At 54.6% G+C, this 57,671-nt stretch carries 38 protein-coding genes and 1 pseudogene (2 of these 39 running past the window's edge); 15 read left to right on the top strand and 24 right to left on the bottom strand.

Going from position 1 to position 57,671, the window contains the following annotated elements; genetic code table 11:
• Nucleotides 1–1,509, top strand: partial view of an acyltransferase family protein gene (locus K3762_RS19210; protein WP_311199001.1) — the 3' portion only. It extends 417 nt beyond the left edge of the window; only the last 1,509 of its 1,926 coding nucleotides appear in the window; the start codon falls outside the window, past its left edge; it ends in the stop codon at nucleotides 1,507–1,509.
• A gap of 107 nt (nucleotides 1,510–1,616) precedes the next feature.
• Here the strand turns inward: K3762_RS19210 and K3762_RS19205 are convergent, their stop codons facing one another.
• The gene (locus K3762_RS19205; RefSeq protein WP_260013126.1) at nucleotides 1,617–2,759 is read right to left on the bottom strand and encodes a DUF4214 domain-containing protein; all 1,143 of its coding nucleotides are present in this window, start codon (nucleotides 2,757–2,759) and stop codon (nucleotides 1,617–1,619) included.
• 501 nt (nucleotides 2,760–3,260) lie between these two features.
• Nucleotides 3,261–4,184: a hypothetical protein gene (locus tag K3762_RS19200; protein WP_260013125.1), complete on the bottom strand. Its 924-nt coding sequence runs from the start codon at nucleotides 4,182–4,184 to the stop codon at nucleotides 3,261–3,263.
• A gap of 179 nt (nucleotides 4,185–4,363) precedes the next feature.
• On the opposite strand from K3762_RS19200, the gene K3762_RS19195 reads away from it, so the two are divergent.
• From K3762_RS19195 to K3762_RS19185, 3 genes are all read left to right on the top strand, one after another.
• Nucleotides 4,364–4,957 (top strand): thermonuclease family protein, encoded by a 594-nt coding sequence (locus tag K3762_RS19195; protein WP_260013124.1) that lies wholly within the window; start codon nucleotides 4,364–4,366, stop codon nucleotides 4,955–4,957.
• Nucleotides 4,958–5,092: 135 nt separating this feature from the next.
• Nucleotides 5,093–5,998, top strand: a complete 906-nt coding sequence (locus K3762_RS19190; protein ID WP_260013123.1) for a hypothetical protein — start codon at nucleotides 5,093–5,095, stop codon at nucleotides 5,996–5,998.
• 496 nt (nucleotides 5,999–6,494) lie between these two features.
• A complete protein-coding gene (locus tag K3762_RS19185; protein WP_260013121.1) occupies nucleotides 6,495–7,940 on the top strand; it encodes a mannose-1-phosphate guanylyltransferase/mannose-6-phosphate isomerase in 1,446 nt (481 codons plus the stop codon).
• 1,974 nt (nucleotides 7,941–9,914) lie between these two features.
• On the opposite strand, the gene K3762_RS19180 is transcribed toward K3762_RS19185, so the two are convergent.
• Nucleotides 9,915–10,034 (bottom strand): cytochrome c, encoded by a 120-nt coding sequence (locus K3762_RS19180; protein WP_260013368.1) that lies wholly within the window; start codon nucleotides 10,032–10,034, stop codon nucleotides 9,915–9,917.
• Nucleotides 10,035–10,537: 503 nt separating this feature from the next.
• Here K3762_RS19180 and K3762_RS19655 point away from each other — a divergent pair.
• Nucleotides 10,538–11,893, top strand: a complete 1,356-nt coding sequence (locus K3762_RS19655; RefSeq protein ID WP_311198996.1) for a DUF4214 domain-containing protein — start codon at nucleotides 10,538–10,540, stop codon at nucleotides 11,891–11,893.
• Nucleotides 11,894–12,204: 311 nt separating this feature from the next.
• On the opposite strand, the gene K3762_RS19165 is transcribed toward K3762_RS19655, so the two are convergent.
• The 7 genes from K3762_RS19165 to K3762_RS19135 all read right to left on the bottom strand — a co-directional run bounded on the left by K3762_RS19165 (nucleotide 12,205) and on the right by K3762_RS19135 (nucleotide 24,403).
• The gene (locus K3762_RS19165) at nucleotides 12,205–15,237 is read right to left on the bottom strand and encodes a DUF4214 domain-containing protein (RefSeq protein WP_260013119.1); all 3,033 of its coding nucleotides are present in this window, start codon (nucleotides 15,235–15,237) and stop codon (nucleotides 12,205–12,207) included.
• Nucleotides 15,238–15,918: 681 nt separating this feature from the next.
• Nucleotides 15,919–17,076 (bottom strand): helix-turn-helix transcriptional regulator, encoded by a 1,158-nt coding sequence (locus K3762_RS19160; RefSeq protein WP_260013117.1) that lies wholly within the window; start codon nucleotides 17,074–17,076, stop codon nucleotides 15,919–15,921.
• 286 nt (nucleotides 17,077–17,362) lie between these two features.
• On the bottom strand, nucleotides 17,363–18,088 hold the full coding sequence (locus tag K3762_RS19650; RefSeq protein ID WP_311198995.1) for a response regulator transcription factor: 726 nt from the start codon (nucleotides 18,086–18,088) through the stop codon (nucleotides 17,363–17,365).
• A 257-nt stretch (nucleotides 18,089–18,345) separates the two neighbouring features.
• Complete coding sequence (pelG, locus tag K3762_RS19150; RefSeq protein ID WP_260013114.1) at nucleotides 18,346–19,728, bottom strand: exopolysaccharide Pel transporter PelG; 1,383 nt, start codon at nucleotides 19,726–19,728, stop codon at nucleotides 18,346–18,348.
• 32 nt (nucleotides 19,729–19,760) lie between these two features.
• Nucleotides 19,761–21,269, bottom strand: coding sequence for a GT4 family glycosyltransferase PelF (pelF, locus tag K3762_RS19145; RefSeq protein ID WP_260013113.1), 1,509 nt, complete (start codon nucleotides 21,267–21,269; stop codon nucleotides 19,761–19,763).
• A gap of 699 nt (nucleotides 21,270–21,968) precedes the next feature.
• A complete protein-coding gene (locus K3762_RS19140) occupies nucleotides 21,969–22,979 on the bottom strand; it encodes a hypothetical protein (RefSeq protein WP_260013112.1) in 1,011 nt (336 codons plus the stop codon).
• A 2-nt stretch (nucleotides 22,980–22,981) separates the two neighbouring features.
• Complete coding sequence (locus K3762_RS19135) at nucleotides 22,982–24,403, bottom strand: polysaccharide biosynthesis/export family protein (RefSeq protein WP_260013111.1); 1,422 nt, start codon at nucleotides 24,401–24,403, stop codon at nucleotides 22,982–22,984.
• Between the two features lie 718 nt (nucleotides 24,404–25,121).
• Here K3762_RS19135 and K3762_RS19130 point away from each other — a divergent pair.
• Nucleotides 25,122–26,351: a hypothetical protein gene (locus tag K3762_RS19130; protein WP_260013110.1), complete on the top strand. Its 1,230-nt coding sequence runs from the start codon at nucleotides 25,122–25,124 to the stop codon at nucleotides 26,349–26,351.
• Nucleotides 26,351–27,640, top strand: a complete 1,290-nt coding sequence (locus K3762_RS19125; RefSeq protein ID WP_260013109.1) for a lipopolysaccharide assembly protein LapB — start codon at nucleotides 26,351–26,353, stop codon at nucleotides 27,638–27,640. Before K3762_RS19130 ends, K3762_RS19125 begins: the two co-directional genes overlap by 1 nt.
• Nucleotides 27,641–27,655: 15 nt before the next feature.
• On the opposite strand, the gene K3762_RS19120 is transcribed toward K3762_RS19125, so the two are convergent.
• The 5 genes from K3762_RS19120 to K3762_RS19100 all read right to left on the bottom strand — a co-directional run bounded on the left by K3762_RS19120 (nucleotide 27,656) and on the right by K3762_RS19100 (nucleotide 37,185).
• The gene (locus K3762_RS19120) at nucleotides 27,656–28,594 is read right to left on the bottom strand and encodes an endo alpha-1,4 polygalactosaminidase (RefSeq protein WP_260013107.1); all 939 of its coding nucleotides are present in this window, start codon (nucleotides 28,592–28,594) and stop codon (nucleotides 27,656–27,658) included.
• Between the two features lie 14 nt (nucleotides 28,595–28,608).
• Nucleotides 28,609–29,742, bottom strand: a complete 1,134-nt coding sequence (gene galE, locus K3762_RS19115; RefSeq protein ID WP_260013104.1) for a UDP-glucose 4-epimerase GalE — start codon at nucleotides 29,740–29,742, stop codon at nucleotides 28,609–28,611.
• 28 nt (nucleotides 29,743–29,770) lie between these two features.
• A complete protein-coding gene (locus K3762_RS19110; protein ID WP_260013101.1) occupies nucleotides 29,771–33,664 on the bottom strand; it encodes a hypothetical protein in 3,894 nt (1,297 codons plus the stop codon).
• 825 nt (nucleotides 33,665–34,489) lie between these two features.
• A complete protein-coding gene (locus K3762_RS19105; RefSeq protein WP_260013100.1) occupies nucleotides 34,490–36,313 on the bottom strand; it encodes an ABC transporter ATP-binding protein in 1,824 nt (607 codons plus the stop codon).
• A gap of 8 nt (nucleotides 36,314–36,321) precedes the next feature.
• Nucleotides 36,322–37,185, bottom strand: coding sequence for a glycosyltransferase (locus K3762_RS19100; RefSeq protein WP_260013098.1), 864 nt, complete (start codon nucleotides 37,183–37,185; stop codon nucleotides 36,322–36,324).
• A gap of 459 nt (nucleotides 37,186–37,644) precedes the next feature.
• Here K3762_RS19100 and K3762_RS19095 point away from each other — a divergent pair, with 459 nt between their 5' ends.
• From K3762_RS19095 to K3762_RS19695, 6 genes are all read left to right on the top strand, one after another.
• Nucleotides 37,645–39,156: a glycosyltransferase family 1 protein gene (locus tag K3762_RS19095; protein ID WP_260013097.1), complete on the top strand. Its 1,512-nt coding sequence runs from the start codon at nucleotides 37,645–37,647 to the stop codon at nucleotides 39,154–39,156.
• Between the two features lie 241 nt (nucleotides 39,157–39,397).
• Nucleotides 39,398–40,822 (top strand): TolC family outer membrane protein, encoded by a 1,425-nt coding sequence (locus K3762_RS19090; RefSeq protein WP_260013095.1) that lies wholly within the window; start codon nucleotides 39,398–39,400, stop codon nucleotides 40,820–40,822.
• Between the two features lie 332 nt (nucleotides 40,823–41,154).
• A complete protein-coding gene (locus K3762_RS19085) occupies nucleotides 41,155–41,625 on the top strand; it encodes a hypothetical protein (RefSeq protein ID WP_260013093.1) in 471 nt (156 codons plus the stop codon).
• Nucleotides 41,626–41,938: 313 nt separating this feature from the next.
• Nucleotides 41,939–42,412: a hypothetical protein gene (locus K3762_RS19080; RefSeq protein WP_260013091.1), complete on the top strand. Its 474-nt coding sequence runs from the start codon at nucleotides 41,939–41,941 to the stop codon at nucleotides 42,410–42,412.
• Nucleotides 42,413–42,693: 281 nt separating this feature from the next.
• Nucleotides 42,694–43,677 carry a glycosyltransferase family 2 protein gene (locus K3762_RS19075; protein WP_260013088.1) on the top strand — a complete coding sequence of 328 codons (984 nt, stop codon included), beginning with the start codon at nucleotides 42,694–42,696 and terminating at the stop codon, nucleotides 43,675–43,677.
• Nucleotides 43,677–44,066, top strand: coding sequence for a GtrA family protein (locus tag K3762_RS19695; protein WP_409202472.1), 390 nt, complete (start codon nucleotides 43,677–43,679; stop codon nucleotides 44,064–44,066). The genes K3762_RS19075 and K3762_RS19695 overlap by 1 nt, the downstream gene beginning before the upstream one ends.
• Before the next feature lie 4 nt (nucleotides 44,067–44,070).
• Here K3762_RS19695 and K3762_RS19070 read toward each other — a convergent pair whose 3' ends face one another.
• The 5 genes and pseudogenes from K3762_RS19070 to K3762_RS19050 form a co-directional block, all read right to left on the bottom strand.
• Nucleotides 44,071–45,987, bottom strand: a complete 1,917-nt coding sequence (locus K3762_RS19070) for a DUF7024 domain-containing protein (protein ID WP_260013087.1) — start codon at nucleotides 45,985–45,987, stop codon at nucleotides 44,071–44,073.
• A gap of 59 nt (nucleotides 45,988–46,046) precedes the next feature.
• Complete coding sequence (locus tag K3762_RS19065; protein WP_260013086.1) at nucleotides 46,047–47,621, bottom strand: class I SAM-dependent methyltransferase; 1,575 nt, start codon at nucleotides 47,619–47,621, stop codon at nucleotides 46,047–46,049.
• A gap of 98 nt (nucleotides 47,622–47,719) precedes the next feature.
• Nucleotides 47,720–48,158: pseudogene (locus K3762_RS19060) on the bottom strand (NAD-dependent epimerase/dehydratase family protein); the annotation flags it as partial.
• A gap of 279 nt (nucleotides 48,159–48,437) precedes the next feature.
• On the bottom strand, nucleotides 48,438–48,926 hold the full coding sequence (locus K3762_RS19055; RefSeq protein ID WP_260013085.1) for a hypothetical protein: 489 nt from the start codon (nucleotides 48,924–48,926) through the stop codon (nucleotides 48,438–48,440).
• Nucleotides 48,927–49,006: 80 nt separating this feature from the next.
• Nucleotides 49,007–51,751 carry a DUF4214 domain-containing protein gene (locus tag K3762_RS19050; RefSeq protein WP_260013083.1) on the bottom strand — a complete coding sequence of 915 codons (2,745 nt, stop codon included), beginning with the start codon at nucleotides 51,749–51,751 and terminating at the stop codon, nucleotides 49,007–49,009.
• A 282-nt stretch (nucleotides 51,752–52,033) separates the two neighbouring features.
• On the opposite strand from K3762_RS19050, the gene K3762_RS19045 reads away from it, so the two are divergent.
• The gene (locus tag K3762_RS19045) at nucleotides 52,034–52,348 is read left to right on the top strand and encodes a helix-turn-helix domain-containing protein (RefSeq protein WP_260013081.1); all 315 of its coding nucleotides are present in this window, start codon (nucleotides 52,034–52,036) and stop codon (nucleotides 52,346–52,348) included.
• 151 nt (nucleotides 52,349–52,499) lie between these two features.
• On the opposite strand, the gene K3762_RS19040 is transcribed toward K3762_RS19045, so the two are convergent.
• Together K3762_RS19040 and K3762_RS19035 are read right to left on the bottom strand one after the other, a co-directional pair.
• Nucleotides 52,500–52,709, bottom strand: coding sequence for a DUF6447 family protein (locus tag K3762_RS19040; protein WP_260013078.1), 210 nt, complete (start codon nucleotides 52,707–52,709; stop codon nucleotides 52,500–52,502).
• Between the two features lie 87 nt (nucleotides 52,710–52,796).
• Nucleotides 52,797–55,538, bottom strand: coding sequence for a DUF4214 domain-containing protein (locus K3762_RS19035; RefSeq protein WP_260013076.1), 2,742 nt, complete (start codon nucleotides 55,536–55,538; stop codon nucleotides 52,797–52,799).
• Between the two features lie 311 nt (nucleotides 55,539–55,849).
• Between K3762_RS19035 and K3762_RS19030 the strand changes: the two genes are divergently transcribed.
• A complete protein-coding gene (locus tag K3762_RS19030) occupies nucleotides 55,850–56,158 on the top strand; it encodes a helix-turn-helix domain-containing protein (RefSeq protein WP_260013074.1) in 309 nt (102 codons plus the stop codon).
• Here the strand turns inward: K3762_RS19030 and K3762_RS19025 are convergent.
• Both K3762_RS19025 and K3762_RS19020 read right to left on the bottom strand, forming a co-directional pair.
• Nucleotides 56,155–57,360, bottom strand: coding sequence for a glycosyltransferase (locus K3762_RS19025; RefSeq protein ID WP_260013073.1), 1,206 nt, complete (start codon nucleotides 57,358–57,360; stop codon nucleotides 56,155–56,157). The two genes, K3762_RS19030 and K3762_RS19025, sit on opposite strands and share 4 nt — an antisense overlap.
• A gap of 116 nt (nucleotides 57,361–57,476) precedes the next feature.
• A protein-coding gene (locus K3762_RS19020) for a glycosyltransferase (protein ID WP_260013070.1) crosses the window boundary here: on the bottom strand, nucleotides 57,477–57,671 show its 3' end. It continues 2,184 nt past the right edge of the window; only the last 195 of its 2,379 coding nucleotides appear in the window; its start codon lies off the right edge, out of view; it ends in the stop codon at nucleotides 57,477–57,479.

Here is a 57,671-nt window from a genome sequence, read left to right as displayed (position 1 = left end):
CTAGGGGTCGAAGAGCAGTTCTATCTCTTGTTCCCGATTTTATTCTGGTTTGCCTATAAGCCATCCTGGACCCAGGATGTGCAGCGGTTTCTCTTCGTTATCCTGTCGCTTAGCGTGCTGTCGTTGCTAGGGTTTGTCGTTTATCAGGCCAGTGCCCCCATGGCTGCGTACTATATGATGCCCTTGCGCTTTTGGGAGTTGGGGATCGGTGTGGCCTCTGCCGCAATTCTCTATCACCGCCCTGACATGTTGCAGAATGCGGGGCGGTTCTTACCGGCGCCGATCTTGATTGCCGCCATGACCATGGTCTTCATCGTGCCTTTAGGCGGTGCGTTCGTTGGCCATATCTTGATCGTCGTCTTGACCACTGCGTTGCTTTTTGTCGGCGTCAAGAATGAGGATCAGACCCGTCTGCTGACGAATAGGCCCGCGCGCTACGTGGGCAATATTTCTTATTCTTTGTACCTCTGGCACTGGCCATTTTTGGCGTTTGGCCTTTTGGCCCCCTATAGTCTCTGGGCGAACCCTGTGGTGAGCATATGCAGCGCATTTCTTGCCGCTATCTTATCCTACCACTTTGTGGAACAGCCCTTTCAAAGGGTTAAAACGCCCCAACCGAAGCTTTGGCATTTTGCAGGGGCCTTTGCATCTGTCCTATGTGTGATTGCTCTTGTTGCAGCGGGGAACTCTTATCGCAAATCTTCGGGGGGCTCTCGTATCGAAGCTGCGATGCATCCGGAATTCTTGGCCCTGCCGGGCAGTGGTCTGCCCTTTAATCCCACTTGCGTCGTGGATGGACGTAGCAGACAGCTAAAGCCCGATACGTTCGACAATTGCACTTTTGCCCCCCTGGCTCGCGAGGAAAAAACACTCTGGGCAATGGGCGACAGCCATGCAGGCCATCTGCAAGGTGCCTTGCTCAGGCTGCGGGAGGATTATGGCTATGGCGTCCATTTGGTTGAGACGCCTGGAAAGAGTTTTCCTGTGGTTGAGGCCGGCGGCTTCGCGCCCCGCTCGAAACTTTTTCAGGAGGTACAGCGCAACTGGAAGCCTGGAGATATTGTCGTCTTATCGCGCCTTTACTTCTCGCGCACCGATCCGTTGAGTGTCCGCCAGACATTTGGCAGATGGATTGAGGAGGTCGGCTCCTTCGCGGACGAACTGGAGCGTCTTGGGATTGGTCTGCTCTTGGTAGGCCCGCCCCCCATGTTCATGTTTGAAGACATACGTGCCTGTGTTCCTGACGATGAGCTTAGTTGCTCAATAGACCGCAGCAGACTGGAGGAGCTGACCGATATTGTACATCGTGACCTCAGCCGTCTTGCAGGCAGGCATGAGAATGCTGAGTTTATAGATATATTCTCAAAGCTTTGTCCCCCGACTTCGAAGGTCTGTAGCCCAAACCAAGATGGCTATTTTATATTTCGAGACCGGGACCATCTGAACGTCGAAGGAGCGGCGCAGATATCACAGCATCTTCAGACGGCTATCGAGGTCCTAGAGAAATAGGGGGGCGTGTTCCTATAAAAGGGAAGGGCAGTCACCGCACGATCCTGCTCGGGCGGTCTCGTGATTGGAGGGAATGCGTAGGGGGCGGCGTTGGCCTCGCGGGCCCATCAGACATACCAGATACCGTCGTCCACAGCGCCGGCGACTTTGAGGATGTTCTCCTGGGAGTCGGTAAAATGCTGAAGGATCATAGACCGGCTGAGGCCGTTTTCTTGCTGCTCGCTCCAAAAATCAAAGCCTGCTTGATCGGGGTTCCTGTCGAGAACGTTGTTGTAGAGCGAGCTCAGAAAGGCGTCATCTTGCAGGCTTTCAGGGTTTCCGTATCTACCCTCGAACTCTTCGGATCCGATAAAGTAGCTCGCCATTTGCTGTAGGGTAATTGTCCCTGCATCGAAATGCCGAAGCCAGAACCCCAGGCCTTCAGGGTCGGGGGCGCGATCAAAGGCTGCTTGATATAACCGGAATGTCGTACCGGCCGTACCGCTGGTATCGAACGCGAGATACCCGTCATCGAACTGTAGCCGCTCAACGTTCTTTAGGGTGTGCGTAATGCCGGAACCTGAGGCGTGGACGCTAATATTAAGCTGGTTGTCATCGGTGATCGCGTAAAGCTCTGAGGTGCCATTGAAGCGAACGGTATCAAGCCCTGCAAACCCGTCTATAACATCTGCCCCCTCTGTCGCGATGAACATATCGCTTTGAATGCTTCCAGCTGTTCTTGCCCCATAGATGATCTGGGCTCCTTCGATGTCATGTGCTGTCAGGCCAGATACCTTTTCCAAGGTTGGGTACATGAGGGTGTTAGGATCATCTGTATGTAGTAAGCCCATGGTGTGGCCGATTTCATGCAGGGCCGTCGCGTAAAAATTTATGTCACTGGTCGTAGGGGTTTTGCTTGTGGACCAGCTTTCTGCGAGATCAAACCGGATTTCGGCTTCTGTGACGCTGTAAAGAGATGTCGTTGTTTTGCTCAGTTGAGACTTGGCATTGCCGATCACCCCATAGGCTCCATCAATCGCATCCCACCCCAAGCGTAAATTGCTTTGTGAGCCATCAACCACTTCGACAAAATCAATGTTTGCAACGTTCTCCCATGCCTGAAACGCATCGCGTATGAGCCCTTGGTAAAGGGGGTTTGTGATCTCTCCGGTGAAGGCGACCCCGGTGGTGGCAAAGCTCCAGTTTACGATACCTCCTGCATGACCCTTCTCGCCGTGACCCCATTTGTAGTCGCTTAAGGTATAGCTCATGTAGGATCGCTCTCTTGCAGGTGGAATGCTGTTCTCATGGAGAAAGGATAGCCAATAAGGCTGAGTGCGCATAGCAGCTGTGCGCTATTTGGAGGCTTCATTACTGTGCCACCAGCGTTCAGGCAAGTGATCTGAATGAGGTGCAAACGATGAGCGTTTTTGCGCTTGCCGCGGCTCTCGCTTCTGGCTGTGAGCGGAAGTAAGAACAGGAAATGGGTTGCCCCATTTCCTGTCCCAGTGTGCCCTTGGAGCGCACGAGGTAAAACCGCTTAGGGCATTACGGAGCCCTTAAAACCTTATAACGCGCAAAATGCCAGTAAGATTTGGGATTTCCAGTTGATCGTCAGGCGTTCCAGCCCCTCACCAAATAGATCACCCTCCACAGATAGATAGGATCAACTTTCGTAAGGCCATATGTAAGTGAGGGCTGTCAGCCTTTGAGGTCGCCTCCTTAAAACGTTATTTTTTGAGCGGCAGACTATAGCTATAAGTTTATGGTGCTTACACGGTATTAGAGTTGCGCCTGTTTTGGCGGCGTAACAGACGAATTTTCCAGTTGGTAAAATCGGCAGGCAAACCAGAAATCACACGTTCTACTAGGTCATAATGTCCTTTGGCGCTGGCGCGCTCAAGCATGCGGTAGACATAAACCGGCGTTGCCATTCTTGCGCGCAGTAGCTTGTGAAATTGTGTCGTTGTCATTGAGCCTTCTAGCATTCCTTGAACCAGCGGTTTCAGGATCCCCATCCGCTTGAGACTGGGGGGCACCTTATGGGTAAGATCGGGCCAAGCAAAATGAATGACTTGGGGGCCATGAAGGCGCCGCGCATGTAGCAGGTCCCCACGCACTGTCGGGTCATAGACTAAATATGCTTTTCCTGCAGCAGGCAGACTTTGGGCAGCATCGCGCCATTCTGGCGTCGACCAGTCAAGGCTGCGACGCGCATAACGATACCGTTTCTCGAATGGTGCATCTAAAGCAGAAAGCGACGATTGGGGTGCAAATGCCACCACAGTGCAGCCAGGAGCCAACGGCGCGAACAGGCAGGCACCATAACCGCCCATCGATGCCCCATACATCGATACCGCTGGATAACTGCTAAATAGGCCTTGATCGCGCAATACTGTCAGGTGGTCAGAGAGTTCGGTCGAACGGAACCAGTCGTTGGCTTTGGTCATCACCCCAAGCGACCCCCATCCCAGTCCTCGTGCAAGATCATGCCCCCAAGGCTTCCGAGCCCCCTCGGACCTCAGAGAAGACAGATTATCAAAACTAACCAAGAGCCGGTCTTTACCCGGAAAATGTGCGATGACGTGGCGTTCGGTTTCGTGGAAACTGCCGCCTGCCGTTTCCACCTCCTGCTTAATCCATTCGAAGTTGAGGTTTTTATGGTCGTCAGTTTTCTTCGAGCTGAATTCATTCACAGTAATACTAAATCTTTTCAGTAGCTTAAGGCGGTTGCGTTCAGGCGCTCGTTTTAGACCTTTTTAGAGAGGGCACCAATTTTTGGTTAAGCCCATCTATACCCCGTTGCCAGTGAATATTTGAAGAGAACAAGTTGACGACTATGTTTCTCTAAGGGTGGTTTAAAAAGGCCTGATTGATGGAAATCATATTCATTATCCTAGCAATAGTGGTGGTAGCTGTCCTTTGGGTCCGCCATGGTTTTCCAAGAGAGACTCAAACTCATAGCTCACATCGTCCGGAATTTCGGAATAACGTGAGACGAAGGAGAACGTTTAACACAGCAACCGCACAGCCAGTGCCAACAAAAGTTGAGCTAGAAGGACCAGCATATGTGGTTGATGGAGATACAATAGTCATTCAAAAAACTCAGATACGACTGTTTGGCGTCGATGCACCTGAGCTAAATCACCCGTTCGGTAAAAAAGCCAAATGGGCGCTGGTTTCGCTGTGTAAGGGGCACCAGATTCGCGCAGAAATTACGGCACAAGACGATTATGGCCGTACTGTAGCAAAGTGCTATCTGCCTGATGGGCGTGACCTTTCTGCTGAAATGACCAAGCTTGGCTTGGCCATTGATTGGCCTAAGTTTTCCGGCGGAGCGTATCGTGCATTTGAAACGCAGGATGTAAGGAAAAAGCTTTGGCTCGCTCACGCGAGGCAAAAAGGCCATATGCAAGTGTGGGAGAAATTTGAGGCGCAGCAAGCCGCTAAGGCCGAGACAGATAGCTGACCTGTGTAAAAAAAGCTGTCGCTCCAAAGAAGCGTCTTTATACTCCTGGAAGAGCACTTAAGGCGCTCATTTCTTCAGATAGCGAACTCGTCGTGCATGGTGCATTATTGGCCCACCTTTTAGGGGAAGAAAACCATGTCCGAACATCGCAATTCCGTCCACGCTTTTGGGACGGCAGATGCCAAGGCGATGCAAAGCAGAGCGCGAACAACCCTGATCCACCTGATTGCGTTGATGGAGGCGGAGTTTTTAGAAGAGGGGCAGCTTCAAAGCCTACCGGACAGCATGCGACCTAAGCAGTGCTTAAAAGACCTTCCCAGCAATTGGTTTTCCAAACCCATAGGTCGTGTGGATTGGGCCGCTCTGGAGGGGGAAGCGAAATCCACCATTGCGGATTATCAAGATCTTCTTTTTTGCCTGCATGCCGTGCGGCAGTTCAAACTCAAGACGGCCGAGATATATGCCCAGGTCGGCGCAAGGGAAAGCACGCCTGTGGTGTTTAAAGAGCAACTGCAGGGTGAAATCCACACGTTGCGGTCGGCTATTGTCAGGATCGCTTTGCGTGCATGCGCCATCTCAGATGAGATGTTGCCAGGGGCAAAGAAAGAAGGGGGCTCTGAACAGGTCAGAGATTATGGTCGGGGGCACTATGCGTATCAGATCAAGAGCAGTGCTAGGGATGTCTCCCTTGACCGAGGGGACCATGGCGATGAGCTCGCGGTGCCAGCTGAGTGCTGCGCCTTAGGCTGCATACCGCGGCTGGTGGTCTTAGATGCGAGGGGGCCTTTTGCCTTGAATGACTTGGTGAGGGCTTACGAGAGCTATGGCGGGGAGGTTTTTCGGGGCGAAGCCGCATGGGCACATGTCGCCGAGCAAGCAAGTGGAAACCTGCGGATCTGCATCAACCGCTACTGCCGTGACCCTTTGTCTTTGATCCCCCTGACAAGGCATTTTGTAACCTCGCCGGGGATCGTGGACACAGCGCCTAGAGCTGCCTTCGCCCCCCAGTGGGCGAGAATGGCGGTGATGGGGCGTTGCTAAGCCTGCTTTCGGGACTGTTATGCAGACAATCGGGCCTTTCGCGTCAAGCGCGAAAAAGCGGCAGCGAAGAACGTGCCCAGCCAAATTGGGTGATGGTGGTATTGCTTTTGCGCAACCATTTATGGCCATCGCGGCGTGTGGGCGGCCCAACGTTGACACGATAAGCGCCCATACAGGAACGTTGCGAAAAACGAATAAGGGCAGTCGATCATGAAATTGTATTTTGCAGGACTTTTTCTATGCGCCGTTCTGGCGGGGTGTGGCGAGACCGCGCCCTTCGGTGAAGCGATCGCGCAGGGGTGATTTTAGGTTTCCGGTCATACTTTTGAGCCAGGTCCTGCAACATTTTCTTCTCTCGATCCCGGCATCCAGCACTGACGTCAAGGACCTAAAAGCTTCCACTGGCTTGGAAAAGGGGCTGTAGGAAACCTATGATTGATTTATGGCTGGCCCGCGTGCCAATCACTCCTAATCTGCCAGTTCTAAGGATATTTCCATGACCCATATTGTTCACCCGGTGCTCTTAGCTGGCGGCTCTGGAACCCGGCTTTGGCCCTTGTCGCGCAAAAGCTACCCTAAACAGTTCGCCAAGCTAATGGGAGAGAATAGCCTGTTTCAGGCCTCTGCGCAGCGGCTGAGCGGAGCGGGTTTTGCGGCACCGGTGGTCCTGACGGGGGCAGATTACCGATTTGTCGTCACAGAGCAGTTGGCCGCAGTAGAGATTGCGCCCGCGGACATTCTTATTGAGCCGGAAGGACGCAACACTGCCCCTGCTATTTTGGCAGCTGCCTTGAGCCTGGCTGCGCGTGCCCCCGAGGCACTGATGCTCGTGGCACCTTCTGATCACGTCATCCCTGACACGGCCGCCTTCCGGGCAGCCGTGCAGTCAGCGACCGCCGAGGCCCAAGAGGGCCAGCTTGTGACTTTTGGCATTCGCCCTAACCGTGCGGAAACCGGATATGGTTGGCTAGAGATGAGCAGTCCAAGCGTAGATTTTGCGCCAAAGCCGCAACCGCTCAAAGGTTTTGTGGAAAAACCCGACCATGCCACTGCAGAAGCGATGTTGAAGGGGGGGCAGTACCTGTGGAACGCAGGTATTTTCCTGTTCTCGGTAAAATCTATCATCGCAGCTTTTGAAGCCTATGCGCCTGACATGCTGGCTCACGTGCGGGCGGCCATGGACCAGGCTGAGCAAGATCTCGGCTTTACCCGGCTGTCGCCGGAGGCTTGGGCGCAGGTTGCGGAAGACTCGATTGACTATGCGATCATGGAGAGGGCTGACAATCTTACAGTGGTGCCTTACGGGGGCGCTTGGTCGGATTTGGGGGGGTGGGATGCCGTTTGGCGCGAAACCGGGCCCGACGAGTCTGGTCTGGTGGTGTCGCAGTCGGCGACGGCAATTGATTGTCATGATACATTGCTGCGTGCAGAAGATCCGCAACAACATCTTGTTGGCATTGGACTGCGCGATATTATTGCGGTGGCAATGCCCGATGCGGTGCTCGTGGCCCACAAAGACCGTGCACAGGACGTCAAAAAAGCGGTTGCTGCTTTGAAGGCGAAGGGGGCTACCCAGGCGGAAACCCTCCCGCGCGACTTTCGCCCGTGGGGGTGGTTCCAAAGTCTTGTGGTGGGCTCACGGTTTCAAGTTAAGAAGATTTCGGTGCACCCTGGGGCTGCGCTTAGCCTGCAAAGTCATCACCATCGCTCTGAGCACTGGATCGTGGTGGAGGGTACAGCCAAGGTAACCATCGGGGATGAGGTGAAGTTGGTGAGTGAAAACCAGTCGGTTTATATTCCCCTGGGGGCCACGCATAGAATGGAGAACCCCGGCAAAGTGCCGATGGTTTTGATTGAAGTTCAGACGGGGAGCTATCTCGGCGAGGATGATATTATCCGCTATGAGGATGTCTATGCGCGCGGACAGGGTGCGAAGGGCTGACGACAAAGTGGATTTTGCTTCCAGATCCTCTCCGAGTGATGCTGGGGGTAGCCTGTGGAGAGCAGGGGACCAAGGGCTGCCCGTAAATTTTGCGCAGAGACGTGCTCTGTTTAGCGTCCCTGGTAGCTTTACGCAGTTCGCTCCGGTGGGTATAGTAAGCGCTATTAGTTGTTAGGAAATTCCAGATGGTCCGAACTATTTTAGTTAGTAAATATATTCAGATTCAGGGCGCTTTTGTTCGTGCGTTGGAGAATGGTAACATTATTGTATCTACTGGAAACGGTCAGTTTGAAGGTCAGCCAGTCGGCATTGAACCTAAGACCTCTTCACATGTAGTGCTTGCAGTCTCCTAAAACGCCGATGTGACCACAGGGGCGCATTTCGCCGGTTGCTGGATCGCGCATCAGGGGGAGCTCTCCTTTTTCGTAGGAGGAGCAGGCTGTAAGGAGCAAGGCAGACATAAGGATAAGGAGCTTCATTTAATGACTTCTTGGTTATGTTTCCAAAGCGCCGGATGTCTTAGCCAGTCTAGGCTTCTATACAAGTTTACCGTTTGAGCGTCCAAGAGAAAGTTGGCGCTCAAACTGCGGGTTGCACCAAGCTCCCCCCGCATTTGCGTCAGTGTCTATAGCTTGGACAGGCTTTTGGCCTAGGTCATTCGATACAAGCCCGGGGCACCTTTGCGAGAAACATCTGTAATTGAATGGGGCATGTAAAAAGAGGTGCCAAAGCGAACAAACATGACCCTTGGAGAGGCGCCTCTAGAGCCAGCAACGCTGGCAGAGGTTTTGGGGTGTTTGGAAGACATGAGGGCGGAAGATATTTCTTGTAGTCCGCGTTTGGCAGGCAACATTATGTCAGATGCCGCTCTTGTGATCCGTGCGCTTGCGGATCGGGCAGGCATTAGCCTTGAACAAAAGGAGTGATCCGAGTGACGATTGGGTGTTCTGCGTTGGGGTTTATGGCGTCAGTGGCTTTCAGCGGCGGTTATGAATAGGTAGCGTGTATTGTGCTGTTCATCGCTTTGATCTCGGCGCTCGCTTAGCCATAGGGGAGAAGAAGATGGCGCGGCTAACTTGGAAAGAGCCTGACAGGGCGCAGGGAGCAAAATCCTGGTTGCTTCGACCTCTCTGTTGGGTTTTTGGTCACGGCTTTTATCAGGCAGATAACGAAACCTGGGTTGATGCCACTTTGATATGCCCCAGGTGCGGGCAAAGACATTCTCGGTAGGGAGCCCTATGCACGCATTCTTGGCCTCTCTTGAGCAATGCATAGAAGGTGAGAACAGGCATGCTGCGATCTGTCTCACCCTTGTTCTGCCTGAGATGGCTGGGGCTGTTGAAAGCCCACAGCTTGAGCCGCGCCAAAGGTATTCTGAGTGGTTTGATCAGTGGGTTGGAGGGAAGTATCGAACAAGCCTCTTATCGGGACCGCGTACATTTCTGTCTGGGAGTGATTGCTATGCGTTGAAATGCGCGATGCTTTATCAAGGCCTAGAAGCCAACGCCACGTGGCCACATGCCAGTGCGAATGACCTCAGCCGGTATGCTTTTGTCTTAGATTCTGAGGCGCATTGCACCCATAAGAACCGAGTTCTCCAGGTGTCCCTAGACCTCTTCTGTCGCGATGTCCTGGCGGGGGGGAGAGCGTGGCTGAGCGCTATCGAAAAAGACTCGCGTAAAGCCGCACGACTGAAGCAGGGCCTAAATTTGCAGCCTTTCAACGAACAATAGAGGCATTTGAGGTGCCGCGGATTTTAACGCTGGATGCTTTCCAGATAGACAAGCAATCCCGCCAGGTCCCGCGGCGTTGGTGTTAGAATGCCATTTATCTCGACGGGCACCGTATCGTTTGCCATTGCCCCGCCAAATTGTGGCATAACGCGGCCCAAGTCGCGCTGCTCTGGGTGGCCATAAATATAGCTCAATGCCCATGCACGCGGAAAATTCCCGCCATTTTTGCGGGCCAGAAGGGTCAAATCTGTAGGGATGCATCGAGTTCTTTAGCTAAAGGCCCGTTCCCGCGCCCTGACATTCCATGGCACGAAACGCAGTTTTCAGCGTAGAATTTGGCACCATCAGGTGCTTCAGGCATTGAGGGCACTGTACAGGCCGCGATCACAACGCCGGTGGCGGCCAGTAGGAATAGAGGGGGTTTGAATGATGACATATCTACTCCTTATGGATCGGTTATAAGCGAATACGCTTAAGGATCCAGTGTGTTTGGACGAAAGGAGCTTGGCGTTGGGTTTCTTGTGCTGCTTGCTTGGCGCGTCGACATCTCGCTGTGCAAAGCGCTGGCCATTCTGGTCTGCGGTAACGCGTGGATAACGACGGATACGCGTTTATCCGGTTTTTAGGGTGTTATGGCGCAGCCTAGCTAAACGTCTGCAAAAGTGCTCCTCGAAACTGCGCGGCGAGGGCGGGGGCTTGGGATCATTATCTGACGCGCGGCCTGCGTTGCATAGGTTTGTGCCGCAACTTTGGATTGAACTTAGTCAAGCCGCTTTATTGCATTTTGCAGCATATTTTCCCGTTGCGACTGGCTGGCGCTTGAGGTTCCTTTAAAAAATTAACGACGTTAAGGACCCAATTAAAATGATCACCTATACCCTTTATGCCATTGAAGAAACTTTCGGCGTTGCGGATCAGCATGATGTTATTGCTGTCCGTCCGACTGAGATCACAATGACTTTTGAAGACGGCGCTTCGGCGCTCAGGTTTAGAACCGATTTAAACCGGAGCGAGTATGACGGCCTATCTGTGTTTACGTCGCATCCGGATGAGTTGATCCTTGGTGGTGTGCCGTTCGAGCCAGGTCGCTACACATTGGATATGATGAATATTTCCTGGGGGGATGGGAAGCAAAGCCAGGTCATGGTGTTCGATTCTGTTCAGCATTTGAAAGTCTGGCAAGTTTGGCTGGGAGGTGATCCTCTTCCTGAGCCCGAAAGCGCCCAACAGGCCAAAGACTTTGTGCATAGCATTAACGAGGTGTCGTTCCTGCCAACAGGCTCGATCCCGTTTTTTGAGATCGCATCGCTCTTGGATGCTTCGGTCGATACCCCTTCTATGCCCGACATTGTCGATTTGCTTTTGGAGGGGACAGATGCAGCGGACACCTTGGCCGGGGATGAGGGCAACGATACTCTCGACGGTGGCGCCGGCGATGACCTTCTTAATGGGGGAAGTGGGCTCGATACGGCTGTCTTTTCCGGTGAGCAGGCCAACTATACACTGACGCTCAGCCCCACCGGGATGACGGTCATGGACCGGCGCGGTGCTGGGGACGGTACGGATCAGCTCATTGATATCGAGCTTCTGAATTTTGGCGCGCAAGATGGTTCTTTTGACCTCACCAAATTTGCAGGTCCGACCGGTCTCACGGAAGATGTGTTCGAGAGCTTCATCGAGCTTTATATTGCTTATTTCAATCGGGCACCGGACGCTGTTGGGTTGAACTTCTGGGGAACGGCTTACGCAAATGGGACGTCGTTGGAAGAGATGGCGACCCTCTTTATCGATCAGGACGAGACACGCGAGATCTATGTAGCAGGTACATCCAACGAAGAGTTCGCCAGTTCCGTCTATGACAACGTCCTTGGGCGCACCCCGGACCAGGAGGGGTTCGATTTTTGGGTGAAGATCCTCGATGAGGGGCAGGTGTCGAGAGACCAGTTCATTCTTGAAGTGTTGCGGGGGGTTCAAGATCAGTCTGACGACAGGACGTTTCTCGACAATAAGGTCGATCTGGGCGCGTATTTTGCCGTCCATAAGGGCATGTCGGGCGTTGAAAGCGCTTCAGCTGCGATGGCGCTCTTTGACGGTACCCCCGAAGGCCTTGATGCTGCTGTAAGTGCGATTGATGGGTTCTATCAGGCTGCATCGGATGCGGAGACAGGGGAATTTTTGATGCCCTTGGTTGGCGTCCTAGATGACCCGTTTATGATTTAAGGCTCTAAGAAGGGTGGGCCAGTAAACTGGTCAAGGCTGGCCCCCCCCCTACCATTTTGCGCTCCTGCGCCGCGTGTTGCGCGCTTTAAAATCGCCAGCGATCTACTGGCAAGGCGATGCCCCACGTCTAGGTGGTTTGCTGCAGCGGATCAACGCGTGTTCGAACTTGTTGTGTGTTTGCAAACTCTTAGCGCTTGACTGGGGGCACATGCTCCTTTTCGGAGCAGACGGCCATGGAGCGCGTGGCAAGTATTTTATCAAACGCACGCTTAATGCAACAGAGCTGCATTAAGCGTATGGGCTTCCTAAGATCAAAACAGCAAGCTGGTATCGGTAATGCCAGAGACGCCTGACAATGTAATGGTATCGCCAGAGGAAAGATCGAGGACCGTATCCAAACCAACTTCACCATCCACATCCGCCTCGGTGTGAGAGGTGATTGTCAGCCCGGCTTGCAAAAGCAGGGCGTCCTCTCCGACCGAGAAATCGGCAATGCTGTCATTCCCATCTCCCGCGGCAAAAGCGAATGTGTCGGCATCCAGTCCACCGTGCATCCAGTCATTATCGCTGCCGCCTGTGAGGGTGTCATTGCCAATGCCGCCCACAAGGATGTCTGCCCCGATACCGCCGTCCAGCAGATCAGCACCATTTTCGCCCAACAGTGTATCGTCCCCGCCGCGGCCTTCGAGGACATCATCCCCCGAGCGGCCGTTAAAAACATTTGCTAGAGCATCCCCACCGATAAAATCGTCAGAGCCTGTGCCTCGAATGTCTTCTACATTGCGGATGAGGTCATTGTTGCCCCACCCATCTGTCGCGGTTGCATATCCGCTACCGTCGACCAGTTCCATGTCAAGGTTCAGCGCGAGTGTGCCGCCATAGTTGGCATCTTGGTCAAAGCGAACTTCGTCTATCCCCGCCCCCCCGTCGATTGTATCTGCGCCATCAAGGGCGGCAATAATTTGGCGTCCAGCGCCGCCCATAATGGTGTCGGCAACCTGCGTGGCTCTGAGCTCTCGAATGCCTGAGAACGTATCGGTGTCGCCGAAGGGATCCAACACCGTGCCCGCCCCCTCAGTGATGGCATCGAATGTCGCCGTAATGCCGCCGAAGCCACCGACGCCTTCAGATAGATGGTAGTGGAGACGATCCTCTCCACCTCCCCCATGGATAGTGTCATTTCCTCCGTAAGGATCAAAAGCTTCGCCTGTATCGGTTTCATCTGAGCCGATCAGGAGGTCGTCAAAATTTGTCCCGTAGACACGTTCTATTTCGATGAGGGTGTCGGTATCGCCATAAGCGTCAGTTGCAATACCGGTTGCCAGATTAACCGTGACCCCTTGGGTTCCCCCGTTGAAATACTCCTCGATATAGTTGGCTGCATCGCGAAGAGAATTGTCATCATCCGTCGTGGGGCCCCCATCGAGGGTGTCGTTCCCACGGCCGCCGGTGAGTTCATCTGATCCTTCAAACCCTAAAAGAAGATCGTCTCCATCCAGCCCTTTTAAGACGTCGTGGCCTGGGGTTCCTTCGAGCCGTTCAGGATCATTTGTCCCCACCACCTCGGTAAAGCCCACGAGGGTCCAAAGCCCCACCGACATATTCGAGAAGGTCATTTGCTCCACACTCGAAATGATATCGACGCCGTCTCCATCAGCGCGACTGTCAGTCACGGTGTAGGTGCCATCTCCGTTTGAAGTAACAGAGTAATCAGTGTCGGCACCCGACAAAAGCAACTCGTCGTGCCCGAGCCCGCCAACCATAGTGTCATTGCCGCGGCTTGCGACAAACATGTCTGCGCCATCGCCACCATCTAGTTGATCTGCGCCGTCCCCACCATCCAAGCGGTCAGAGCCGGCGTGCCCGTACAAGATGTCGTCTCCGTCCCCTCCGCTCAGATCATTTGCGTTCTCACTCCCCGAGATCGTATCGTTTCCAGCACCTCCCGAAGCGTTTTCGATATTGATCAAGACGTCTGTTCCAACCCAGGCGCCCCCATAAGCAACGCCCACTGGTGTATTTGCAGCCAATCCTTCACGCGTTAGGACTGCTGCGATGAAAGCATCACCTGATCGATCAATCTCGCTCAGATCGATGCCTACAGGTTCTGAGGATGTGAGCGACGGGTAAGAAACGGTGTCCGCGCCCGAACCCCCATCGATAAAGTCATCGCCTCCGCCGTTGCCTGCAACAATAAGATCTGCGCCTCCCCCGGCGTGTACTGCATCATCACCATCACCAATGGTGATGGTGTCGTTGCCACTTCCGCTGGAAACGGTATCATTGCCGCTGCCCGTAGCGATTATATCACTGCCGGACCCGGTTGTTACCGAGTTATTCCCGTCCCCGGCATCGATGTCATTGGGTCCATCTCCCGCTGTGATGCTGTCATTGCCCGAGCCGGATTTGATCACAGTCGGGCTACTGCCGGTCAGGGTGATGACTTCATCTGAAGTCGACCCGGAGCGGTCTACCCTTTGAACGGGGTCGGCCGGGGCTTCAGCGACATCGGTAATCTCTAGGCTGAACGAAGAACTGTCGTCAGGCGTGCTGCCGATTGTAGGATCATCAACACCCACTATAACATCAAGCTGAGCGGCCGTTTCGAAGTCAAGTTGGGTGCCCGCTTTGAGAAAGAGTTTATTGCCTTCAATCTCGAACAAGCCAGCATCACTGCCCGACAAAGACAGCGTGTTTTGCCCCAGATCATCGTCTGTAATGGTGATTTCCGCAACTTCAATGCGAGAGGATGTATCTGCACCCTCGCTCAATGAATTCACTGTGCTGGTAATGCTCAAGCTCGGCGCATCGTTAAAGAAGCTGTCTAATGCGTCTCTTGCGGCGCCCTGCGGTCCGACGCTTGCGGGATCAGCCGTTGCCAGAGCCAAAGCCGCATGGGATGATGCTATCCCTTCCGGTGTAAGTTCAAAATCGGTTTCATTGTTTGCTAGGTCTGTCCAGCGCAAGGCCAATTCAACCTTGTTTTCTAGTATGTTGATATCGTCGCCCTGCGCACCGTTAACAATATCATGAATGGCGGTGCCAATGGGCAGGCCCGATTCAATGGCTTCCGTCCAGAAAGCCAGTCCTGCAGCGTCTGGCTGCCTGCCAAAGAGATTGTTGTAAACATCGGTAAGAAAAGACCCTAAGTCACTGCTATCAGGGTTCTTTAGGTATGGGTATTGTGCCAGCGTTTCTGCCTGAGAAGCAAAATCCTGCGCTGCTTTTTGTATGGAAAAGCCCCCTTCAAGGGCATTTATCCAAAATTCCAAGCCTCCAGGTTCAGGGGCGCGACCGAAATATCCGATATAAAGTTGCGTGATTAGCGCCTTGTAGTTTTCCATTGCAGATACCCCTTTTGGAGAGATTTTGTGGAAGACCTTCGTAGGGACAGAAACGCATTTTTGCGCGCCTTAGATCTTCTTAAGAAGGCAAAACAAATAGGCAGCACCAAAGTGCCACTTTATTATGCTGAAAGATAAGTATCCTTAAATCCATCCCCCATCTGGGGGATGGGTAAACTCCGCGGGTGCTCAAGCAGGCTGCCTTTCCAGGTCTCCGCCATTTAATAAAGAAGCAGGCGTGGCGGGAGAAGGTTCTCGCGGGGGACGCTGCGGTTGTGTCTCATTTTCCAAGGGTGAACCGGAGAGGGGCATTCTGTGCCAACAATGACAGCCCGTTCACTGAAGCCCTATTCCGCACTAAGAAACGTCGCCCAGGCTGGCCGAGCAAGAGGTATGGCTGCTCAAACAAGTGCACAGATTGGATGAGTTCTTTGCCCACAGGCGTAACTGGCAGCACTTGTGCAGCGCTATCGGCCGAAGCGCTCCGGACACGCGCCACGGTGGCTATGCCCCCCCCCCTCTGGATCGCGCGTCCGCCCTTGTGTTTAGGTAAGGTCACAAAGCCCGGAGTGGCGGTCAGGCAAATCCCGCAATTGGTAACCTGCCGGACTCGTGTTGCTTTAAGATTAAAAGCGCGATTGTTCAAATTCAGGCGCAGCCAAGCCGGTAGTACAGGCGGGCTTATATTATCGGCGGAGAAAACTGAAAAATCCTCCAAACAAAAGAAAGACGATTCTTACAATTGCATTTGAGGTAAATTGAACTTAGTTGGGTTTTGACGGTCTCTGGGCTTACATCAAGGTTCAAAGCAATTTCTTTGTTGGTAAGCCCCTTTACTAAAAACTTTGCCAGTCGTTTCTCTGCACGCGTCAAGCGGTAGGCATGTGCCAGCGCATCGGTATTAACTTTGATGGGTTGGAGCGGATCGATTGTCGTAAGCAATGCTCCAGTCAACCCTCTTTCAAGTTCGATATTTGCATCCCGTAATGGTGATACAATAGCTAAGAGCGTGGAGGCGGCCCTATCGCCGGGGATCTCGAGGATTCTAGAAACCTCATCATTTTGTCCTTCAGCTGTAAGGCTTATATCATTGATCGAGCTTGCTAATTTTAACTGCGCGGACTCCGTTACACATGTCAGGTAGTTATCTTCTTTCAACCGAAAGCCGCGGTCCGCTGAGATCAAATCGGCCGCAGCCCTATTTTTAAGGATCACCTCGCCGCTCTTTAATACAACAAACACCCCCGTCTCAATCTTATCGAGCACAGAAAGGGCGGCATTGTATTTCCTTCGGAGACCTGAGGTTAACCTGTTGAGTTCAATTGATTTAGCTAGATGGGGACCTATTTGACATGCGAAAGATTTAGTATGTACTGGCATTCTTCTGTCATATTCGGCGCCGAAGAAAAAAATCGCCCCCCGGTAGACACTCGGGTCATCCGATAAATTCACGGTTGCTCGACGGAACCAGCCTAACTCCTCAAGAACCATTTTGACTTCTGGTCTATTCCGATAGTTCGCATCAATTTTCCAGATATCGCTATCATACAGTACTTCGAAGGCGTTTGCCCCGTGGGCGGCGGCAAGACCTTCGTTGTCGAAGTTTGAGCCACGGCCCTCTGCAGCGATCCTGTTATATCTTTGCAAAGTTTCTGCTGCCGATTGAATGGAAGTGCTGGTAGCTTGAAGAGCGTAGCTTACTTGCCTCAACTCGGAAAACTCGTAGAGAATTACAGCCTCTGCGGAGATCGTCTTGCCGCAAACATCAAGCGCCCTGTGCCAATGCGTATCTGAAAATGATGCATCATAAATTGACGTGATTGTCGAAGGTTCCAGCATTCCCGTACTCCCCCATTTCTCCCGTCCTTCCATACTGCCGAATACTGAACGACCTGGCTAGGCTTGGAATACGCCCCACGGAGTGGTGGTGAGATGAGTGATACCAATGGTTTAGTGCGGATGATTGCTTTCTTGGAACTTCCAACCGTCAAGCTGATCCCAAGTATAGCACCGCACCGCTTACGCTGCTCCCAGAAGCCGGCAGTCACGCCGCTTGGGCAGCTGGACAAGTCGTTTGATCACTCTTGGAGGCTGCACGCTGCAGCTGTCTGCGGCTTTAACGGGGTCAGGTCAGCGGCGTTTGTGTATAGAAGTTTTGTGCGCTCGGCGTACTTAAGAGATCCCGAGCGAGCAAAGCGGCTTGGGTCCGGTTGTCGACATGCAGTTTGCGCATGACTTGACGTACGTGGCTTTTTACCGTGGCTTCAGAAAGTGCCAAGTCTCGGGCGATCTCTTTGTTAGAGTGGCCATTTGCAAGACCATAGAGAACTTCATACTGACGGCGGGTAAGGTCAGGATTGTCGAAGCTTTCCTCGCCAAGCACTTGGATCGGCGTCAAAGATGTATCCGCGGGTTGCGGCAAATAGGACATTTCTGAAGGAGCAGCCTCAGAGGCACGCATATGTGGAACATAGCGCCCGCCTGCGATAATGAATCCAAGCGCTGCGGAGAGAACCTCAGGTGTCTCTGAAACATTCAACACGCCATGCAAGCCTAAGTCCAAAGCGACATTGATACATTCAGCGGATTGAGTATCAACTATCACGGCCACCGGCTTGTTTGATATGCGCATTGCCGCGTCAATACGTGCGCGCCCCTCGACGCTTCCAATGCGCTGTGATCCTAAAACGATGAGTGTGAGGGCGGGCGCGCAGGCATTCATTTTCAGTTCGGTGCATTCCCGGACAGCAAAGCCATTTGGTGCAGCCCAAGCGCTCAGCTGATTGGCATATGCTGCCCGCCTGAATGGCAGTGTATCGAGCAGTACAATGAAGGGCTCCTGATCTGACATGTATCAATACCTTTGGACTAGGCGGACGTTCTGGAATGTAGCCGAGTGCCATTGTCCATTGTAATCGGATCTACTGGGCCTGTTAAAAAGTATCAGATAGCGATGAAAATTGGCTAAGACTGTAGCGCCATTATGCCCATAAAAAGGCTTGAAAATCAATGTTCACGAGGGATCGGAGGGCCCAGACAGGCCGCGTTGCGGCTTATATGCTCAAGAAAATATCACCTAATATTTTGTTATTAAAGAATTATATTTCTTTACTTGTGGAAGAGAGCTTCGTTTCCCGTGAGATAACAATGCCGCAAAACATCGCGCAGTGTAGCGTGAGCGTATATCGTGGCGGCGATGCTCGCCAGTGCCGAGGCGATCGTGAAGCCAAGCGCGGTCGTGCCATAGACGGCAGATAGAATCGCCGTACCCGCCACGTTCGTCGCCAGAAATAGCAGCTGTAAGGTCAGGAAGGCCTGTTTGCGATTGCACAAAATGAGTACCGCTGAGGTGGATAGGAATAAAATGTGCAGCAGCGAGCCGATAAGCGCAGTCCGTAAGATCAAAAACTGGTCGAGCAGAAGGCCCGTGAGAGATGCGGCAGCAGGGGCTAGTAAAAGAAGCAGGCCCGAGAGGGCGAGTTGCGTTAGCAAGGTGCGATGAATGCCCTTCCAAAGTTTTCCGGACAGCGCTTCTCCAGCCTGCTCTGCGGCCTTCAGCGAAGCGCCATTGGTCAATATGCTCTGGAATTGTGCCATTGCATGACGGGCGGGGCTTTCAAAATGAACAGTCAGCGCGGCGAGGCCGGGAACGGCTGAAAGATGCGCAAGAAACAAAGCGCTGTCATACGTCGGAGAATGTGCAAATCCGGCTGTTGAAACCAAGCCATTGGGCCCGGCCCAAGCAATCCATTTATCAGCCCAAATTCCTGCGATTGCCAAAAAAGCCCCGGCGGCGAGGGGCCAGGTAGCCCTTACGGTTTTTCTCAGGTCAACGACTGTCTTGCGAAGTAAAGCGGGAGGCAGACCTATAGCCCGGAATGGGGCCAAACAAAGAGCAAATGAGAGGACGATCCCGGCGGTGAAGCACCATACGAGAAGGGCACCGCTGATGGAGATTTGGATACTGAACTGGCACAAAGTCAGAGCCAGCCCCATGCCTGCGGCAAATGATAAAACCAGATGTGGGCGAAGCCGGCAGGCATTCATGATGATAAATGCTGTCCACATCATAGCGGAGGAGGATGTTAAGACAACAAAAGCCAGCGCGAGCTCAGGATCGCTCAGCCTCAAGGTAAATACCACCACTACAGCCAAGACTTGAGCCGTAATGCCTGCCAATCCGCAGGTGACGAGCATAAGCGCCGCTAGGCCAGAATCGTGAGGGATCGGTTCCGCCGCACTGGTGATCAACCGCGCGGCGGTCACTCCAAGGGGGGCCGCCACCATAGGGGCGATCATAAAGGCATATACCACCGTAAGGCGGATATCTTCCAAAGCCTCTGGGGTAAGCCACCGTTCAGCCGTCCGCCCTATTAAAGCCAGCGTCACAACCGCGAGAACCCATGGTCCTGCTGCGACGATCAGGGCTTCCAGAACCTTGCGTATTGGAGTCAGTAGCGGCCCATCAAGCCACCAATCGGTCTTGGCCATGGCCCCATGAAGTCTGTTTATCCAGCGACGGTTCATGGAGAAAGCTCGCGATAAAGAGCCTCATATGCAGCGGCGGATATTTCCGAGGTGAAGCTGGTTTCCACACGTGTGCGCAATGCTTCCCCGCAGGACTTGCGCAGGGCGTCATTGGACAGCAAGCGAATGACGGCGGCACCCAGAGCCTCCGGGTCCATTGGCGGCACCACAAAGCCGCCTCTCCCGAGTGCAGGGACCTCCTCTGCCGTCCCTTCCAGGATTTCTCGGCACGATCCCACGTCGGTTGCCACACAAGGTATGCGCGCGGCGCCGGCTTCGAGCAGGACGAGGGGTTGGGCTTCGCTGATTGAGGTTAAGAGCATGACATCAAGAGAGGGAAGAATTTCAAAGATGTTCATGCGGCCCGTGAAGCGCACGGTATCGCCCAATTGCAGTTCGGCTACGCGGCGTTTGCATGCTTCAAAATAGCTTGGATCTTCGTCGGTTGGGCCGATAATCAGCACTTCCACGTTTGATACCGCTTGGCGAATGACCGCAGCGGCGCGGATGCAGTTTTCGATGTCCTTGATGGGCACCAGCCGTCCGATAAGACCCACGGTAGGGCGGGCTTTATTCTGTACAGGGCAGAGCCCTTCGAATTTTTCCAACATGATGCCATTGGGAATGATCGACATCTGGTCGTCACGCGCGCCCAAAGCGCGCTGGAAAGTTTGGTTTGCCCCGTAGAGCGTTGTGATGCGATCCGCCTGAGCGTAGGCGACTTGGGCAAAGCTATCAAACATCTGGGTCCATAGATCGCGGACGTCGCGACGCCTGTCATGAACGGCAAATCCTTTGTGAATGCGATCCTCCAGCCAATCGGCCATCAGCAGATCAATCCGTCTTTCATTCGTATAGATGCCATGTTCGGTTATGGCCGAACGTGCTTTCATCTCGCGGGCGGCGCGAACGGCATAAAGTCCGGCATACCCTGTTGATATCGCATGATAGATGTTCGCTTGGGGGAGGGGGGCCGATAAAATAGACATTATGCCGCCTACGAGGGTGCGCCAGGCCCAGAATGTGTCGCTATAGGAGGCCTCAGGGGCCAGCGCGCGCGCGCAGATATTGAGCGCCTCCCATGCGGGTTGCGAGGAGATAAAATCAGCATGGTCGGGCTGTGCTATTTTCCAGGGCAAAGCGGGTAGGTTGCGCCCTATGGGGCTGGTCGCGATTTGGCAAAGCGTTTTAAAAGCATCCCCATCGGCCGCGCCCCAAAAACGCTGGAGAGCTTCACCATAGATCTGGCCGTCAATTAATGGGCGGCCAATACGTGGCCGGCGGGCCTCAGGTGCCAATGGAAGAACACGAAAATCAGAGACATTTGGGGGGAGCTCATATTTGATCTCGCGGGGATGGTGATCTGCGGTGATCGCCACGATCGCAAACGTAAGGTCGGGCTGCGCGCGAATGAGCCAGTCCAGCCAAGAAGAAACGCCCCCTGTGACAAAGGGGTAGCACCCTTCGACGACGATGCAGACGTCCGCTTTGCCTTGCGCAGTCATGTCGGCACCCTATTGGGGCATGTTGGTGCGCTATGCGCGACCCGCTCGAGGTCCAACAATGTTTGTCGGTCCACAAATCCCGACTTTGAAATCGTTTGGACTTCGGCGGCCAGCGCCGAGGCGCTCAAATCGGTTTCTTTTGCCATCACCCTTCGGGCGCGATGAGCGTAAATGTCACGCAGCTGTGTTAAGACGGCTGCAGATTGAGCGCGTATGGCAGGGATGTCAGAGGCTTGAGCGCGGTCTAGAGCGGGGCGCAACTCCGGAGTAAAGTAACGTGCGATAGCCGCCAAAGCGGCTTGCTGGTCGCGTAGGTTTCCCGAAGAAAATACCGTCACAAGCGGTAAGACGGCCCGGTCGCGCATCAGCGGTCGGCGCCCTTGGGCAATGTCTTGAGCGATACGTTCTGCGCGTGTTGGCGCGGAAAGGATCGGTTCTGGGGTGGGCTGTGCGGTCCAACGCAAGGGGCCTGTCACCAAGAGTAAGACTGGACCACAAAGCGGACCGAGGGTCACCGCGGATATGGCAAATAAGATGGCAGCGGGACGGTCGAGGATTATCAATGTGCTTACAAGAGCTGTAACCAAGCCTGCATATAGAACCACCGCAACCCAAAGATCGAACTTGAGCGCAATGAGTGCTGTGGCCAGTCCAATGAGCGTCATGCAAATTGCGCAGGCCCGTTGCAATGGGATGGAACTATTCACGATCCCAAGTATCAGCCTGCCGGCTTTCTTCCGCATCCAGTTCGCGGCTCAGGCGCTCAATGGCAATGCGGGACAGTTCTGATATGATTTCTATGCTGGCCGCCGCGGCATCTGCGCTTTCGCGGTCCGGCGCATAAAAGATCACCAAGGCCGACATATCGTTCTGTGTTCTTGGTCTCTGGTGGGCGACCCGCACCGCGCCCTCTTGAGTGACCCCTAGGTCTTTTAGCAATATTGTCTGTGAGCGGCCTTTTTGACCGTTAAGGTTTTTTGAGATCAGCTGGGCCAAAGTGATGGCATCAGTCTCATTTTCAGGGGCTGTTCCGATCACAAACTCACCACGCCCTTGGGCCGAGACGACCAAGGCCACCGGACCTTCAAAAAGGGCGTCGGCGGCGTCTTCAAAGCTGTGCGGTAGATCTGCGCCATTTGATCCTGCCAAGGCCGCAAGTTCGGGCAGGGCGCGGTGGAAAAGGTCTTCTTTGGGAGCGGTAGGGGGGGCTGGGGCCAAATGCGATGCGGCTTCGCTTTCCAGCGTTGCCACCATGCTGTCCATACGTTCTACCTCATCAGCAAGGCTGGCTGATATCCCTTCAAGGCGGGCGACTTCGGCGCGTAAACCATCGGCCTCTTCGATTTCTCTTTGCCGGTAGAAACCGATGATCAGGGCGACGACAAACCACTGTAAAGGGAGCACTGCCGCGCGGGCCGCGTAAACGGTAGCGCTTTCATCGATGAGGCGATCGGGCAGGCCGACCAAGAGGGTGGCGATGACACTGGTCATGGCCCCGACGGCGACGCCATTTTGCATCGCGGCAATGATGATCACAATCCAGAAGGGATGCAGGGCTAGATTGTCAAAATAGCCAGGCTCAAGAAACAGCATTTCTGCGCCGGCGATGATCAGCAGCAAGACAACCGATCCCAGCAATCCTCGTTGAAAGGTTTCGCGGGGGCGGGGAGTTTGATGAACGGTGTCGCTTTGCAGTCGCGTAGCGCTCATTCCTAATGGTCCTCAGCAGAGACAAGAAGTGTGTCATCGGGCGGCCCGACGATGACAAGGTCTCCTGGCAGTAAGGGGAAATCTTTGTGGACTTCAAGCGTTTGGATTTGCGACCCGCGGCGTCGTTCTACGCGAATGGTACTATCTGCCGTACCGCCAAGATCCATGATCTGGGCTTCGACGGATACGATTTCTGCGTCCAATGCGTTGCGCTCTGCCAAGGTTTCGGCCACCGAAAGGGCAAGTTTGCTATCCGCTTGCGCATAAGAGAAGGCCACATCACGGTCATGGCGATCAAGAGCATGGCGGGCTTCAATGACACGGCTTTCTGCATCTTCCACGGTAAGATCAAGGTCGCCAAGCCGCCCGTTAAGGTTGTCAAAACGCAGTTCGTCATATCTGCGGCTGGTGCCGCAGCGCCCCCGGCAGTCTGCACCGATGTCGGTCTCTAATTGATCGCGCTGATGGCTTAGCTGCTCATAGCGGGAGCGTACCAAATTGCGCCGCGTTTTGGCGATTTCCAATGTGCTCTCTAGATCGCTGCGTATGGCGACATCTCGCGCCTTACGCAGCGCTGTTTCCGCAAGAGCGGCTTGGAGAACGGCGGTCTCACCATGGACACGGTCGCGACCCAGCTGAGTGTTCAGTGACTTGATCCGATCAGATGGAAGGCTCAAATCTTGCACGCCGGCGCGCTGTGCTGTCAAACGGGCGTGGCGCAACATGAGCCCCGCTCGCAAGGTTCGCAATTCACGGCTGCGGGCATCCAAAGCGCGATACAGGGCCGTATCTGCCGTGCCACCGCCTGCACCGGCTTTGGCCAGGAGCGCACGCACGGAGAGGTTTGGGGTGAACTCATAGCTTCCCGGCGAGATTACGGTGCCTTGTATCAAGACGGGCGGCCGTGCATCGAATGATATTGTGACGGTGGCCGAGATATCCATTTCGGCTTCTAAAGCGGTGCTTACGGGGCCTTCCAGACATGCCGGCCCCCGCCCGGCCACGGGCAGGCGGCCGATTCCAGGCGCCGCGATTTCTCCTGCTGCATCGACGGTGAAGGTGCCAGAGAGATCACGTCGCTCAAAGCGTTCAGCGCTGTTGGCCGCCCGAGCGAAGACCCGCAATGTGAGACGGTCTCCGGGTACGACGAGGTCGGCTTCTGAGGTGCCGCGATCGCACAATTTTTTGGTGAAAGGCGTCTCAATCACGTTTGGCGGTTTTTCAAAAGAGCGCGCCGCGGTGTTTATGAAAACGGGATCGGTGCGGGTGGCAAGGACCGGTGCTGTATGGTCTGCTGCCGCCAAATGAGTTAAAGCTGTTTTGTCGGGGATCCGGGTGGCGAGCGCTGGCAAGTTTTCGATGCCACCCACTGCCACCAATGCCACAAGGCCCAGTCCAGCTTTGGAAAGCGTCGCGGTTAGCATGCTGGTCCTTTCAATACGAAGGGAAGCCCTAACGTCTTAAGCAAAAAGTTTTTTACATTTTATGGCCGCCTTATTCTTTCCACAATCCTCCATAAGGTGGGTCTCGCCCGTTTCATCTAGGAGTTATAATTCGAAAGGTGCATCGATGGCGTACTTTTGGCTTGGGATGTCACTCTTTTTTGCGATCTGGTGGTCTCCGCGCGCAGTAGAAGCTGCCTGCATGGGGGAGCTGGCTTTGCCAAACCGTGTGATTGCACTGATCGATCGGCGCGAAGAGACCTCTTTGGAAACGAGTCGCATAGCGCGCAATCTGGCAGGACCTTTGGCTCAAAAAGGGCTGTTTCCTCTTTATGTGGATGTCGCATCACCGCTTCCTGCGACCTTTGAGACAGCCCCTATCGCTGGTGTCATAAGCTGGTTTTCTTCGGATGTGCCCGCCCCCCAAGCGCTAGCAGATTGGCTGACCGCAAGAGGGAGGGAGTGTGGCAGAGCGCTGCCCCATGTGGCGATCGGTGAAATAGGCGGGGACCCTCTTTGGCATCAATTCGGCGTAGACCGGGCACGAGCGGCAATCTTGCATGACGGCGCGCGTGATAAGATAAACGCTGCACAAGACTGGATGCCCGAAAGACCGATCACAGTGCCCCCAGGCTTGGTTGTAGCGCCCGTGGCACCCCCAGGGGGCGTGCCGATTGTGCGGCTAAGCGTGGAAGATGAAATGCCGCGCGTATTGGGGTTTCAGCGCGGCGTTCAAACGTGGCTCTCGGACCGGCTTTTGACGGATCGCGCAGAAGGCGCGGCCACCGCGGTCGATCTTGCACGTGTTTTTTCGTCTTACACGGGCACAGGTCTCACTCCGGTACCAGACCTTGCAATGTTCCAAGGGCGTCGCATCGCGCTTTCAATGCTGCTTGCAGAGGGGTGGGAGCTTCGCGCCCCGCCTTCAGGGGGCGCGTCCCTTGGCATCCCGGCCTATGCTTTTGCGCGCGAGATTTTCGAGGCAAAAGGCGCCCCCATTACCTTTGGTTGGCCAGAACCTTCTATTCCGGAGCCCTTCGATGAGCCTGGTGCTGCAGCCGCAGTAAGCGCCCTGAAAGAGGCACGTCACGTCCATAGTCTTCCCCTCAGCAAGGCCGATGGGTTTTTGTCTTTTGGTTCCCCTACTGTTCTTCGGCTTTTACCCGAAAGCCAGGGAGAGCGAGATGCATCCCCCCTGGCGGATCAAGTCGCAGTCGCTCCGCTTATAGGGTCCTCAGGCTTTGGAGATCCAACTGGATTGTATGCGCGCGCCGCTGCGGTCGCACGGAGCGGTGCGCCTTGGCCGTTCGCGCCAGATACGCTCGTGGTGGGCGCGCAAGATTTGCTGACAGAGGCCGGACGAGCAGCTGTGGTTGAGGTGCGGGCGCTGCATGCGTCAAAAGACCGGGCTGCGATGAGTGGGGCGCAATACGCTGAGCTGCTCAAAGGCGCGGTTTCTACCCGGATCGAGCCTTTCGGCTCTTATATGTGGCGGGTCACCAACCGCGGTGCCTTGCACACATTACGCTTTGATCGCCCAGGAAGTTTAACCCTAGACATGAGCCGCAGCACTGCTGTGCTGGGATCTTGGAAGGTGGGCTCTGCGCTGTTTATCGCATTGGATCCGGCCGCTGAGACGGCTGTGATCGCTTTAGGTCCGGAGCTCAGCATTACAGATACGGCGGTGCAAGTAATCGAATTGGTTGAGGCAGCCCCAAAGCTGGAACGCCTGGACCGTCACGGGTGCCGAACGACGGCTTTGATAGAAGGCTCAGGCCAAATCACCGTCCGGGCACCGTTCAAACCCGAGATCTGGCTTGAGCAGGACCGTTTAACCGTTTTTTCGTCTGGGCCGAATTTATGGCAGTTTAGGGTGCCGGATCATTCTGTAACATCAATGGGGTTAACCATGACTGTAGGGTGTCCCTGATGCGGGGCAGTGATGTTGTGTTACCCCTTGTCCTGCTTGTGGCTTTTGGCGTGGGGGCCGCTTTTTTTCTGGTGCCCAAAGGAGAGCTAGATCAAGAAGCGCGCCTGACGTCTTTGTCTGAGGCGCAAGCGCTTAACTTGCTCAATGCGGCAGAAGAACCTCTTTCACCACCTCTTGCTTTTCGACAAGCGGAGTTGACGGCAGCCACAGGCAACGGCGCATTGGCCGATAGACTGTTGGTAGATCTTACAGCGCGTACCGGACAGACAGCCAGTATTGCGGCCGCTCGTGCCGATCTTGCGTTCCGCTCCGGCAATCTGCGACAAGGTGCAGATTACCTTGCCGCAGCTCACAGCCTTGTGCCCAACGACAGGCAGCGCCAGAAATTAGCCGATATCTACCGCCAACTCGGGGATGGCGCCGCAGAGCGCAAAACCCTCTCCAGTGTCCCTGTGGCAGAGTTGTCAGCCTCGGAGCGCATGCGGTTGGTTGATCTTATGGCCGCTGATGGTGCGACCGCGGAGGCATTGGAAGTGGCGCATTCCGCTTTGTCGCTGGCAGGGCAGGACGCACCTGCTTTAGCAGAACGCTTTGCCGCGTTAGCTCTTAGCACAGAACAATCGGACCTGTTGATCCAAACTACCGCCACTTGGCTTACAAGGCCAGATGGGCCGACCGTGACAATGTCCATCGCCAAGGTGATGACAGTGCGGCCACGTCTCGTAAAGACGTTTGCCGCAGCCGTGGTCTCCCAAGTCCCGGATGCCCGGGCTCTTTTAGCAAAAACATTTACGGAAGTGAGGCTTTACGACGCTGCCCGCTTAATGCTTCAGCCCTGGGTGGATTTTGGCTCGATGACCCCCGAAGGGTGGGAGGCGGTTGTACTTTACGCCGATAGAAGTGGTGACACCGGCCCTCTCAAACATCTGCTGCAGCAAATGCCGATACAGGAACAACCACCAAAGAACGGGTTTTTGCCTCTCATACGATACGATGGCGAGGGCGCGTTGTTGCCTTACCAACTTTGGTTGACACCCGCGTATCTTGAAGACGCTCCTCTGGTGGAAGCGGCGTGGGCGTTGACACGGCAGCGCCCAGATGAAGCATTTTTAGCCTTGCTGCGGAGCACGCAAACGACACATGACCAGATGCTTTGGCATGCCCTCGCGCTCAGGCTGCAGGGTACGGAATATTTTGACCGTCTGCAGGCGCAAGCGGGCCCTGCGCTTGACCTCAAGAGCCTGTCGCAAGGCGGGTCTTTCCCGGCGGCGCGTGATGCATTTCCATAACCAAAGAGCACGACGTTAAGGCGCCTCCGCGACAGGCGGTTCAAGTGAAGAGAAGCTGCCATCCGGAACAATATAGGGCGCATAACCTTTGACGCGGGCTCTCTTAACCATGTCTTCAGTTTGGGCTTTTAAGGCGAAATCCAGCGAGAGGACTGGGATGCCTTTGGCAAGGTAGTCTTCTTGCAAAGCGGTGTGCAAAACAGGGGTATCCGCACCGCCAAACCCATCTTCGATCATAATACCGTCGATCGCAGCACGATATGCATCGAATGCAGTCAGGTTTTCGGGCCCGGCATCTCGGCCGACAAACACCCCATTATTTACAATAACCAGAGCATTACAGCGCACTGTACGGGCCTCGATTGCTATTTCTTGAACGAGAGACAGCATGATCTCAGCCGCTTCTGGCACATCTGAAGGCATGCCTGGCGCTTTGCCTTTTAACGAACCCGCTACAAAGTAATTTAGCGCGTCATCAAGGAAAAGACCGTCGACGCCCGTGTTCATCAAGCGGATGGCACGCTGCCGAAGTATCTCTCGCCATTCGCTCCGCCAGAACGCGGCGAGCTTGTCGCCAGTGGATGTTTCGGGCCCAAGCCACGGTGGCGTTATCCCGTCTTCAGGCCAGTAATCGCGCCAAGGCTCTACCTCGGTGAGGTTCAGATAGGCCAATACGGGCCGCTCACCCTGACGGCGAACCCGTTTCATTTCTTCTGGGGTGAAGGTGACTTCACGCCCATCGGACGTATCAGCTGCGCCTATTTTTGTCGCTTCGATGATCAAAAGGCCATGCGGTGCCTGCGCCAGTGTTTCCGCCTGAAACGAAGCCCCCCAGTATTGAACACCATAGCCGGATTTGAGCGCCGAAGTGAGCCGGGCGGTTCTGTTATCAGCCGGTGCTGGGCAGGCTTGGCCGGGCTGAGAGGCCAACGAAGCCGCTGCTGCGACAAACAAACCGAGAAACCTCTTCAATTAAGGACGTTTCGGCTGCCAGAGGTCAGCTGGTGGGCTCTGTGCGGGTCTGTGTGATCGGATGTGGCTTTATGTGTTACAGGGGGTATGCGCATGCCAATGTTCGACTTGTCACGCTCACGCTTTTGAAAATTCCAATGATCGCGGCACATTTCTTCGAGATCGAGCTCAGGCTTCCAGCCAAACAAAGCAAGACTGAGCGATGGGTCTGCCAATGAAGCCGGAACATCGCCCAGCCGGCGCGGACCAATCTGATAAGGAATTTGAAACCCACAAGCTTTGGAGAAGGCGTGAAGCACTTGCAGCACCGTATGGCCCTGACCCGTGCCCAGGTTGACTTTGCGATGAGGCGCATAATCTGCCGAAGATGAAAGCAGGTGCTCTACCGCAGCGACATGTCCGCGCGCAAGATCAACGACATGGATATAGTCGCGGCTACCCGTGCCATCGCTGGTCTCGTAGTCACTGCCATGGATTTGCACATAGTCTCTTATCCCTGCTGCGGCCTGGGCGATATAGGGAAAGAGATTGTTTGGCACACCGCGGGGGCACTCTCCAATGAACCCGGATGCATGGGCTCCGACCGGATTGAAATAGCGCAACGAAATAGCCCGAAAGGTGGCCAAAGAAGCTGCGGTGTCGTCAATAATCTCTTCGATCATGAGCTTCGTCCGCCCATAGGGACTAGAGACAGAGGTGGCAGCTGTTTCGCGGGTCGGAAGCATCTCAGTATCGCCGTAGACCGTGGCCGAAGATGAGAAAATTAGATTTTTGCATCCGACCTCCCGCATTGCCGAAAGCACTGATACCGCACCGGTAATGTTGTCATGATAATAGAGCAGGGGGTTGGCGACGGATTCCGCCACAGCCTTTTTGCCAGCAAAGTGTATCACAGCGTCAATCTTGTGGCGTTTTAGCACATCCGCCATCAACTGTGCATCGCGTACATCACCTTCCACCAGCCGCACATCGGCGGTGCCCGCAATCAACGGTATCCGCGCAACCCGATCACGATCAGAGTTTTCAAAATTATCGAGAATGACGACAGAATGACCAGCTTTCAAAAGCTCGACTGTGGTGTGCGAGCCGATGTATCCTGCCCCACCAGTGGTGAGAATACGTCCCTTCATTGTGTTCTCCTTCGCCATATGCCGTCTATCACAGCATCCATGACCCATCATTGAACTGGAAGTTTTTCGTATCGAGTTGGGCACGCTCGAGACCGACAAGATCGACAAGATAATCGTCTCCAAAGGTCAGTCTCGTTCCTGTTTCGTAATCTACAAATGCGTTGAGGATATCTTCTTCGGTTTGCCAGGGGGAGGCTGCTGCATCAGAGCGCCAATCCAATACAAGGAGTTCTGCAAGAGGATCGAAATCCAACACCTTTGTGCCAGCGGACTCCATCTTGATGACGAATACATCCTCTCCCGCGCCGCCCATCATCACATCCGAGCCGCCCTGACTGGCAAGCATGTCATCCGCAGAGCCACCCATCATAATCTCATTGGCAGATGTGCCTGCTGTGCTGCCCTCGACATAGTCCACTGAGAGCGCGTTCAGCCCCTCTTCCAACACCAGCGTCATGCCCTCAGACGTCACTTGGCGGGCAGTGAGCGCACCGCGAATAATAACATTTCCCTCACCCCAATCAGCGCCGAGATTGAGAGACAAATCCCCCCCGCCGTTGATTTCGGCGAGAAGATTGCGCCCATCACCGCTGAGCGACACCAATTCTGATCGGTCCGGAAGTGCGGTCAGACGCGTTACGTCTTCGACCGCTCCGCCTACGGTAATCTCAAACTGCCCCCCGCCCTGGGGCAGAAAAACTTGGGTGCCTTCCCATGCATACCAGCCAGATACCGCGCTGATCTGTTCGCCGACATCGAGAGCAAAGCGCCCGGCGGCATCGCCAGAAATTATCTGCGCGGTTATGCTGTTATCTACCCGGTGAAGTGTAAGTTCGCTGGCTTCAAATGTTCTGATACGTTCAGCGAGGTCTTGGCCCGTGACAAACTCGGTTCCGGATGCATGTGCCAGAGCAAGGAAACTATCAAACAGCTCGTAAGTGTAAGAAGAGGGCTCATTATCGAATGTCCATTCGGTCGGCCCGTAATCATGCCATGGAAAGGCAATGATAGGAGTGTCGGCATTGTTGGTGATGTCTTCAAGCTCTGCAGCCCACACGGCTGCGGCCTCTTCCGGGGGAAGGTTTTGGAAGTCGAGCAAAGAAAAATCGAAGCTCATGTTTGGTGCAAGATATACTGTTTTTTGGTCAGGAGTGAGATAGCCAAAGGCGCCCGGATAGCCGGCCCCTTCGCCAGAATAGCCACCCGACAGATAGTCAAAGAAGCGGATGATCTCGAGCGATGTATCAAGTGTTTCGGGGGCACCCGGCACGGCGGCCCCCGTGATATCGATGCCAAGCCTTTGAGCGATTTCAAGCGCAGAGGTTTCAAACTGGAAGCGGAAAGAGTTTTTCAGCATTTCCTGCTCTGAAACGGATAGCTCCCAAGGATTAAGACTATCGGGATCGCGCGGATCAATGCGCGCGAGCAAATCCAACAGTTCAGGGGTGTCGCCGTTCAAGAGATTTGTGTCTTCTGGGTGGGTGTAGCTGTGCGATCCGATCTCATTACCCATGGATAGGATCGCATCGTAGTAGGGAAGAGAGACGGACCAATCGGTCTGCTGGTCTGGTGGGTTTGCTCCTACATTTATGTAGTAAGACCCCACGAAGTCATATCGCTCTTTCCAATCCGCCAGGATGGGTAGGAGGCGGTCGTAGATTCCTTCATCCAGCACAGCCACGTCATAATATTCTTGGCTTTGGTCCATGTCGTTGCGCGAATAGAAAAGAGATGAGCTGCGCGACATTTGCAGCCCGATGCCGGCTGTGGCCACATCGTCTTTGGCGACCCAGTCTATGGCTTCATGCAAGATATTGGAGTTGCCGATGACAGCATCTGTGGCGAAGTGAACATTGCGGTTTTCATTGATCTCTGTGGCAATAACGGCCTCTTCTGAGGTCCTGACACCGTTCTGAGTTAGGACTTGATCAAACAAAGTTTCGGCAGACCCTGTGATGTCTTTAAAGTGCAAATAAGAAGTCAAGGTCTCATAGCTGTCGATTGAGGCCCCGGGGGTATAGCCACCAAGTATGGGGTGGCTTGCATCTCCTGCAACCACTTCCACCCCTTGTGTAGAGCCAAACCCGTCGAGGGTAACGCCGAGAAGAGATTGCATTCGTGCGTAGGAGTTTCCGGCCAGCGCTGCACCGGTTTCATCATTGGTCATGAAATTGCCGGCAGCGATAAGTCCTGTTCCGCTTTGTGCGGCAAGGCTCAAGGCCTGGGTGATCTCATCGACCTGATCTGCTCGTACATTGGCAAAGCTGGGAAAGACCAAAGCATCGTATTGCGCGAGAAGTTCTGCATCGGTCAGGGCCGCTTCATCCAAAAGATCGAAGGGGAGGCCTGACTGCATCGCCTGGTTTTGGGCGGACATGATCAATTGACCATAGTTCGTAATGTTGAAGTAGTTTGCAGCCGTTGTTTCTGAATAGACGATGCCAACGCGAATATCAGGCGCATCCGGGAGACTGACGGGCGTGCCCGCAATTAGGTTTTCGTTTGCATAGTCCCCTGGAAGATAGATAGAATTGTTGATATCATAAAATAGACGTATTTGGGTCTCAAAGCTGGCAAAACTGCGCGGCAAGGCGATCTCAGCTGAACGCCCATCTTCTGCATAGCGGATGTCGAGGGCTGAGATGAACACCTCGCCCGCCCCCCCTGTATAAAGGCCCGCAGTCCCGTCCACGGCGATTTCAATGTTGTATTCCGCCCCACCAGCAAAGCCCCAGATCTGATGGCCTGTAGAGCGGTTTAAGTCGGTATCCAGCCATATGGTTGTGCCAGCATTGATCCCTGCATCAGACGTAAGGCCAAAGATGGCCCCTTCTTCTACAACATCGGCAAAAATCTGTGCGCCATTGTCGGCCGTTGCATAGAGCAAAGTTGACGCCGGGTGCTCAGCCAAAGTGCCGTCAACTACATAGGGGCCAAAGGCGATAGGAGCCGGTGAAGCGCTCTCCCCTACAATAAGGTCTGTGTTTGAATAATCCCCTGGTAGGAAAACCGAGTTGTTCACGTCTGCCAAGACACGAACCGCTTCGGAGATACCTGCATCGGCCAGGGAGACAGCCACTTCTGCGATGGTATGATCGGCATTGTAGCGCAGATCGAGATCGCTCACAAAGACCTCCCCCGCGCCACCGCTATAAAGAGCCGCAGTGCCATCTGCGGCAATCTCGATGTTGTATTCTGCGCCGCCGGCAAAACCCCAGATCTGATACCCCGTGGTGGGATCAAGGTCTGTGTCGAGCCAAATTGTCGTGGTTTGGCCGATCTGAAGGGACGCATTGATTGCAAAAACCGCATAGCCTTCCGAGATCGCGCCGTGCAGCGCGGTGCCATCGTCGGCTGTATAGAGCGGCGCGTTCCCGGTCCAATCCGCTAAATTGCCATCGAGCGTGAACTGCCCCGCGGCAACGGGCGCGGGTCCGGATTGCCCGCCCGGTCCGACGATCAGGTCGATGTTTGAATAGTCATCGGGGAGAAAATACTGATCATTCACATCCGCGAAGACGCGCAGATACTCTTGCAATGTCAGCACGGAAGAAGGGATTGCCACTTCCATGACGGTTTTGTCGGGGCTGTATTGCACGTCGAGCGAAGCAACAAAAGTCTCGCCTGCACCATCAGAGTAGAGTGCCGCCGTTCCGTCTGGCGCAATTTGAATGTTGTATTCAGTCCCCCCCGTGAACCCCCAAATTTGGTAGCCGGTTGATCGGTCAAGATCTGTATCAAGCCAAATTGTGGTGTTTGCGCCAATGGGGGCGGTGCCACTGATTGCGAAGACCACACCATCTGGCCAAGTCTCCCCGTAAAGAGAATACCCGCCAGATCTTGTTTCAGTAAACAGTGGGCTGCTGCCTGCCCAATCGCCTATGTCTCCGTTGATGGTTTTGGAGCCAATCTGAACTGACATTTTCCGATCTCCTAAGCGGGTTTGGCGGGTCTTACATACAGGGCCACCTGTCTCTTACTTATCCGCTGGAGGAGGGCTGAGGCGCAATTGTGCAGAGGGCTTAGAGCAGAGCTGCGCTTCCTATCACAAAGGAGGGTTTTGCGGAAAAACTGCACCCTTTGGTGAGCAGGCTATCCTCCTTTTGATGTTTCCCACTTAGAGCCCAAGACCATCATAGCGCGGGCAGGGGCCGACGAACGCTCAAGCTTGGGCAAGGAAAATGCCCTTAGTGAACCGCCCCAGTTCGTCGCGTTGAAAAGCCGGGTGCAGCGTCCCTTGGCCGCGTCGCGAAAATCTGCTGTCTGTGGATTTGACGCAGCCTCGCCCTTTAATGCAACTGCCTAACTTGCCGGCCCGTTCTTTAGTATCACTTGTGATAGGGCCCCTGACGGTACCGGGCGCCAACTCGCCAGACTTGAACTGGGGCCGACCCAACGCAGCATCATGCTGCTCTGTCATATCATGCAATGGTTCCAAGGCGCGGCCTCTTGGCAGGCCCGCAGCGCGCGCCTGCCCCGCGTCAGGGTTCCGACTTTGGAACTTTCGTACCATACGGCGGTCTTGCTCTGGCGTCTGCTGCGACCGGTGCGCGCCATCTCAGTTTGTTTCCCGACCAGCCAGACGGTCTGTCACGGAAAGCTTAGCCTCCAAGGCGATATTTTTATCTTATAGCTTATGGGCTATTTTGGTGACCTGCCCACCTCAGATGAAAGCGGTTATCTGGAACCCAACAGGCCCATGCTTGCTCGGTTCAGGCAACTTTAAGTGAGAACGATGTGTTGCAGCTCACCCGTAGCTGTTGCGTTGGGCATTGAACATCGCGGCATAGAGACCTTCTTTTCCCATCAGCTCCGCATGGGTACCTTCTTCGACCACAGTACCTTCATCCAATACATAGATATTGTCCGCGTGTGTGACGGTCGAAAGGCGATGGGCAACCATGATGGTTGTTTTGTCTTTGGAGAGCTCGCGGATGGCGTCGCGCACCCTTTCCTCCGTGCGCTGGTCGAGCGCAGATGTTGCTTCATCCAACAACAAAATCGGGGCGGAGCGGAGAAAGGCGCGGGCAATAGCGATGCGCTGCTTTTGTCCCCCTGAAAGCTGAGAGCCTTTGGGGCCTAAGGGCGCGTCACCGCGATCCCGCATGAGTTGGTCGATGCCAACCAGTTCTGCGGCGCGCCAAATCTCCTCTTCCGTAGCGTCCGGGCGTACGTAACGGATGTTTTCGTAGATCGAACTGTTAAAGATGACGATGTCTTGTGCCACCACCGAAAATGACTGCCGCAGCTTATCGATGCGTAGTTCCTTGACGGGGGTGCCACCGATGCTCACCACCCCCTCACTGACATCATAGAGCCTAGCAATCAGGCTGAGGACAGAGGTTTTGCCCGATCCGGTTGCGCCAACAATTGCCGTTACTTTCCCCCCTTCAAACGTCATGTTTACGCTGCGAAAGAGGGGGTGTTTTTCGGAATATTGGAAGGTGACGTTGCCTAGGGCAATATCTCCAGCGGGGTTGAACGTTTCTATGGCATTGGGCGCATTGGTGATCGTCGGCAGCTCGCGGTAGAGCGAACGCAGGCTATCGAGGATAATCAGACTGGCTTGCATAGAGACAAAGAAGGCGGCAAAGCGACGGGCCGGATCAAAAATAAGCGCCATGCCGATCATAAATCCAATTATGCCGGCGCCATCCATTTCGAAGGCGGGGCTTAAGGCCATATAGCCGCCCACCCCAATGATCAAAACGTAGATGATAGCAGCGAGGATATCGACTGTCGGGCTCATCATGGCTTGTAGCTTTTGAAGGCTGATTGTGAGGTCTTTTATCTCGCCGGTGGCCTTATTGAGGCGGGCTTTCTCTACCGGTTCTTGGTTTGATATTTTGACGGTGCGCATGCCATTGGTCATCTCCTCAATGCCAGACATGTAGTTGCCCATAGCATTCTCGGCGTTGGCCTGCGTGCTTTTGATACCCTGTGAGATCCGCCGGACCACGATCGTGACGGTGGGCATCACAATGATGACCAGCGCAAACAAAGCGGGGTTTTTCCAGATCAAATACCCTGAGACGGCGATGATGGTGACGGAGTCGCGGACGGCATTGACCGTGGTCTGCCCTATAAATCCCGAGAGGTCTTGCGCTTGGTTGACCAGCCGCAGGATAATATCACCGGACTTTGTTCGCTCGAAGAATGCCAGGTCCAATGTCATCATGTGATCAATGAGATCACGGCGCATTTTGAACACAGCATCACTAGCCAACCAGGCCGAAAGCCGAGGCACCCAATAAGACATTATGGCGCGAATTGCAAAAATTGCGAGTACCATGCCACAGACTTTGATGAGGCCGGAGACATTGCCGTCGTCGAAAATCACTCGGAGCCCACTTTCAGTGAGGGCAATGAACTGCTGATAGGCAAACCCTTGAACAAGGATCATTGCCATCACCAACCCCAACCAGGGCGCGCGTTGCTTAAGGTAAGAGGACCAGAACCAACCAATATTGTCTTTGTCTTGGTCATTAAACAGCGGCGCGCGCTTTTTGCCTTTGCGCGCTACTTTAGACGTATCTGCCTGCGCAGAAGCGGTATGATCTTCGTCGGACATGGTTCGCTTTATGGCCTAGGAGGCGCAGGGGATACAGTGGCAATAATATCTGTCGCAACGTCTTTCCAAGTGCGCAGCGATTTATGATTTCTCCGTACCTTCTCTTTGGCCGCCGCATGGGCTTTAGGGTCGCTGTGTATTTTGTCGATCAAACTGGCAAGCGCAGCGGGGTCGTTTGGGTCAAAGTATTCCGCGAGATCTCTCCCCACTTCCCGCAAGGCCGGAACATCAGCAGCAAGACCCGGGGTCCCAAGCCATAGCGCTTCCCCAAGTGGCAATCCGAAGCCTTCCATGTGGCTGGGGATGACCAAGGCGAGGGCTTTTTGATACAGCATTCGCAAGCTGGCTTGGTTCGGGTCTAGTATGACCTGAACTTTATCTCTGATTGGGGCCAGTTCAGGACGTTCAAGATATTTGTCTGTTCTTTTTCTATGAGCTCCAGCCAACAGAAACATTGGTACAGGACGACCTGTATTATGAAGATGAACCATGGCTTGAAGGATGCATTCGAGGTTTTTACGCCCGGTCATCACCCCCACTCCTAAAAGGTAGGGGGTGTCAGGGATGGTTATTTCCGCGGTTTCGTCTGTCTTGCGCAACTCATGGGGCAAGGGGACTGGAACAACGGGGGGGAGTATAGGCAGGTGGCCTGAGGCAGAAAAATGTTTGAGCTCAGCTTTAGTGAAGGCAGAGTTGGTCATCACTGCTTCAGCGTGACTGATGACAATCCGATTATCGTGCGCAAAATTTCGCGCAAACATGCTTTGGCTTGGGTGGGCGAACTCATGTAGGGGGATCATATCATGAACCAACGGGTAAAACCGCATCTGTATGTTTTGATTGTCCATGGCTACAAGGTAGTCAGCCATCATTTTAGGGCGTCCCAAAGACACTAAAATTTGGCCTGACAAATCTACCTCTCGCAAACTGTTCTCAGGCACCGCCCGCTCCCACCTTTTGCGACATATGCGCTTCACGATCATACGAAAGAGTGGGTAAAGTGCATCTCGCACAGGGTGGGGCTGAGGGAAGCTATATCTAAGACGCAGAGGCTTTGCTTCGGGCGAGATGTTAGGATCACAGGCGCCTGTTGGAGAGTTTGCGCCGATACGGGGTTCGACCTCGAAAAAACGATCATGGGCAGGGGAAAATACAACGAAGCGTACATCTGCAGGAGAGCAAGCAAGTTCATAGCCCACCTCCATGACGGTCCGCGCAATTCCATAGTACCGAAATTTTATGCCGGACGAGAGGAACTGTTCTGAAAGGTCATAGTATATGGGGCTCATAAGTCCTCTTATCATTATCCCTAGGGGTTGAGGAACACGGAAATGTTCGTCAAGAGCGGCGCAGCAAAAGGGAAGATTACCTCTCTTGAAGAGAGCGCGCTAGGGTTAGGAAAAACACTACCTATGTACTACATCGATGTGACAGATATCCTGATCTATGTGGAGAAAGAAACCACAGTTTCAGGAATTCAGAGGGTCTCTTTTGAGGTCATTCGCCGTATGGTCGCGCGCTTGGGGGCTGACAATGTCCTGTTGAGCTTCTGGGATCGAGGGCGGAGGGAATATGTAGCGATCCCATCTGGCTTCATACAAGATATGGAGGAGTTTTCCCCTGACGTTCTGGGAAGTGTGTTTTTTGGCAAGAAAGCGCGCAGCCAAAGAGATGCCGCCCCGACCTTGCTACGATATCGCAATAAGCCGCTAAAGTATTGGCTACACTATCTGGTTCGCGCGTATCACGCGTCACTTGGGCATGAGAAGTATTTTGCCAAGAAGGGGGCCAGCATTGAGGAGTGGCATGCGTTCAAAGCGCGACAAAGTTCTGGTCAAGCGAAAGGGGTCGAAGAAACACCACGGTTGAAGGTGGCTCAGCAAGCCAAGCCTGGCGATCAATTGATCATCCTAGGGGCAATTTGGAATATTGCTGGGCTGGAGGCTGCCTTCCAGAGCTTAAAGGATGACAAAGGCGTCGCGATTTACCAGCTCGTCCACGATCTGATCCCGCTGGTTGCCACCGAGCATATTGCCGCGGATTTTTCTGGAGCATTTTACCAATGGTTGCTTTCTTCAGCGAGCTATTGTGAGCGCTTCCTCGCAAATTCTCAAAATACGGCCCGCGATCTGAAGGCCTTTATGGATGAGGTCGAGCAACAACGTCCCGTCGATGTTGTGCCTTTGGCGCAGAAATTCAGCGTCGTGCATTCAAATAGAGTCAGCAATCCGGCAAAGCCTATTAAATCGCGTCTCAGCAGTTTGCGGGGCGTGCGGCTCTCTGTACTGAACCTGACCAAGACACCGTATGTGCTGGTTGTCGGAACGCTGGAGTCACGCAAGAATCTTTGGTCACTTGCACAAGCTTGGCAGCGCTTGACCCAAACTCCAGGATTGAATGTTCCCAAGCTTGTCTTTGCGGGCAAGCCAGGCTGGTACAATGATGATTTTAACAGTCTCATGGAAGCCACGGGAAACCTGGGAGGGTGGGTGCAGTTCGCAAAGCAACCCAGCGACACCGAACTCGGTTTTTTGTATGAAAATTGCCTTTTTACCGCGACTGTCAGCTTCTACGAAGGGTGGGGATTGCCTATCGGTGAGAGCCTATCGTTTGGCAAAACAGCAGTGGTTGCACAAAATTCCTCCATGCCAGAGGTTGGCGGCGATATGGTCGAATACTGCGACGCCCATTCGATCAGCAGCATCTACGATGCTTGTTGTAAGCTGATCACAGAACCGGAGCACCGACGCGCGCTGGAGCAAAAAATCAATGCCACGTCTCTAAGGACATGGGATGAGGTTGCACATGACATTGAAACAGTTCTGAACCAAAGCCGCCGTTGAGCAGAGCTGAAGGAGATATCACGTAGCAAACGCTCCTCTACTGTGTCATACTCTTTAAAAATATTACCCGCATTACATCATAGTTAATTGCCCCTAATCGGATTGCGCATGAGGTTGCGTTTGTTCAGAGAAGCAGCCGCTTTAGGGCTTTTTAGCTGGTATATAAAAGCGGGAAGAGCAGAACGTGTTCACTCTCGTCCAACGAGGAAAATGACGCGTAGACAAAAAGGCGAGACGAGTAATGCATCTATCCCGTTTTAGAAGAACCCTGTGTCGCATTGGTGTTGCCGTGCCGCTTGCGCTGGCGTTGGTGGTACCGCGTCCGGCTTTTGCCGAAACATTGGCCGATGCTTTGGTAGAAGCATATGAGTATTCAGGGCTTTTGGAGCAAAACCGGGCTTTGCTCCGGGCAGCGGACGAAGATGTCGCCAGCGCCAAAGCTGCGTTAAAGCCCGTGTTGCGTTGGGCTGGAGGGCTGACGCAGAGTTTTGGTTCAACCCGGACCTCCAGCCTGGTGTCATCGCAGTCCACCGCAAGCCTTACTGCCTCGATAAACTTAATTGGAGAGCTCTTGCTTTACGACTTTGGCGCGAGCCAATACCGGGTCGAAGCTACCAAGGAAACGGTGCTGGCCACCCGCCAGACCTTACTTGACCTCGAACAGCGGGTTCTTTTGCGCGCCGTAGCGGCCTACATGGGGGTCATCGAAGCTTCTGATGTCGTGGCGTTGCGCAATAATAACCTGCGTCTTCTGACGCAAGAGCTTCGCGCCGCCCGTGATCGGTTCGATGTGGGTGAGGTAACCAATACCGACGTGGCGATTGCTGAAGCGCAACTGGCTGAGGCCCGCAGCGGTTTGGCGGGAGCTGAGGGCGCGTTGCTGCGCGCTGTAGAAGAGTACCGCAATGTCGTAGGCCGAAAGCCGAATAACCTTACCCCGCCTCCGCAACTTCCTAATGTGAGTGGCAATTTAGAAGCGGCCAAGGCTTTGGCCGTACGCAGGCATCCTGCTGTATTGGCCGCCCAACATCAGGTTGCAGCCGCTCGACTGGCAGTCAGCTCAAACGAGGCCGCTATGTCCCCTCGGATTACGCTTCAAGGCAATTACGGGCTGTCTGAGACATTCGATAGTAAGCGCTACAGCCGCAGCGGGAGCGTCGGCGTGGAAGCAGGCCAGACAATCTATCAAGGCGGGGCGCTGTCTTCTGCAGTGCGCCGGGCTATGGCTCAAGAGGATGCGCAGCGCGCCAATCTTCATGTTGTAAGCCGCGAGATCGCACAAGAAGTCGGAAACGCCTATGCATCCTTGTCTTCAGCTCGCGCACAGCTTCAAGCCTCTGATCGGCAGATCCGTGCCGCACGTACGGCCTTTGAAGGGGTGCGGGAAGAAGCAAAATTGGGCGCGCGCACCACGCTTGATGTTCTGGATGCAGAACAAGTTCTATTGGATGCGGAATCGACGCGCGTTACAGCCCGCGCAAATCTCTATATTGCAGCTTATGCTGTGTTGGCCTCTACCGGGCAGCTAACTGCCCGTGACTTGGATTTGCCTGTGCAGCTCTATGATGCCGCCGCGTATTATAATTTGGTTAAAGATGGTCCGGCTAAGTATTCCAAACAAGGGCAAGCGCTGGATCGCGTTCTGCGCGCCTTGCAAAAAAATTAAATCCTAGGGGGCGTCTTCCGGGCTTCTTGGTCCTAGCAGAGCCTAGGTCATGGCGTTAAAGCCATGTTTCAAGACGCCTCCGAGAAAATCCTGGGATTGTGCGAAGGGGCCAGTCGCCCATGAGGGAGCGTGGCTTGTAGCTTACGGGGCATTAGCAGAGGTTGCCGCGACACATATGGCGTATAATTGCTGAGCGCCTATCCTAGCTGTAAAATTCAACATACGCATGGTAAATACTGAGGCTTAAAGGCGCTTTATGTGCCCTGTCCTCCGCGCTCTAAGACACATCGGTTGCCGCAGCCCTGCGCTTTTTAACGATAGGTTAAGCTTTCATGTCCAGTTTGCGAGCGATTGCTCTAACCCCGTCTCGCCGCACAATTGTCTTGTGGTTGACGACGAGCCTGATGATTTGCATCGGTGTTTTGATGTTCCTTCCTCTGGGCCTTCCAGATGTGGCTGGCAGCGATAAGGATCACCATATTTTGGCATTCGCAGCTTTGGTCCTGCCCTGCGCTGCTCTCTATCCTAGGGGAATTCCCCGGGTAATTCTGGGGGCCACAGCCTATGGCGCTCTTATTGAAATCATACAGCCTTTTGTAGGACGTTCCGGCGACTTTATCGATTTTACCGCGGATTTGGCGGGTATGGGGCTGGGGTCAATACTGGGCCTTGGGATCTATCATGCTGTCGAAAGCTGCTCCGGCTTCCGGCGCCGCGCGGTTCAGAAGCGCGCAACAAATGTCATTCAGCTCTATAATTACCGCACGGGCAAAGCCATCGCTGAAGACTCTCTGGACCCTTGAGCGAGCTCTACGTTTTGAGCGGATTCCCATATGCAGGGTCTAATTCCCTTCCCCGGAAGCCACGCCCAAACGTTAGAGGCTGCCCAGATGTCGTTCAAGCGGGCGCGAGGAAGGGTGTTGAACAGCCGTTCAAAACCGAGGCAACATGCCCCCATGCCCGTGATTGGAAAAGTTTTATGCTGTCATCCCATTGGGAGTGTGCTTAGACAGGAGGTAAACGCGCGTGCGCAAAAGTATCTAGGATGATGGAAGACAGGATTTCTTCAGATTTTTAGACTGTGCACGTAGGGACCGTCTGCACAGGGGTAACAAAATGCGAAGCCGGGCAATCTACTCTTTTATAGCATTTTTTATGCTTTCTGGTCTCGCTGCCTGTGGGTTCGAGCCTATTTATGCTTCGGGCTCTCAGATCGGCAAAGATCTCCAAAATATCAAGCTGATGGCGCCCACATCCCGCGAAGAGTATATCTTCTCTCGCAGCTTTGAAGAGCGGCTGGGGCGCAACATGGGTGCCAGCACAACCCTGCGGTATAATATTTCGATATATGATCAGGGGTTGGATTTGAGCGGCGTTGTTAGAGCTCAAAAGATAGGAAACGTGACCTATCAGTTGATCGATGAGGCGAACGGGGACGTGATTGCATCTGGGCGGGTAGAGTCATTCACATCCTACTCCTCTAAAGATGATTTATCTGTCGCAGCACAAAGTGACGCCAGTGAGAGATTGCTCATCATCCTAGCCGATAGGGTTATTTCTAGGTTGACCGCTCAGTTGCCAGTCAGTTGAGCGTCAGGCGCGCGCGGGCCGCTTAAGGGGCAATGGATAACCAAGCACTTAAACGTTATCGCAAACTCCAATTTCCCTATCGTGACATAGGACGCGGGCCACCCTGTCTTAATCTTCTAGACTAAAAGCTCCCTTTTCGCCGTTTGAGGGTGGATTTAGAGGCAAAGGGGCTGTGGGCGTTTAATTATGGTTGTTTGGGGCGCAGTTTTGCTAAGCTTGTCGAGAAAGTTAAGCGTCCGGCGTGTTGCCTCGAGTGACTGTATTCAAACATTAGGCTCTTGATGACCAACTCTCCAGACAGAACGAACGTCCCAGAATTGTCTCTCGTGGTGCCGATGTACAACGAGGAAAACGCAATTCAGCGGTTTTTCGATACGGTTCGCCCGATACTGGATGGTATCGGGCTCCCCTATGAGATCGTTTGTGTCAATGATGGGTCGCGCGATGCTACGCTTCCTGCGCTGACAGGTATTGCGCGGAAAGATCCGCGCATACGGGTCGTTGATTTGACGCGTAACTTCGGTAAAGAGGCGGCGTTGACAGCCGGGCTGGATTTGGCACGCGGCGCCGCGGTTATCCCGATAGATGCGGATCTGCAGGAGCCGCCTGAGCTATTGCCAAGAATGGTGGCGCATTGGCAGGAGGGGTTTGATGTCGTGTTGGCGCGCCGGGCTGAACGCAGTTCGGATACGATGTTCAAACGTGGCTCGGCCCGTATGTTCTATCGCTTGCTTCGAATGATGTCGGATGTCGAAATCCCCGAGAATGTCGGAGATTTCCGTTTGATGGACCGTGAGGTGGTGAATGCCTTGCACCGCCTTCCGGAACGCACCCGTTTCATGAAGGGGATATTTGCCTGGCTTGGGTTTCGCCACACCACGATTGATTTTGTACGCCCTGCACGACAAGAGGGAAGCGGTAAGTTCGGGTTTCGGAAACTGTTTCAGTTGGCGATGGAGGGGATCATCTCCTTTAGCACCGTGCCGCTCAGAATGTGGAGCTATGTGGGGTTTATGGTCGCGGCCGCGGCCCTTCTGTTCATGCTCTATATCCTGATCGATACATTACTGTTCGGTCGCGATACGCCCGGCTTTGCCACGATTGCCACGGTGCTGTTGTTCTTCAACGGGCTAATCATGATCAACTTAGGCATTATTGGCGAATATCTGGCGCGTATATTTACCGAGGTGAAGGCACGGCCGATCTATTTGGTGCGTGAGCAAATTCAGTTTGAGACGGCTGACGCCGAGGATCATAAGCCCTAATGCGCCATCTTCTTGGGGAAATCTTGCGTTTTGGAGGGGTAGGGGCCTTGGCCACCGGGGTGCATGTAGGGACCTACCTTGTCATGCTTTCACTCGTGTCGCCTCAAGCCGCCAACGCAGTAGGGTTTTTGGCCAGTGTTGGCGTGTCGTATGTGGGTCATACGTGGTTCAGTTTCGCGGGGTCTGCCAAACAGGCGGGGGCAGGCCGCGCGCTGGCGCTACGTTTTTCTGTGGTGGTCGCCGGGGGCTATGCGATCAATGCATTTTGGGTGGCTTTGGTCACAGACGGGTTGGGTTGGGCATCAGGCTGGGCCGGGGTTTTTATCGCTTGTGTGACCCCTGCCATCACGTTTCTTTTGCTAAAATTTTGGGTTTACGCGCCCCGATAATCTATCAGGGCCTATGCAGAAGAAGCCCTTTTAAACCGATGCCGAGCGTGCGGGTATCTCCTCCAGAGGAGGGCGCATGGGCATCCGGCAGTGTAAGGGTCAGGGTGATGGTCTCCTGTGCAGGATCATGAGGCAGAAGGGGGAAGATTAAATTGGCGGACTGGTCTTCGGAGCCGCGCGTGCCTTCCCAGAGTGTTTGGCCATTTTGGGTAACGATGAGGCGTTGCACGCTCTGATTTGCGGCTAGAAACATATGAGCGTTGAGCTGCAGTCTTGCTTGGTCCCCGGCCTCTAGCCCTTTGGGGATGATGATCAGCTCCGCTTTGTTTGCGCTGCTCCAGACCCCCCACTCCTCGATGTTAGACCATCCCGCTCCCAAATATTTCGCGCCCTCAGTCCCGCCGATATCCTGCAGCTCTTCTGGCCGTAAATTGGGAAGATAGCTTCCCGCGAGGCTGCGCTGTAACACCGCCGTGCTTGAACAATCCCTCTGACGGCGGACAGTCTCAAGGTAGAGAGGCCAGAACTCTAAGGGTGCTTCGGCCTCGTGAAAGGGAACGAGCCGATTGGGATCGATAAGATCATACAGATGAGCGGGCGTTTTGGGATGAAGATCGGGCATACAAGCCAGAAGATGGGCGCTTTTCCAAATCCTATCATAGCGCAACATGTCCTGAGCAACATGCCAGTTGTGCAGCCCGCCCAGAACAAAAATAGATGCGGTAACGCAGGCCATCAGGTGGCGTGGCATCTTCCCAAACCTGCCGCGTTTGCTGTGCTGCAAAACGGTCGCCCCCAAGACTACCAAGAGCAGGACCACCCCTAAAATACTGGTGCGGCTGTCGAGATAGGCGCAGTGGCCTGTCCCTTCGCACCAACCCTGTTGTTTGAGCGACGCGCTGACAGGTAAGGTTACAAAGATCATGCTGGTCAGCAGAAATGGGACCACGGCTGCTAGAGGGACTCTTTTGCCAAGGGGCGTGCGCAGGGCCAAAACTATGGCTGCATACATGGCCAGACCTGAGAGGGTGGCCCCTGTCCAGACCGAGAGCGGCACCTCCAGAAAACGGCTTCTGAAGCGCGGCAGCACCAACCCATCATTGATATGGTGCCAGGTGGTGCCGATCAGAGCGCTGAGGTTACCGATCCCTGCGAGAGAGTTTCCCTCATACCCTGAGGGATGCGCCAACCGATACGCAATATAGACGCCCACCACCAAACCCAGAATGATAATTTCAATCCAGGCGCGTACATCTTTTATAAGGGCGCGCAGCCAAGACAAAGGGCGGCGCAGGGACAAGGGGTGATTGGCAAATACCTCTGCGGCAACCATGACGATGCCCAAAAGCAAAGCAAATTCGGTGGCCAGCATGGCACCGAACTGAAGCAAGCGGTTCAGTACTCCCCAGCCCCCACGTTCTCCGTAAGACAGGACGGCAAGGCGACAGCTGACCAATACCAGAAAAGGCAGGGTGTTCTGCAAGGGATAAGTGGTGGGGGGAAGATGTTCAAAGCCCAAAGGATGGAGGGCCAAGAAGATAAGGAAAGCAAAGGGTGCAATTGAAAGTTTGAGCACCTTGCCCGCGTAGACAAAGATGAGCCAGACCGTGGAAAAGTAGAGCGTGACGAACACGAGGCGCCAGATCAACACCTCGGACATCAGCGCCGCGAACATATTGACGGGCTGAAGATAGAGGAAACCGATCCGTCCTTGACCTTCGGCAAGCCAGCGGGCCGTTTCCAGAACGGTTTGGGGTCCCTGCAGCGCAATATGGGTGAAGTAGACATCGTCAGCTGACAGCCGGTAGCCGGTCAGAAAAAAATGTCCATGCCACAGCGCCAGTAGAAATATCAGGCCATAAAGAGCCGCGCGGCGCATATGAGGCTGGTCAAGAAGATCATGCAGATAATGTGGTCGCATTAAGAACCCTAATTGCTACTCAAAATCTGGCATGCATCTGCTGCCGAAACAAACCGGTTCTACAAATCGAGCGGGTCTTCATGCGCTAGATCTAATTTTCCTTCAGCGGATACGACGCCCAAACGGTGGAGGAGGGGAAGACGGTTCTTTTGGAACGCTTCAAACTGGTTTTGGAGCTCCGCTAGGTTGGCCTCTGCCGTTTCCAAGACGCCTCCATTCTTCTGGAGCCGCTGGCCTTGCGCTTCGAACATCTTCCAGACGTATTCGGCCGGATCGCCCAAGTTACGCGAGAGGTTGTTGATGAACAGTTGCTCAAAACGGGACACTGCGACCCCCGTGCCAATGACCGGAGAGGCCAGATATTTTACGCTGTCGTCAAAGGCGGCATTTCGACAGAGCTTGGCATTCATCCGTTCTGTTCCCGGTCTGACCGCGCCCACAACCTCCTCAGGGCTTATCGGCACGAGCATGCCCAGATCAACCAGCACTCTGAGAGCTTGGTCGATTTGGGTGTAGGTCAGCGGTTGACTTACAGGGGCAGTCAAAATGTCCTTCACCGAGAGGATATAGCCATTGTCTGTGGTGAAAGCCTCGAGAATTCGCCCATATAGGTCTTGATCCAGGTTTGCCGTCCCGCGGGCGCCTTTGATGGTTTCGGGGAGGTTTTCGGCATGTTTTATGAGCATGAACTTTTGCTGCAAAAGCTGCCGTTGCCGCGCGTGGGGCGTATGGGTCCTTAAGCCTTTAACAAAAATATCGCGCCGGAACCGCTGAGAGACAAAGACATCGCGCAGATCGCCTGCAGCACGGGCATCGGGAGCAAGGCTCAGGATGTCTTTCGCCTTTGGGGTCAGATGAATGCTTTCCAACCCATCCAAAAGAGTACTTGAGCCCAAATGATCCAACTTGGCAGGGGCCAGTGCATCACAAATCTCCGAGAAGCTCATGGGATCCCACGTCTCGTTGAAAAACTCATGTGCGAGGTAGATCGGGTCCTTCTTCTTCATGTCCTCCAGTTGCGCTTTAGCGATCGGGTTCTGGGCAAAGAACTTGGCATCGGCCTCCAAAACCTCAGTGGCAAAAGCCAAGGCGGCGCTCACCCGATCGACGACTGTACCACTGCGATGGCTTTTGTAGTGCTGGGCCAGAAGATCGCGGAGAGGGGCAATCCCCTCCCATCCGGCGCTTACATTATAGCTGATATAGAACAGGCCGCCGGGTTTGAGGTGATTGCGGGCGATCTGCACGATTGCCGCCCGTGCCTTGCGCGGCACCCAAGACCAGATGCCATGGAGCACGATTATATCAAATTGGGGCAGGTCGGGGCGTAGAAGCAGGTCCTGAAAGGAATCGTCGAACAGCTTTAGGTTCCCGGCCCCATGTCTGGCATATTCCAATGCGGTTGAGGTTTGTGTTGGGCTGAAATCAGCCCCCCAGTACTGGCCGGCGTTGCTCGCGGCATGCATGTTCAAAGAGATGCCCTGTCCAAACCCCAGCTCGAGATATGTGGGGTTGTCCGGAACGGAATGTTTACCGCCCTCCATCAGGGCCGCGAACTTCAGGCTGTTCGGGGACAAAAAGGAAAAATGCCCGAACGTATAATCTACTTCGGATACGTAGCCCGAATTCCACATATGCACTTCCCCGTATTTCGTCTCAAATGTGTAGGCGGCAGGGGGCGCTCTGGCAATGGATATGCTGTGAGAGGGATTGGATGCGGCTGCTCAAAAGGTCAATGATCGTAATGGCCGGATTTCTGCCATCGCCAGGCGTTGCTGATCATCTGTTCCAAAGCCGAGCGCCGATCTCATGGGGCACCGCTTAGTTGGTTACAGCACGGCTTTGAACCAGCACCTCGCGTGCCGAAAAACCGCTGCCGTTGCCAAGGTTGAACACCCGGCTGCCCTTATCCTCGTAAAGCCATTGTAGGCCCAGAACATGGGCGCCAACCAGATCGCAGACATGCACGTAGTCGCGAATACAGGTGCCGTCGGGGGCCCATGCGCTGCTTCAAAATCGCGCAGAATACCTTCGATCGCGCGTTTCGATACGCCATAGGCATTGATTGGATATTGCGTGCTGCTTTCATCCAGTGCGACATTGTCCTGATCATCATAGGTCGCACAGGTGGAGGAGAGGATGAACCGCTTACAGCCCGCCGCCAATGAAGCAGGGGGCGCCTGAGAGCTTGGATTCTGTCGATCTCACCACCTGAGTCGATACAATCTGAAACTTGCGCCAATTAGGATTGATGTATGGCAATCCTTGCCATAGTTCCCCCTCTGCAAGGTGAGAACGTGATCTATGCTGGGGCAGACAGAAGACGCTGCTCGATTTGCGCAGGTTTTTGTGTAGCGCCATCTATCTCATCGGGACCCATGAACCTATCACGCAGTGCGGATCGCGACCTGACATTGCCGCCGCTTTAACAGGTCCCAGCCCCTTAAGCTTTAGGGCGTCACCACGCCTTTGGTGCGTACCAACGCCCCGTCTTTGGCCTCCACCAAGCCATAGGTCTGCCGAAGGATGGCTTGAGCTTCTTGCTCGGAAGCCTCCGCAATAGCGTGTGTCCCGCCGTTGGGAAAATACAGGACGTTACCTTCAAGCCGGTATCCCGTTTCATAGAAGCCGCAGTCACCGAGAAACACAGTACGCCCATCTTTTCCAGGCGACGTATTGGGCTCGTAAGTGCAGGCTAGGCCCGCGCTTGCCGTACTGATGGCCGCGCCGGTAAGAAGTCCTTTGAACATCATGTCGGCTCCTTTGGTTGGGGTCTCTAAGGATTTACCCTCGTTGAGGGTCTCAGACAACGCCACCTCCACCGCATAAGCGGAAAGCTGTCTCTTGCGTCGCGCCGCGAATGGCAGACCGGCGAGTGGCCTCTTGAATGCACCGCGACCATGTCTGTTTGGCCATCCACACAGGCTGGAAATCGTCATCATACGTCATGGTAGGGGGTGGCATGTAAAAAGGGCCGCCCAAAGGCAGCCCTAAATTCCGTAACGTTTAAGAGGTCGCCTTAGAAGACGTAGAGGCCATTGGTGGCGGTCTCCGTATCAAGGCCGGTCAAGCCAACCGTCCCGGTCAGTTCGATCAAGACATCGTCACCTGCACCATCGGCCGCCCCTTCCGCAAAGATGAAGGAGTTGCCGAGGTATTCGAAGACTGCGGCTTCATTGCTGCCGATCAGTGCTTGAACTTGATCAACCGCCTGCTGAAGGGTGGTTGGGCCTGCGTTCTTGAAGGTGATCAGGCCATTCTCGACCGACGCATTCACTGTACCGGTCGTATCGTCCACTGCTTGAACCGCGCCAGCCAGCATAATGATGTCGATATCGGCTGAAGAGGTGAGGTTCTCAGCCGTTCCCTTCTCGAACCCAGCAAGCTTCACATGCTCCGCGATCGCGGCTGCAGCACTTGCCGCGCCATCCTGCGCGGCAAGAACATCATCGCCCGACCCCAGGCTGACAGTTCCCGTGTCCTTCAGGTCATTTAGCGAAAGCATAAGCCCGCCTGTCATGCCCGACGCGTCCACGGTCGCGAGGTTGGTTTCATCGTCGCCAGTAATGAGACCTGTGCCATCGCTAAAGTCGACCGTGAGCGCCTGTGCGCCGGTGATGGTTGCTGATGTGAGGACACCATCTGCAGCTGCAGTGGCTCCGCTGACACCGTAAACATAGTCAAGGTTGTTTACAGCATTGTCGCCGTCAGATGTGATCGACACCGACGTGGCTTTCGAGCCTGTTGCATTGAAGTCGGTCTCATTGTCACCCGCCGCATTCGACTTACCAACGAAGTCGGCATCCAGATTGATCGCAAGCGAGGTTGCGTTGGTTGCAACCACATTCGCAGTGACGCCAGTTGCGAGGGTTGTCGCTTCTTTTGTCTCATCAATGTCCAAACCAAGGGACAGAGCGCCTCCGGTTGTCTGCGTCAGGGTCAGTGGGGTTCCCCCCATGTTGCCGGTGGCCCGGAAACCTACGCCAGCTCCCAGATTGGTTAGGGTAGAGGCGCCGGTCAGAGCGCCAGAGCCAATAATCTCTGTAAGCGTGTTGTTCGACGCCAGAATATTCACGTCGAGCGTGGTGCTAAGAGCTTTGACGTCGAAGACCTCGAAGTTGCTGAAGGCCGTGATGTTCGCCGCTCCTACAGCTGTCAGCTGCAGCGTGTCGCTGCCTGCGCCCCCATCAATGGTGTCGCCTTTAGACACGGTGCCGCCGCCTACCATAAAGGCGTCATCGCCTTCGCCGAGGTTGACGCTCAGCATGCCGGTGCCATCCGAGACCAGCGTTACAGTGTCGTCTCCCGCGCCTGCATTCACAGTAGTGGTGCCGGTGCCAGAGGTGTTAACCGTGATCATGTCTTTGCCGTCACCAGTATCCAAAGTGGCCGCCACTTCAGTGCCAGCCTTATTGGAGGTCGCAGTTACGGTGAGGACGGTGTCATCCCCGCTGCCGGTTTTGATGTCGGCAACCGCTTTGCTGGGGCCAAAATTATAGGTGATATCGCCGGTGCTTGCCGAAGCATCAACCGACGTCACAGCTTTGGTGCCAGTATTAGTAACCCACAAATCGCTCGCGACAGCCGTATCCAGGGTCACCGCCTGCACATCTTTCCCTGCAGTGACGTTCATAAAAATGACATCCACTGTCGTATTTACGTCGGCAGCATCAACAACCGTGCCCGAAACAGTGATTGAATTCAGGGCATCCCCGGAGAGGTTAAAGTTGCTGAATTCAGCGACCTCATCGAGGGCGATGGCCATTGTCGCCACGCCAGTCGCGGCGGCGACACTCCCTCCCGCTGTTGTCTTGCGGAAACCCGCCGTGGTGGTTGCGGCCAAGTTGGTCACAGCGGTTGCGGAATTGACCTGCCACAGCTGCTCAACGCCCATGTATTTTGAGGCGTCGCCGAAGGCACCAGGGTCTCCTGCATCCGCGTTAAAAATATTGACGATCTCTACATTTTCAACGGTGCCAACAGTGGGGAAGCTGTTGTTCTCGTCGCCTTTGCCGCTGCCGTTGCTGTAGATATTCAAGGTATCTTTGCCAGCACCGCCATCAATCTCATCAAAGGCGGAGAACGTGGTTGCATCTGTTCCAGTGCCATTCACGGACAGGGCATTGAACATGTCGTTGCCAGCGGTTCCCACGAAAGTGTCCGCGCCTGTTGTAAGGATGAATGTGTCGCCCGGGTTGGCCACACCTGACAAGAAGGCGTCCGTTTCTGCTTTGGCTGTGACAACAGTCGCCGGATCATTGGTCACGCCGTCCATGATGTCGATCGCCGCGGATTTGGCGGCAGTGTCGAAGACGAAGCCGGTTGTATTGGCGGCATCTGCGGCGAAGTCGCGGCCCACATCGATTTTGTTATCGAGGGTAGCTTTGTCGAAGGTCGGCGGGGTCGCCGTGGGGGCGTCCACGGCGCCGTTGATGATCGCTTCGATCATGTCGGCCACAGAGACCGACCCGGATGCCAGAACATCAGACCAGAACTGCAGACCTGGCCCGTCTGGCGCGCGGTTGAACAGGTTTTGGTAGACAGAAGTTATGAAGGTTGTGGGCGAAGCCACACCGGGGGAGGTTAGGTAGGGGTAAAGCGCGGTGGCTTCTGCCGAACCTGCAAAGTCCGCAGCGATTGTGTTAAATTCACGGCCATTATCGATTTGGTCGATCCAGAATTGAAGACCGGCGGGATCCGGCGCACGGTTGAAGTATCCTGCGTAGAGAGCGGCGAGCGCGTCAACTTGGGCGGATGTAGCCATAATAATTACCTTCCTGCGGTGTGTCTGTTGGTGTTTGTTTTGTTAACAGCGACCGGGCAGCAATAATCCTCCAAAGGTATATTAGGGCGAGATTGCGGATAGATCGCCTATACAAAGTAGCAAGTCTTCACCCATCAGGCAAGATTCGATGTCAATAGGTATATCTATCATTTGACGCAACGTGATGCTATGGAGTCACAAGGCGCTTTTTCGCCGAATGGAGAGCAGGAGACATCCCCGCCTTAAGGGGCGGGGATGGGTAAATAGGGAAGGCTGAGAACGATGGCATACGATAAGATCGCTCCTACAGCCTCGCGCCAAAAAGAGCCGCGGGCTGAACTGGGGATCTGGCTCAGAGCTCTACGCGAAGCGCGGGGGATTTCGCAGCGCCAACTCGCAGATGAGCTCTCTCTGCCGTACTACACCTTCATCTCTCAGCTTGAGACCGGGCGCGGAAAAATCCCGAGCGCGCGGTACTGTGATTGGGCAAAAGCGCTCGAGCAGGAGCCACGCGACTTCATGATGACGCTGCTTCGCTATTATGAGCCTGAAGCCTACGGCATGCTTTTTGGCGACACCCAAACGACCACGAACTAAACTTCTAAAGCGATTACACTGGGTGCCGTCCCCCTCAAAGGCCCTTTATTCCGCCAGCTGTTTGCGTTTGAAATGCTCGGCGCCGAAACCCTAAAGGCCTCCACTGTTTCCAGAAGAAGCCCTTTTGATATCAGACAACGCGCCGGGGCGCTTATTGCTGCGGCTCTACCTTCGCCAGCTCTTCTTGCAAGGCCCGTGCATAGGCATTTCGCGCCGTTTTCGCAAAAGCTTTTTGGTGCTCTAGCCGTTGCAACTCGACCTCTACAGCCCGGATGTTGCCGAGCTGCGTTTTGGCCTCATCCGTCAACTCGTCCAGAGCGTAGTTTTTGCCATCAATCGAAATCATCTCTCCGTCAGCCATGGTCGTATTCCTCAATTAGTGGGGGGGTAGATATGGAAAGGGGCCACCCAAAGGCAGCCCCAAATCCGTAAGATTTAGATAGAAGTCTTAGAAGACGTACAGGCTGTCGCTGGTGCCGACTTCGTCGAGACCATTCAGACCTGTTGTGCCGACCAGCTTTACGGCCGTATCCGCACCGGCACCGCCATCAACGAAGATGTAGCTGTTTCCGACATACTCAAAAACTACTGCTTCACCGGCTACGGTCACTTCACTGGCAACAGTGCCAAGTGCATCTGTAAGCGTGGTCGGGCCAGCGCCTTTGAAGGTAAGCAAACCGTCTTTGATGATGACGTCAGCAGTGTCAGCATCGCCCGCCTGAGCGACCGTACCACCGGTAGTCACAACATCGAAGCCTTCTTGCTGCGTTGCATCCTCTTTGGTGCCTTTACCGATCGAAGCGATATTAGCTTCATCAGTGATCGTCACCACGTCGTCACCCGAACCCAAGGTCAGAGTACCGCCGTCAAACGCATCGCTACCAGCCGATGTCTTCAGTTCAGCAGTGCTAACAGTCAAAGCGCCCGCCATTGCCGAAGCATCGATTGCGGTCACAGCCGAAGCAGAGCCAACACTTTCAGTGATCTCAAGGTTCAGAGCCTGCGAGCCGGTGATAGTCACGGTCTTCAGAGCGTCGGCGCCGGAAGTGGCAACTTGGGCAGTCGTCAGGTCCAGATCGTTGGTCGCATTGGTACCACCGGAAGTGACATTGATAGCTGTCGCTTTGCCAGCAGTCAGGTCGATTGACTGGTTGTTTTCAGTCGCGCCAGCGCCCGGGGTCTGGACGAACGCGGAGTCAGAGCTGAACACAGTGTTAACGGTGGTCGCATTAGATGCCACAACGTCAATGCCTGCATCATTTGCCGCGTCTTTGGTGCTATCAGCGTCCAGGGTAACAGTCAGATCGCCAGCTGTCTTCTGCGTCAGCGTCAGATCGTTCCCACCCATATCAGCAGTTGCACGGAAGCCAACGCCTGCACCAAGGCTGGCCAGAGTTGCGCCACCGCCGGCGACAGCATCAGAACCAACGAATTCTGTGACAGTGTTGTTTGTCGCAAGAATGTCGACGTCCAGGGTACCAGACAGGTCTTTAACATCGAAGACTTCAAAGTTGCTGAAGGCAGAGATGTTCGCCGCGCCAACAGCTGTCAGCTGCAGAGTGTCCGAACCCGCACCGCCATCGATGACGTCGCTTTTGGAGACAACACCATTAGCTGGCGCTGTCGTGTTAACCATGAATGCGTCATCGCCTTCGCCGAGGTCAACACTCAGCTTGCCAGTACCCGCATCAGTGGACAGTGTCACAGTGTCATTACCAGCGCCCGCGCTAACGGTGGAGGTACCAGTACCTGTGGTTGCGACTTCGACCATGTCGTCGCCAGCGCCAGCTTCCAGAACAGCGGCAACTTCAGCGCCGGCAGTGCTGGAAGTGACTGTCTGGATCTCGACGTTGTCGTTGCCGCTACCGGTCTTGATTGTGGCAACGTCGCTGTCAGCACTGGTGTAGGTGATGGCGCCGGCGCTTGCCGAAGCATCAACCGAAGTCAGGTCTTTGCCAGTGTTCTCGATGGTCAGAGAAGTAGCAACACCTGTGTTCACAGTCGCTGCCTGAACGTCTTTACCAAGAGCAACATCCAGAGCCAGAGAAGCTGCTGCTGCTGCTGCACCTGTAGTAGTCTGAGCGAGAGTGCCGGAAACGTTCGCAGAGGCCAAGGCCGCGCCTTTGACATTCACTTCTGCAACGTTAGTGGCCTTATCGCCCTTAACGCTTTCAAGAGCGACAGATGCAGCAGTTGCTGCATCAGCAGCAGTCACTGTCAGGTCGTCAGCAGTCGCAGCGGTCAGATTGCGGAAACCAGCTGTGGTCGAAGCTTCTACCATGCTGATGTCGCTTGCAAAGGCAGCTTGCCAGATTTGTGTAGCGCCCTGGAAGTTAGAAGCGTTCACATCGCCAAAACCATCATCGTCGATGTTGTTGATGTTGACGGTCTCAACATTCTTTACCGAAGCAGTTGCCGGGAAGCCCTCGTTCAGATCACCAGCATCTTGCGCGAAGATGTTCAGGGTATCTTTACCAGCGCCACCGTCAATCGAGTCGAATGATGAGAAGGTGGTAGCGGCTGCACCAGTCGCATTCACGGACAGAGCGTTGAAGGTATCATTGTCCGCGGTGCCAACCAGAGCATCTGCACCTGTCGTGAGTGTGAGTGTGTCACCTTCGTTGGCTTCGCCTGCCAGGTAGGCGTCTGTTGCGGCTTTCGCAGCGTCAACAGTTGCTTCATCGTTGGTCACGCCGTCGATGGCTGCGATCGCTGCGGATTTTGCTTCCGCATCGAATTCAAAGCCGCTGGTGTTTGCAGCGTCTACAGCAAAGTCAAGACCCACTTCGATTTTGTTCTCGAGGGTGGTTGCGTCGAAGGTCGCGGGGGTTGCGTTAGGAGCATCAACGGCGCCGATGATGATCTCTTCGATCATGTCAGCCACGGAAACGGAGCCCTGTGCCAGCACGTCTGTCCAGAAGTCCAGACCAGCCTGATCGGGTGTGCGGTTGAACAGGTTCTGGTAGATGCTTGTGATGAAGGTCGAAGGCGACGCGACGTCAGGCGCAGTCAGGTAAGGATAGAGGGCAGTGGCTTCGGCGGATGTGGCGAAGTCTGCGGCAATTGTGTTGAATTCACGGCCGCCGTCGATTTGGTCGATCCAGAACTGGAGACCAGCGGGATCGGGCGCGCGGTTGAAATAACCGGCGTAAAGGGCGACGAGGTCGTTAATTTGTTCTGATGTTGCCATGGTTTTTGCTTCCTGCTTAATAAGCTACACGATGATCTTTTCACGAGCGACCGCGCGGCAAAAATCTTCCGAAGACGGCATTGTCGCCTGATCGCGGAATGATCGCTAGGGTTGGGATTAACAAATCGCTTGCCACCGAGCAAGCTTTATATCCAGTAAAAAGTATACCATCCTCTTCTAGATGATGTTATGGATACAGTCAGTCACAGAGCTCACTGGATTTCTTTCGGTAGTTCCGTCCCTTAGCTGTAACAAACAAGGCTTAGCCCCAGCCAAAGGGGGGCTTTGCCGCGAACAGGAAGCCTCGTAGTATGGCACATGATAAGATGACCCCCGCTGTTGCGCGCGACAAAGATGCTCGCGCAGAATTGGGAAGCTGGCTGAGAACCTTGCGCGAAGCCCAAGGCCTATCGCAGCGCCAACTCGCGGACATGCTTGATCTGGATTACTACACCTTCATTTCTCAGCTTGAGACCGGTCGCGGCAAAATCCCAAGCGCGCGGTACCGCGATTGGGCCAAAGTCCTTGAACAAGAGCCTAAAGCCTTCATGACCATTCTGTTGAGCTATTATGAGCCGGAAGCCTATGAGATGCTCTTTGGCGACGCCGAAAAAGCCTAAAGCTTCGATCTAGCGGCCGTCGTCTGCACCTCGAGACGCTTTTGCAAATCGGGGTGTAGGCCACGCGCTTTTTGCTGCTCTGATCTCAAGCGCAAGGCCAGATCTCGCCCGGCATGAAGCGAGGTCTCTTCGGCCCAGGCGACAATGTCTTGCGCATAGGAGGCGGGGGCGTGATGCGCCTCAAAATAGACCCGGCCTGCGGCGCCAATCTCATCCCCTGCGCGGCGATCAGCGGCGAGCTCTAAAAAGAGCGCCTGCAGTTGCGCGACTTCGTCGTTCACGTCGATAGAATAGGCCACGTCTTTAGGTAAGCCCGCATACCAGCCCTCCCGGGTGACGACCGATGGCGCCCCCGCATTCCAGATACGCAGCTGACTGCCAGAGGCTTCCCCCATGCTGGGATGACGTAGGTTCAACACCAGATGGGCCTGGCGCAGGGCATCATCCAAGACCGGCTCTGAGACAAAGCCATGCAGATGTACCCGGCCGGCCAAGTTCAACTGGTTCAGCTTGTCGTATATGAGTTCCGGGTTCCAAATTTTGCCCATCACATCCAGCCGATAGTCAAAATTCTCCGGCATCTGCGCCAAAGCATCCAAAACCTGCTCAAGCCGCCGGTTGGGGCCAATCCAGCCAAATTGCAAAAGCCGCAGCGGCCCGCTTGAGGTGCGGCGCGGTAACGGCGCCGGACCAATTTCGAAGGGCAGGGGTAAGACCTGGGCGGGCAGCTGCGGCAGCCGCGTCTGTACCGCCTGATGGGCCAGCTCGGTATGCGTGAGCACGCCAAGTGCCTTTTCCAGCGCCAACTCGAAGCCCGGCATCCTGGCAGAGATCACAGATCCTTTTTCAGCCCGGTTCAAACATGCCTCGCCTAGGCGCAGACCTTCGGCGCCATACCACTTTTCCATGCCGGCCAAATAGCTCGGCGCATCCCATTCGTTTTGCTCAACTGCCTCAATCATCAGTTCCTGGATCGCGAGATCATGCAGCACCACGATGGTGGGGATACGCTGTGCCAGGCGCAAAAAACCCGCATGGTAGACCCAGGAATTTCCGATATGCAAAAAGAGAACTTCTGCCCCTGTCCCGCGGCTGACGGTCGCAAAATCCCGCGGCATGACCGTATCTGGGTCAAAATTCTTGACTGTCGCATGGCGCTCCAGGGCCGGATCCCACTCCCGCGCATCGGTCCACAGAACCACCTCGGCCCTAGCGCTGAGGGCTGGCAAAACGCGCGCTGTGTAATGCGCAATATCGGTCTCAGCCGGGGGGAGGGGGCTGATCCAATGGATGGTCGGGCGCGGGCCTACGTCAGCCATCAGAGCGCCTGTTTGGCCAAGGCCAGGAAGGTGTCTTCAGAGCAGGGCAGTTCCAAGAGGTTCGCCCGCCCTGTCCCGGTAAACGCCCCGACACCGGTTTGGAAAAGCTGTAGCCGCAGCGTCCCCAAACCTGTCTGATTTGGAGCGCGACGGAAGCTGAACGTTGTCTCTCCGCCCGATGCCACAGCTTCACT

It is taken from the genome of Sulfitobacter sp. W074 (assembly GCF_025142275.1).
Taxonomy (GTDB): domain Bacteria; phylum Pseudomonadota; class Alphaproteobacteria; order Rhodobacterales; family Rhodobacteraceae; genus Sulfitobacter; species Sulfitobacter profundi.
Note: the sequence above shows the minus strand (reverse complement) of the source record. Positions and strands in the feature narration are given on the sequence as shown.

Bases quoted from the DNA above. Each gene is read 5' to 3' on its own strand.
- K3762_RS19205 (WP_260013126.1), bottom strand. From the start codon at position 2,759: ATGAGCTATACCTTAAGCGACTACAAATGGGGTCACGGCGAGAAGGGT.
- K3762_RS19195 (WP_260013124.1), top strand. From the start codon at position 4,364: ATGGAAATCATATTCATTATCCTAGCAATAGTGGTGGTAGCTGTCCTT.
- K3762_RS19190 (WP_260013123.1), top strand. From the start codon at position 5,093: ATGTCCGAACATCGCAATTCCGTCCACGCTTTTGGGACGGCAGATGCC.
- K3762_RS19185 (WP_260013121.1), top strand. From the start codon at position 6,495: ATGACCCATATTGTTCACCCGGTGCTCTTAGCTGGCGGCTCTGGAACC.
- K3762_RS19180 (WP_260013368.1), bottom strand. From the start codon at position 10,034: ATGCCTGAAGCACCTGATGGTGCCAAATTCTACGCTGAAAACTGCGTT.
- K3762_RS19655 (WP_311198996.1), top strand. From the start codon at position 10,538: ATGATCACCTATACCCTTTATGCCATTGAAGAAACTTTCGGCGTTGCG.
- K3762_RS19165 (WP_260013119.1), bottom strand. From the start codon at position 15,237: ATGGAAAACTACAAGGCGCTAATCACGCAACTTTATATCGGATATTTC.
- K3762_RS19160 (WP_260013117.1), bottom strand. From the start codon at position 17,076: ATGCTGGAACCTTCGACAATCACGTCAATTTATGATGCATCATTTTCA.
- K3762_RS19650 (WP_311198995.1), bottom strand. From the start codon at position 18,088: ATGTCAGATCAGGAGCCCTTCATTGTACTGCTCGATACACTGCCATTC.
- pelG (WP_260013114.1), bottom strand. From the start codon at position 19,728: ATGGCCAAGACCGATTGGTGGCTTGATGGGCCGCTACTGACTCCAATA.
- pelF (WP_260013113.1), bottom strand. From the start codon at position 21,269: ATGACTGCGCAAGGCAAAGCGGACGTCTGCATCGTCGTCGAAGGGTGC.
- K3762_RS19140 (WP_260013112.1), bottom strand. From the start codon at position 22,979: ATGAGCGCTACGCGACTGCAAAGCGACACCGTTCATCAAACTCCCCGC.
- K3762_RS19135 (WP_260013111.1), bottom strand. From the start codon at position 24,403: ATGCTAACCGCGACGCTTTCCAAAGCTGGACTGGGCCTTGTGGCATTG.
- K3762_RS19130 (WP_260013110.1), top strand. From the start codon at position 25,122: ATGCCGCGCGTATTGGGGTTTCAGCGCGGCGTTCAAACGTGGCTCTCG.
- K3762_RS19125 (WP_260013109.1), top strand. From the start codon at position 26,351: ATGCGGGGCAGTGATGTTGTGTTACCCCTTGTCCTGCTTGTGGCTTTT.
- galE (WP_260013104.1), bottom strand. From the start codon at position 29,742: ATGAAGGGACGTATTCTCACCACTGGTGGGGCAGGATACATCGGCTCG.
- K3762_RS19110 (WP_260013101.1), bottom strand. From the start codon at position 33,664: ATGTCAGTTCAGATTGGCTCCAAAACCATCAACGGAGACATAGGCGAT.
- K3762_RS19105 (WP_260013100.1), bottom strand. From the start codon at position 36,313: ATGTCCGACGAAGATCATACCGCTTCTGCGCAGGCAGATACGTCTAAA.
- K3762_RS19100 (WP_260013098.1), bottom strand. From the start codon at position 37,185: ATGATGGCTGACTACCTTGTAGCCATGGACAATCAAAACATACAGATG.
- K3762_RS19095 (WP_260013097.1), top strand. From the start codon at position 37,645: ATGTTCGTCAAGAGCGGCGCAGCAAAAGGGAAGATTACCTCTCTTGAA.
- K3762_RS19090 (WP_260013095.1), top strand. From the start codon at position 39,398: ATGCATCTATCCCGTTTTAGAAGAACCCTGTGTCGCATTGGTGTTGCC.
- K3762_RS19085 (WP_260013093.1), top strand. From the start codon at position 41,155: ATGTCCAGTTTGCGAGCGATTGCTCTAACCCCGTCTCGCCGCACAATT.
- K3762_RS19080 (WP_260013091.1), top strand. From the start codon at position 41,939: ATGCGAAGCCGGGCAATCTACTCTTTTATAGCATTTTTTATGCTTTCT.
- K3762_RS19075 (WP_260013088.1), top strand. From the start codon at position 42,694: ATGACCAACTCTCCAGACAGAACGAACGTCCCAGAATTGTCTCTCGTG.
- K3762_RS19695 (WP_409202472.1), top strand. From the start codon at position 43,677: ATGCGCCATCTTCTTGGGGAAATCTTGCGTTTTGGAGGGGTAGGGGCC.
- K3762_RS19070 (WP_260013087.1), bottom strand. From the start codon at position 45,987: ATGCGACCACATTATCTGCATGATCTTCTTGACCAGCCTCATATGCGC.
- K3762_RS19065 (WP_260013086.1), bottom strand. From the start codon at position 47,621: ATGTGGAATTCGGGCTACGTATCCGAAGTAGATTATACGTTCGGGCAT.
- K3762_RS19055 (WP_260013085.1), bottom strand. From the start codon at position 48,926: ATGACGATTTCCAGCCTGTGTGGATGGCCAAACAGACATGGTCGCGGT.
- K3762_RS19050 (WP_260013083.1), bottom strand. From the start codon at position 51,751: ATGGCTACATCCGCCCAAGTTGACGCGCTCGCCGCTCTCTACGCAGGA.
- K3762_RS19045 (WP_260013081.1), top strand. From the start codon at position 52,034: ATGGCATACGATAAGATCGCTCCTACAGCCTCGCGCCAAAAAGAGCCG.
- K3762_RS19040 (WP_260013078.1), bottom strand. From the start codon at position 52,709: ATGGCTGACGGAGAGATGATTTCGATTGATGGCAAAAACTACGCTCTG.
- K3762_RS19035 (WP_260013076.1), bottom strand. From the start codon at position 55,538: ATGGCAACATCAGAACAAATTAACGACCTCGTCGCCCTTTACGCCGGT.
- K3762_RS19030 (WP_260013074.1), top strand. From the start codon at position 55,850: ATGGCACATGATAAGATGACCCCCGCTGTTGCGCGCGACAAAGATGCT.